Consider the following 57,234-nt stretch of genomic DNA (forward strand, 5'->3'; position numbering starts at 1 on the left):
TTTCAAGCGATTGCCCTGGCTCTCTCAACTGGTCTATCATCTGGTACGATTCCAATCGTCCGACATCAAGAGAGCGGTAGCCTTTTTTAATATCTCCTTCTCTTGTTCGAGTTGCTTTACTTGCTTTTCAAGTGCTTGGATTTTTTGCTGTTCCGGAGTCATTGCATGGGTGATTGGTGTCACGCCACCTCGCTCACTTTGAAGCTGTTTCATCCATCGTCTAAGTGCAGATTCACCGACATCCAGAGAACGGCAGGCTTGTGCGACTGAATAACCTTGGTCTAATACCAACGCTGCTGCATCATATTTAAATTCTGTCGTAAAAGTTCGACGCTGTTTTTTCATTTAACACCTCACTGAAGGTGGATTTTACCACCTATGTTGGTGTCCGGTTTTATTAAACCACTACAGACCAAGACTGGTACACACTTAAGTTACCTAAGGAAAACTGGAAGGCCGGGCAGTATTTTGACAAGGTCATACTGTGGCAAGAACTGGCTTTGGTATTGCTGAAAAAGTACTGCGAGCGTTTTTATCTTCTGACCAAACAAGAGCATGAAGCGCCGTTTTTGAGTTACCAAACCGTCCAGTTGAATAGCCCAAAAGACCCTAATTATTTGGCTAAGTACACAGTTGAATTTCCATCAGGTTCTAGCGAGTTTAGAACAGTATTGGAGACTGCTGGGACTTCGCTGAAAGTCGCTAAGAAAACCAATGTAGAACCAGAGTTGCAAGGCTTTGGTGAGCTTGAATTTTTAAGCTGTGCGCATCATTTGTACTTCCCTTTACTGCACATCAGTGCTGATAGTGACCGGGTGAAGGTGAAGCCCGTTGATCTAAATACCGGGGAAAGCAATTTCTTAAAAGATTTACAGGCATGGACTGATAGCAACAATCAGCTCAATGGTTCGGAGTTATTCGTACTTCGGAATCAAGCGAAAACCGGTATTGGGTTCTTTGATGCTGGCAACTTCTATCCTGACTTTATCATTTGGGTTAGGCGTGATAGTAAACAGTGGATTAGCTTTGTTGATCCAAAAGGTTTACTACACAACACGCAAGGGCTTGAGCACCCCAAGATACAGTTCCACAAGAAGATTAAGGAGTACCAAGATGCCTATAAAGAGACTGCAGCGGATAAAGAGATTGTTCTGAATTCTTTCATTTTATCGACAACGCAGCAACGTCATCTTAAGACACTGGCAAGTGACTATACGTTTGCTGAGCATCATGTTTTGTTTCAGGAAGAGCCAGGTTACGTGGATAAAATGATGAGTACAGTTTTGCTGTGAAGCGCTTACAACAGCAATATCGTATGTTATGTATTTTTGGTGTTTACGTAACTTTCTAAGACCTCATGAATCTCCTCAACACTGTCGAATTGCTTTAATAGGTCTAGACTGACTTTAATATAGCAATCATTGTCAGTCGTTTTATTAGCGTAGAACCCTCGAGGTTTATCAGTGCGCTTTAGGTCTAAGCGTTCGGTATCCAATGGGTCGATATCATTTTCAGTATGCATAGGTTTGTAACTCTTGTTTAGTTGCACGTCTCGCGCTGATAATTCTAATGGAGCTAATGACTTTCATATTATCACGAATGGTATATGCCACCATCAACACACGGCCTTGATTAGAATTACCGAGAAGGATGAAACGGTCTTCATCTGTAGAATGAGCTTCATCATAGAACTCGATGCTTTGGTTATCGCTGAAACAACTGATAGCTTCTTCAAAACTGACACCATGCTTCTTGAGATTCGATCTGGACTTATTTTCATCAAATTCAAATTTGAACATCTTCACTCCGTGAAAAAATAGCCAAACTTCCTGTTTAGCCCTAAATCTTATTATAGCATATGATAACGTCCTTTATCATATGCTATAGTGAGACGCAGGGTACTTTCCTGAAAAAGTCAGTCTAGGCGTAAAAAATGAACAAAATCATTCAAAGTAACAAAAAACCACTTCCAACACTGATTAGCGGCAATGCAGGTTTACCGATTGTGATTTCAAATGCCGGCGATCGAGCAACTTATCGCTACATTGAATTTTTTACCGCACAGATCCGGAATCCGAACACACGACGAGCTTATCTTGCATCAACAACCAAATTTTTCGATTGGTGCCAGGAGCATGAATTGAGTCTAGACAATATTCACTCAATTCATATCGCAACCTATATAGAAGTGCTCCAGCAATCTGAGCTATCAGCACCGAGTGTCAAACAACATCTCGCAGGAATTCGAATGCTTTTTGATTGGTTGGTCACCGGGCATATTGTGGAGGTGAATCCAGCAACTTCTGTGCGAGGTCCAAAGCATGTGGCCAAACGAGGAAAAACGCCCATCCTCACTCCAGAAGAAACCCGGCAGTTATTTGATAGCATTTCGACAGATACTCTGATTGGTTTAAGAGATCGCGCCTTGATTGCGGTAATGGTTTATACCTTCGGCAGAGTGACAGCAGTGACCTCGATGAAGGTGAAAGATTATTACCCTGTTGGGAAACGTTGGTGGGTAAGGTTGCATGAAAAAGGCGGCAAACGTCATGAAATGCCTGCTCATCATACGTTAGAACAATACCTGGATGAGTATCTGGACGCGGCAGGCATTCGTGATCAAGCTAAAACCCCCCTATTCCGAACTTTCAGCGGTGGACGAAAGCATGTTTTAACAGAGAACCCGATGATGCAAACCTATGGATGGCAGATGATCCAGCGTCGTGCAGCTGCTGCAGGCATTGCGACAAAGATTTGTAATCATACGTTTCGAGGCACAGGAATTACTACTTATTTAAGTAACAATGGTACGCTTGAGAAAGCCCAACAAATGGCTGCTCATGAATCTCCGCGTACCACTAAGCTTTACGATCGAACTAATGATGCCCTATCACTAGATGAAATTGAGAAAATTATTATTTAAATTCTTATCAGAGAGTACTAAAACGACAAGGTTCAAAGGGCAGTTATCAATATGGGGATATAATCCACTTCTGGTTAGCTAATAATTTTGACTTTTAGGATAGAGATATCAGTCATTGAGTAGTGATATAAACTTAGTCCGTGATTCTAAAGTCCAATATATAAGTCGCCGCTACCCCAGCATGCTTATTTTTAAGTCTAATATTCAAGTCCTTACTTAACTGTGGCACAGGACTTACAATTTCATCAAACAATACACTACCTTTGATGTCCCCTTGAGCCTGTGGCTCCCAATACCAAAAACCCCGCTGAGTGAACAGCAGGGCTTTTAACACGATTACTTCATGTCACTTAATTGACAAAACAATCAATGCAGCTTTACATACTCATAATCTAACGGCTGGCCATCAACCCCGACACGTGGCTCTGCGATCCAACCCGCATACTTACCCACCTCTTTGCAAGGCACCATCAGTGACTTGATGAACGCATCATCAGACTCAGTACATAGCCATTCGTCTTTCTGTGCATTCCACGCTTCTTCTGTGACCACCTGGCCATCAGGGGTGATGAAGTCTTCGGCGAAAACACCGACTTTACGTGAGAAGCCTTTAAACGGCAGCTTAAATTCAAAGTCAAAACCGGCTTTCTGAATAGACTTATTCCAACGCTTCAAACCGCCGATAGCATCTTTATGGTAATCATCCAGCAAGCGTGAATTAATCGCATTGTGTGCAGACTCTGCAACTTCAACGATAGCACCGTCGATCACACGCAGCACAGGATAAGTATCATTATTCAACTGATGATCATCATCGATCTTAGTTTCGTTATAACGCCCTTTTATACCAGCAATAAAGGCCGCTGCACCATTCGTGGATACTTCCGCACCAAACAAATCAGAGGTAACAGACACATGGAAATTCATCTTCTTCTGCAAGGTGGGCAGATCAATCACACCCAAAGCACGAACCGCTTCAACATCATTTGGATCAGTAATCCCTGCTTCAGTCATCGCCTCACAGGTACGTTGAATCACACGACCAATGCCAGTCTCACCAACAAACATATGGTGGGCTTCTTCAGTCAGCATGAAACGGCAACTACGAGCTAAAGGATCAAAGCCTGATTGCGCCAGCGACTCCAGCTGCATTTTACCGTCACGATCCGTAAAGTAAGTAAACATAAAGAAGGTCAGCCAATCACCGGTTTCTTCGTTGAAAGCTCCCAAAATCCTTGGCTTATCTTCATCCGCAGAACGACGCTCTAACAACATTTCTGCCTCTTCACGCCCATCACGACCAAAGTACTTAACCAACAGATAAACCATCGCCCATAAATGACGGCCTTCTTCAACGTTGATCTGGAACAAGTTACGCATGTCGTACAACGACGGCGCAGTTGCACTCAAAGCGCGTTGCTGCTCAACCGAGGCAGGCTCTGTATCACCTTGAATCACGATCAGACGACGTAATAATGCACGGTACTCACCCGGTACTTCCTGCCAGACAGGTTCGCCTTTGTGTTTACCGAATGGGATAGTTCTTCCTTCTTCTTTAGGTGCCAACAGGATGCCCCAACGGTAATCCGGCATTTTAACGTGACCGAATTTCGCCCAGCCTTTTGGATCAACACCGACCGCAGTACGCAGATAAACTTCTAAATCTTTGGCATCTTCCGGCCCGGCTTCGTTCCACCACTCAACGTATTTAGGCTGCCAACGCTCAAGTGCCTTCTTTAACTGAGCATCGTTGGAGAGATCCACATTGTTAGGGATCAGGTCGTCGTAATTTACTTCTACCGCTACTTCATTTATTACTGCACTCATCTTAATATCCTCTATTACACACGATTAAGGTCGTACTCGGCACGAACACCCGTGCCATATAATTTTAATGCCCCTTCTTCCCCGACAGCATTCGGGCGCTGGAATATCCAGTTCTGCCAGGCTGTGAGACGCCCAAAAATCTTGGTTTCCATGGTTTCAGGGCCAGCGAAGCGTAAGTTGGCTTCCATACCGGTCAGGCAGTCCGGTGAAAAACTCGCACGTTCTTCCAATACCACGCGTAACTCATCCTGCCAGTCAAGTGAGTCAATAACATAGGTCACCAGACCCAGCTCATCACAAGCATTGGCATCCAGATCTTGGCCGACTTTTTCCTCACAAAGCGCCACTTGTTCCGGCGTACCTAAGAAACGGGTCTCCAGACGGGTGATGCCATTGGACATGTGGAATGAACCAAAATTAGACTGGGTCAAACGAATGCTTGGCGCAGGACGATCATCACCTTCCATCGGATCTTCCAGCATGTAGCTGCGGTCAACCGAAAACAGTAACTCAGCCAACATCCCCGCAAAACAACTGCCTTGTTCGATGAAGGCAAAGGTAGTCCGTGAAGTCAGATCAATCCGCTTCAAAGTGCGTCGCCAGTATAAGGAAACCTCACGGATGAACCAATTGCTGCCATTTTTATTGATGAAATCATCGTAGAATTCGACCGTGTCCAGATCGCCTTCAGTTTTGAAGATAATCGTACCGATCTCAGTTTCATTAGTCCGCAGGTGGAGAATGGCATCATCAAGCTGGCGACAGACTGCCAACGGCCAGAATTCTGCACCCTGAGAAAATACTTCATCCATCGTTAAACCAGACTCGGTGGTTTCTACCGGTGCTTTTAAAACAACTGTTGCGGCCCGACGGGTGCGATCAATGGACACATTGACAAAGTCATAAGTGACCGTTTCACCCTCAATCGTGCGGTTCAGTTCCGTCAACATAACACCTGAAGCATTACCTGGACGATCAGAGGTTTCAGTTAGATCTACTGCTCTGTCTTTAACTGCCTGATCAAACTTAGAACCCGGCACAACTTCATCCACCAAGCGCCAGTCTACTGCTCTTTTGCCACGCACTCCTTCTTCAATCGAGCAAAACACATCAGCATGATCACGACGTACTTTGCGCTTATCAGACACCCGCGTCAGGCCACCCGTACCGGGTAATACCGCCAACAAAGGTACCTCTGGCAGTGATACTGCTGAGTTGCCATCATCCGCCAACATAATGTAATCAGTGGCTAACGCTAACTCATAGCCGCCACCAGCGGCAATGCCCCTCACCGCGCACAAGTAGCGCTGCTTAGAATATTCGCTGGCATCTTCGATCGAGTTGCGGGTTTCGTTAGTGAATTTACAGAAGTTTACCTTGTGGGCATGAGATGACACGCCGAGCATATTAATATTAGCGCCTGCGCAGAAAATTTTATCTTGACCTGAGGCGAAAATAACCGTCTTAACTTCCGGATGTTCAAAGCGCAAACGCTGAACGGCATCATAGAGCTCGATGTCCACACCCAAGTCATAGGAGTTCAATTTCAACTCATAGCCTTCAGCCAAGGTCTCGTTTGGATTGACATCCATTTCCAACCTCGCGACTGAACCATCGAATGACAGTTTCCAATGTTTGTAATTGGCTGGATTTGTTTGAAAGTTAATCATTAATTGGCTCTCCTCAAGAATTGTGTAAGCAGCTTTACAGCCCTGTAAATGCAATATAGTGCAACTATCTTATCAGCGCAAGATATTTAATGCATTATTATGCTATTTCAGTCTAACATCGGGCTTAACTTACTTTTCAGCTGACACAAAAAAGCCTCCGGCGATGTCGGAGGCTTTCTACTGATGCAAAAACTGAAGTAATTAAACTCGCTCAATCACCACCGCAATCCCCTGTCCAACTCCAATACACATCGTACACAGTGCATAACGTCCACTGGTGCGATGTAGCTGATTCATGGCCGTCGTCACTAAGCGAGCACCACTGGCTCCCAAAGGATGCCCCAGTGCAATCGCCCCGCCATTTGGGTTAACGCGCGGATCATCATCTTCCAAACCAAGTTCACGCAATACCGCTAAGCCTTGCGCAGCAAACGCTTCATTCAACTCAATCACATCCATCTGATCCAAAGTCAGACCTGTTAATGCCAGTACTTTACGCGTAGCTGGTGCTGGCCCGATGCCCATAATACGTGGTTCAACGCCCGCAGTTGCCATACCCAGCACGCGTGCTTTCGGCGTTAATCCATTCTCAGCGGCGGCCGTTTCCGTTGCCAACAACAATGCACAAGCACCATCGTTCACTCCCGAAGCATTACCCGCTGTGACCGTTCCATCGGGACGCACAATCGGGCGCAAACCAGCCAGGGTCTCCAGCGAACTGACACGAGGATGCTCATCCTGATTAAAAATCAAAGGTTCCTGCTTACGCCGTTCAATGGTAACTGGGGTGATTTCCGCATCAAAGACACCGGCTGCTTGCGCTTGAGCCGTCTTTTGTTGTGAACGAAAGGCCATTAAATCCTGCGCTTCCCGCTCAATATTAAAGTCTTCCGCAACGTTTTCAGCGGTTTCCGGCATCGAGTCCACACCGTATTCCGCTTTCATCAGCTTATTAACAAAGCGCCAGCCAATCGTCGTGTCGTATACCGCGTTACCGCGACTGAATGCCGTCTCTGCCTTCGGCATAACAAACGGCGCACGACTCATGCTTTCCACACCACCGGCAATCATCATTTGTGCTTCGCCGCTTTTAATCGCCCGTGCCGCTGCACCCACCGCTTCCATCCCTGAACCACACAAACGGTTGATCGTGCCACCCGGCAACTCAATCGGCAAACCCGCCAGCAATCCGGACATTCTGGCGACATTACGATTATCTTCCCCCGCCTGATTAGCGCAGCCGTACAGCAAATCGCTGACTTGTGCCCAATCCACGCCGGGGTTTCTTTGCATTAACGCCTTCAGCGGAATCGCACCCAAATCATCGGCACGCACGGTGGCCAAAGCCCCGCCATAGCGGCCAAAAGGGGTACGAATCGCATCACAAATATAAGCATGAGTCATAGAATAATTTCCTTAAGATCGCTCGAAAAAGCTGGTCGCTTCGAGGTCTAACACCTCGACACCTTTGTCATTAAATAATTGCCATTGCCACTGTACGATCCCCAAATTCGGGCGACTGCGGGACTGTTTGGTGTCCAGCACAGTAACAACCACAGACAACACATCACCCGCCCGCACCGGATTCGGCCACTTCAGATACGCCAACCCCGGCGAACCAATGCTGCCGGAGTCATGCAGCAGCTCATCCGTCACCAGACGCATCGCAATACCACAGGTATTCCAGCCGCTGGCAATTAAGCTACCATAAGGACTGGCCTTGGCCTTATCGACATCGGTATGAAACCATTGCGGATCGTAGCGCGTAGCAAACTCAAGAATTTCTGCTTCCTCAATTTTGTAGCTGCCAAATTTAAGTACCTGGCCTTTGCTGTATTCTGAAAACTTCATCGACCACCAAACTTCGCCAGACGGCGTTCCTTTGCAGCGGCCATGCCTTCACGGGCGTCAGCTTGTTCAAAGCCAAGAATTTCCAATGCCAGAGAATGCTCAAACGCAGGCCATGCGGCACGTAGCCAATGATTCAAACTGCGCTTTGTGAAAGTCATCGCGGTCGGGCTGGATTGCGCCAAAGTGTCCGCTACTTCGCGGGCTTTCTCCAACAACTCAGCATCTGGCACGACCAGACTCACCAAACCAATCCGTTCGGCTTCAGTGCCATTAATCGCATTGCACAGTAGCAAATGGTATTTAGCCTTAGCCATTCCGCACAATAACGGCCAGATAACAGCAGCATGATCACCCGCAGCGACACCAATCTTAGTGTGACCGTCAATGATTTTTGCCCGCTCACCGGCAATCGAAATATCTGCCAATAATGCAACCGCTGCACCTGCCCCGACAGCCGCCCCATTAATCGCTGACACAATCGGCAAGTCGCATTCAATCATGCCCTGTACCAAAGCGCGGCCTTCCTGCATCACCCGTAATCTGGCGACACCGCTATTCAACATGTCATCCACTAACTCTGGCGTACCACCGGCATGAAAACCTTTTCCCAAGCTCCGTACCAAAATACAGCGAACGTCTTTTTCAGCCGCCAATGTTGCCCAGACTGTACCCAAGGCTTCGTGCCCGTTGGCATCCGACATTGGCATGCCGTTTTCAGGGCCGAAAATCAACTCAGCAACACCGTTGTCCTGAATCTCAGCGACCATGTTTTCTGCAAATTCAATACGTCGGTTCATGCTGCCATCCAGTGTTGTTGTTTGAGCCAAGGGCTGACACGGTAACGCTCACCAGCATAATAATTATCCAGATTGTTTAATAGCTCAACCACAGCACTCGCTGACCAACCTGCCAGCCATTCAAACGGCCCCGCTGGATAGTTAACACCCATTTTCATCGCATCATCCGCCGCTTTTTCAGTACACACACCTTGCTGCACGGCGTCAGCCGCTTCATTAATCAACATGGCAAGGGTGCGGGCGACGACTAAACCAGGTGCATCGGCAATCGCTTGTGGCTCAAAGCCAAACACCTGTAACCAATGCGGTACGGCTTGCGCCCATGTCTCAGATGCACGACCTGAGATCGCCCATGCCAATACCTGGCCGTCTTCAAAACGCACCGGTAAATCAAACACTGCAACCTCAGCACCTTGCTCAGTCGCAGTGCGGCCATCGGTTAAGCGCAATATCGCACCATCAACCGCCAAGCCCTGCCAGTCACTATCAGCAAGCTGCTCACAGGCATAATCGTACTTTTTCAGCGCTGTCAAAATGTGTTCAGCCACTGCACCCGATCCATGCACCTGCAAGGTTTTCGCAGTGGGCAATTTATCCATCGGATCCATTTCGGTTAATACTTCGTTCACAGCGCCGTCACGGTAATCGTAAAAACCCTGCTTAGACTTGCGACCCAGCAAACCACCGTCCACTAACTCACGTTGCACCAATGACGGCATAAAGCGTTTGTCATAAAAATTGGCCTCGTAAACCGAGCTGGTCACCGCAAAATTAGTATCATGACCAATCAAGTCAGTTAGCTGACACGGCCCCATGCGAAAGCCGACAGCGCGTAGACAGGCATCCAATACCGTGGGACTGCTCGCTTGTTCTTGCAAAAGCGCCAGCGTCTCGGCATAAAACGGTCGGGCAATACGATTAACAATAAAACCGGGCGTTGAACGTGCATAGACCGGGACTTTCCCCCAACGTCCTGATAATTCAAAAATCCCCTCAGCTACTGCCGGAGACGTTTGCAAACCCGACACCACTTCCACCAGTTTCATCAACGGGACGGGATTAAAAAAGTGCATACCGACCAGACGTTCAGGGTGCTGCATACCATTGGCAATCGCGGTCACGGAAATAGACGAGGTATTCGTTGCCAGCACACAATCCTCTGAAACCACGGCTTCCAGATCCCGGAACAGTTTTTGCTTGATGCCAAGGTTTTCGACAATGGCTTCCACCACTAAACCGACAGAAGCACAATCCGCTAAACTATTAGCGACACTGATTTTGCTAAGACTCTCTGCGGCTGATTCTGCTGTGATTTTGCCTTTAGCAACTAACTTATCGAAAGTGGCCGACAGCTTTGCAATCGCCCCGGCAGCAGCACCTTCACCGACATCGTATAACAACACCTGATGGCCTGCCTGTGCAGCAATTTGCGTAATACCCGCGCCCATAATACCCGCACCGACGACTAAGACATCCGCTTCATTTAATGCTTGGCTCATTGCATTACTCCTCTGGAATCCAGTTAGCAGGTCGCTTGGCTAAAAAGGCATTAAACCCTTCTTTCGCTTCATCCGTACCACGCACACGGCTAATAGTTTTAGCCGTTAACTCCAATACTTCGTCGGTAACAGGCCCGACTTCCAGCTGGCCAAACAACAGCTTGATTTCACGTTGTGCATTCGGGCTACCGGCCAGTAATTCTTTTACTGTGGCATCGACCGCTTCATCCAGTGCCTCAAGACTGGAGACCTCCTGCAGAAAACCGATGCGTAAAGCCTCTTCAGCGCGAATCTGCGTCGTGGTTAATGCCAGCCGTTTTGCCTGCCGTTTGCCCACAGCATTAGTAACATGCGGGCCAATCACTGACGGCAAAATCCCGAACTTAGCCTCACTCACTGCAAAGCGCGCATTGTCCGCAGCAATGGCAATATCACAGGCACAAACCAAACCAACACCACCGCCTAAGGCTGCACCCTGGACACGCGCAATGGTGGGTTTTGCACAACGTTCTATACCCGCCAATACGCCCGCAAATACACGCGCATCAGCCAGATTCCATTCCTCTGACGCTTCGCTGGCGCGTTGCATCCACTGCAAATCAGCACCGGCGCTAAAATGTTTGCCATCACCGGCCAACACAATGACCCGCACGGTGTCATCCTGCTCTAAATGACTGAAGACTTCGCCTAACTCTCTGATCATCGTTTCATCAAAAGCATTAAACACATCGGGGCGCGACATGGTCACCTGCGCTACGCCAGCGGCTCTGGTCGAAAGGGTTAGTGTTGTCCAGCTACTCATCAGTAGGTCTCCAAATGTAAGCGACCTTCTTGTTTCATCGCTGTACCAAGCTCGGCCCAGTTCAACCCCGCCTGCTCAGCAATCTCACTTAACGCCAACAACACACCCTCTTCCATATCCTTTAAACCACAGACATAAAAGTAGGTATCAGGGTCTTTCAATAGCTCACTCAAATCAGGCGCACGTTCACGCATCCGATCCTGAACATAGGTTTTAGGTTGGTCTTTCTCACGCGAGAAGGCGAAATTAATATCAATAAAATCTTTGGGTAATTTTTGTAACGGACCAAAATAAGGCAGCTCGGCACGGCTTCTCGCACCGAAAAACAGCATCAACTTGCCCCCTTCGAATTTACCGGATGCCCGTAAGCGTCTGCGCCACTCAGTCATCGCCCTCATCGGCGCACTGCCGGTGCCGGTACAAATCATCACAATATTAGAACGTGGGTGGTTAGGCATCAGGAAGCTCGCACCAAACGGGCCAATCACCTGCACCTCATCACCAGCGTTAAGATCACACATATAATTAGAAGCAACACCAACCACCGGGTTGCCGTCATGATCTTCCAGTACCCGCTTAACCGTCAGCGAAATATTGTTATAGCCGGGGCGCTCACCGTTGCGGGCGCTGGCAATCGAGTATTGCCTGGCGTGATGCGGCTTACCTTTGCTGTCTGTTCCGGGTGGCACAATACCAATCGACTGACCTTCCAGCACAGGGAATGGCTTACCGCCAAAGTCCAGCACAATATGATGGGTGTCGTATTCTTTACCCACCTCAGTGACACGCAGGTTACCGGTAACCGTAGCGTTAATAGAAGGCTGGGCCGACTTTGGCGAATATAAATTGGTGTAGGCATGTGCCGCTGACCAGGGCGGAGTTGTAGCATTATACTGAGCATGATTAACGTGGCCTGCAGCACCGGAGGAGGATGCAGACGTCGCTACTGAGGCAGACTCAGACGTATCAACTGCACTCTCAGCAATGATTTCACCACCGGCTGCTTCAGCTAGTTCCTCAGCACTTAATTCATCGGGCAATTCATCCCAGTCAAACTGTTCTTCAAGGCTATAAGCAGAACTGCGAATCACCTCGCGCCAGTTATCTATAGAGCCGGTCGGACAAGGGCTGATGCAATCCATGCAAAAATTACACTTTTCTGCATCCACTACATAATTCATGTCGTCGTGGGTAATAGCATCAACCGGACAGGTTGCCTCACAGGTATTACAGCGGATACATATTTCAGGATCAATCAAATGCTGTTTCAGAATAGTAGCGGTTGCTGCGTCCATAATAACTCCTCCAAATAAACTATTATGCACTATAGTTCATTTTTTAGAGAAGGGTCAAGGGGCATCAGTGTCAGGATGCAACCGCATTTTCGGTTCGTTAGCTTATTTTTTGCAGTATCTCCTGCTTCAGGAGTGCAAACGTTTTTGCTAACGGTTGTGCGCTGGTATCAATGATCAATTGCGCCTTGGAGTAAAAATCTTCGCGTGAAGTCAGAATGTACTTAAGATCTTCCATGGCCTGCTTTTGATTACCCGCCATCGGGCGCATATCCCCCTGATCCAATACCCGCTGCATATGATCTTTCGGGCTGGCTTGCAGCCAAACTGTGGTGCAGTGGGCGAGTAAAAGATTGAAGGTGTCAGAGTCTGAAACCAGACCACCGGGCGTACCAATGACCACCTCATGATAAGTCTTAATCACCTCCTCCAGCGCCCGGCGTTCATAGCGCCGGTAGGCATTAATACCGTATAAATCCTGTATTTCAGCCACACTGCAACCGGCTATTTTTTCAATCTCACTACTCAAATCAATAAATGGAAAGCCCAGCGCATCTGCTAGCATTTGCCCCAGCGTCGTCTTACCTGCACCCCGTAAACCAATCAGCGCAATACACGGATTAAGTTTTTTATTGAGATTATTGGCGCGCAACATTTCGCTGATATTCACCCTGATGTCTTTTAACGTGTCTTCATCCTGATTCTTTAGTAATGAGCGAATCAGCAACCACTCCGGTGAGCTGGTGGTTACGTCTCCTGCCAACTCGGCCAGAGACGAGTTCAAGGCATTAGCAACCTGTAACAACACTAGAATGGAGGCGTTACCCTCTCCTGTTTCAAGGTTCGCCAAATGACGCTCGGACACCCCGGTCATAGCTGACAAGGTTTTACGGGTCACACCTCGTCGTGACCTTAACATGCGTACCTGCTGTCCTAATGCCACTAAAAAAGGATTTTTTTCCTGTTTTTTTTCCGATTTAATAATCTTCACCCCTACTGTTTGCTTCAGCATTTTCACTTTAGTCATAAGAATCTGATACCGCAAAAAATCACAACATGCAATATATTGCTTGACAGTTGAAGGGTATCACCAGTACTGTTTGCTCATGCAAGATAATTCATGTTATTGCGATTATCAAGCTCACCAACTACAGAGGAGGACCCAAAACGTGCAAAACAGTGATCTTCATCAACACATCGCCAGTTTAACGACTCAACTAAAAGGTCGCGCAATAAATGCAGACCTTGAAGCGTGGCTCAACCAGGAGCACGGCTTCAACAGTGATACTTACAAACAACTTAAAGCGGACTGTGAACGCGGTGTTGCTGAAGGTTCGCTCTGTCAATATGAAGGAGGCGGTGTGCGTTACGGACGCGCATTTAAACCCAGTGATGATTTAGCCGGGTTTTCAGTTGATGTGGTCGATATGGACAATGTAGTCGGCCCGCATCACACACATACTAATGGCGAAATTGATTTAATCATGCCCATAGAAGGTGATGCTCTATTTGATGGACATGCTGCCGGATGGATGGTTTACCCACCGGGAAGTAGCCACAAACCCACCGTATCCAATGGCCGGGCGTTAGTGCTGTACTTACTTCCTAACGGGGAAATTTCGTTCACAAAATAAGCCCCTGGCTTGCTTCATTAACCCACTAAAAACGACCTGACCATGACAAAACTTCTTGAAAACTATGTTGCCGGACGCTGGCAAGCCGGTAGCGGTAAAGGCACAACCTTACATAACCCTGTTACCGGTGAAGCACTGGTGCGTATCGATAATCAGGCTATTGATCTGGCCGAAGGCTTTGCTTTCGCCCGTGAACAAGGCGGCAAAGCCCTACGTGAGATGACTTATCAGCAGCGTGGGCAGATGTTAGCTGATGTGGTAGCGGTACTTCGGGGCAACCGAGATGCTTATTATGATATCTCCACGGCCAACAGCGGCACCGTAAAAAATGACAGTGCTGTTGACATTGAAGGTGGCATTTTTACGCTCAGCTATTATGCCAAGTTAGGTGCAAAACTGGGCGACAAACCTTACCTGATGGATGGTGAAGCTAGTTTACTGGGTCAGGACTCCAGCTTTCAGTCGCAACATATTCTGACACCAAGGCGTGGCGTAGCCTTGTTTATCAATGCTTTTAATTTTCCGGCCTGGGGACTCTGGGAAAAAGCAGCACCTGCTCTGCTTTCCGGTATTCCTGTGATTGTGAAGCCCGCCTCACCCACCGCTTGGCTGACTCAACAAATGGTGAATGATGTCGTGTCAGCGGGAGTAATTCCGGAAGGGGCTTTGTCTGTTATCTGTGGCAGCTCTGCAGGATTGCTTGATCAGCTACAGACCGCTGACGTGCTTTCTTTTACTGGCTCAGCAGATACGGCGGAAAAAATACGCTCTCACCCTGCAGTAACACGTCATTCCGTACGGGTAAACATTGAGGCAGACAGTATCAACTCAGCCTTGCTGCTGCCGGATGAAGAGGCTGACAGCGAGGCTTTTACTTTGCTGGTCAAAGAAGCTGTGCGCGAAATGACCGTCAAATCAGGTCAGAAATGTACCGCTATCCGCAGAATATTCGTCCACAAAGAACACTATGCAGCCCTAGCGAAAGCTATTAGTAAAAAATTAGCCAACATTCGGGTAGGTAACCCACAGGATGAAACTGTGCGCATGGGTTCATTAGTCAGTTGCCAACAGTATGACGCTATTTGTACCGGCCTTGAGCAACTTAAAACCTGTACTGAAGTACTTTATGACGGCAATCAACACCCATTTCAGGATGTTGATAACACAGTTGCCAGTTGCCTTGCCCCGACGTTGCTGGGTACTGAACAACCAGAACACGCGGACTTAGTTCACAACATGGAAGTGTTTGGCCCGGTAGCCACGTTGATCGCTTATCAGGATATGCCTCACGCAGTCAGCATGATACGCCAAGGCCAGGGGTCGCTGGTCACGTCGCTGTATGGCAGCGATCCGGTGAATCTGGCACAGACAGCCAGTGAACTGGCTGACAGTAACGGCCGCGTGCATGTTATCTCACCCGAAGTAGGCTCACTACATACAGGGCATGGCAATGTGATGCCACAGTCATTACATGGTGGCCCTGGTCGGGCGGGTGGTGGAGAGGAACTCGGTGGGCTACGGGCACTGAATTTCTATCACCAACGCAGTGCCATTCAGGCCAGCAGCGCCGTATTGGAAAACCTGTAGCGGAACCCGTCAGTAACATTAGGAGGATAAGAATGAATATTGAAGAGATTGAAGCGCCAGGTGATTCATTTAATTTTGCCCAACACCTGATTGAACGCAATGCTAACCGTACAGAGAACATAGCCTGTATTGATGATTATGGCAGCCTGAGTTATGGCGGATTGTCAGAACGTATCCGCGAAGTGGCCGCCGGACTTAGGCAACTGGGTATACGCAGAGAAGAGCGTGTGTTGTTGCTGATGCAGGATTGTGCGGACTGGCCGGTGAGTTTTTTAGGTGCGATGTATGCTGGTATCGTTCCGGTCGCCATTAATACCCTGCTGACCGCAGATGACTATGCTTATATGCTGGAGCATTCCCGCGCTCAGGCTGTATTGGTATCAGGGGCACTGCTGCCGACACTGACAGCCGCCATGACACGCTCTGACCATGAGCTACAAAAAGTTATTGTGTCTCACCCTGAAGCCCCTCTACATCCTTCTGAAATCGAATTTGAAGCATTCCTGGAAAGCTGCCCTCCGGCACGCAAGGCTGCCCCAACCTGTGGTGATGATCCTGGCTTTTGGCTGTACTCATCTGGCTCCACCGGGCGACCAAAAGGGACGATACATACCCATGCTAACCCTTACTGGACGGCAGAGCTGTACGGAACGCGTTCGCTGGGCATACAGGAAAATGACATCTGTTTTTCTGCTGCCAAGCTATTTTTTGCTTATGGGCTGGGGAACGGTCTGAGCTTCCCTTTCAGCGTGGGAGCAACAGCATTACTCATGGCCGAACGCCCAACACCGGATGCTGTTTTCAAACGCTTGACCGACCACCAGCCAACCGTCTTCTTTGGCGCACCCACCGGTTATGCCGGCATGTTGGCATCTCCTAACCTACCCGCGCCGGATCAAATAGCACTGCGCCTGGCGTCATCGGCGGGTGAAGCGCTACCGGCCGATCTGGGACAGCGTTTTACACAGCAATACGGTGTCGAAATTATCGATGGTATTGGCTCCACAGAAATGCTGCATATCTTCCTGTCTAACATTCCCGGTGATGTTCGCTATGGCACAACCGGCTGGCCGGTTCCCGGCTACGAGGTTGAATTGCGGGATGAAGATGGTTACACAACGATTCCTGATGGTGAACCGGGTGATTTGTATATTAAAGGCCCCAGTGCGGCCACTATGTATTGGAATAACCGCGACAAAACCCGCGACACCTTTCAGGGAGGCTGGGTAAAAAGCGGTGATAAATACATTCATAATACTGACGGGACGTACACCTATTCCGGGCGCAGTGATGACATGCTTAAAGTCAGTGGTATTTATGTATCACCTTTTGAGATCGAAGCCACACTGATTCAGCACCCTGCCGTACTGGAAGCCGCCGTTATTGGCAAAGAGGATGCGGAAGGCCTGACCAAGACTAAAGCATTCATTGTCCTTAAGGATGCTAGCAATGTTAATGAAGATACCCTGCGTGCGGAACTCAAGACATTCGTCAAAGATCATCTGGCCCCTTATAAATACCCACGCTTTATGGAGTTTGTGGAAGAGCTGCCAAAAACAGCCACCGGCAAAATCCAACGCTTCAAACTGCGTCAGCAGGAACAGTCGGCGTGAGTCAGGCACCACAGCCCACTGCATTCATTGATATCGACTGGGTGGGTCGCCCGATCAGCATTGAGTATCAGTGGATAGACTCAGAAGATCAGCAAGCTCCGCTAATGATCTTCCTCCATGAAGGCCTCGGTTCGGTCAGTATGTGGCACGATTTTCCACAGCTGTTGTGCACTGAATTGGGTTATCGCGGTTTAGTCTATTCACGCCCTGGCTATGGCCAGTCGACACCCCGTGCGCACCAAGAACAATGGGGAATGGATTTTATGCATCGACAGGCTTTGGAGGTACTTCCGGCATTACTGGATGCGCTCTATATAGATGCGAACCATCAACCAATCTGGCTTTTCGGGCACAGTGACGGCGGTTCTATCGCTTTATTGCATGCCGCATGTTTTACCGAACAAATGGCCGGACTGATTGTGCTGGCTCCGCACATTATGGTGGAAACACTCACTATCGATAGTATTAAGCAAGCGAAGGTGGCTTATGAACAAACCAACCTAAGGGACAAATTAGGCAGGCATCATAACAATCCGGATTCAGCGTTTTGGGGCTGGAATAAGCGCTGGCTTCACCCTGAGTTTGAGGCTTGGTCTATTGAAGAGGAAATCAAGGCAATTCAATGCCCTGTGCTCGCGGTTCAAGGGGTGAATGATGAATACGGCACACTAGAACAAATTCGTGGTATTGCCCGCCGGGTTCCACAAACACAACTGCTGGAGTTAGCCGATTGCAGGCATTCACCGCATCGCGACCAGCCAGCGGCACTTATACAGCATGTTAAAACTTTTACAGCCCGCCAGTCAGGCTAATGACTGGAATACATAAACTCTGGAGGAGATAACGATGAAACGACTAACACTGAGCCTGGTGACGGCTACCGCCTTATTCGGCACAACACAACTGATGGCAGAGGATGCATTGAAAGTAGGTCTGATGCTACCGGCCTCTGGCACTTATGCTCAACTGGGAAACGCTATTGAAAACGGCTTCAAACTCTATATTGAGAAAGAAGGCGGTAAGCTCGGCGGTCGGGATGTTGAGTATGTCAAACTGGATGATGAGTCAGACCCATCTAAAGCCACCGACAATATCAATAAACTGATCAAGAGTGACAAGGTTGATGTTGTCGTCGGCACGGTACATTCCGGCGTAGCAGCAGCGATGGCCAAAGTCGCCAAAAAAACCGGCACACTGATGGTGGTTCCCAATGCAGGTTCCAAGCTGATTACCGGTCCGATGTGTGCCCCCAATATCTTCCGCAGCTCGTTTTCCAACTGGCAACCCGGTTATGCGATGGGCAAAGTGGCGGCAGATAAAGGCTACAAAAAAGTAGTGACGATCACTTGGAAATACGGTGCAGGTGAGGAATCAGTGGGTGGCTTTAAAGAGTCGTTTGAAGAAAATGGCGGCGAAGTCGTCAAGGAAATGTTTGTACCCTTTCCAAATGTCGAGTTTCAGGCACTGCTTACCGAAATTGCTGCCACTAAACCGGATGCGGTATACACCTTTTTTGCCGGTGGTGGCGCGGTTAAATTCGTCAAGGATTATAAAGCCGCCGGTCTGATGAACTCTATCCCACTGCTGGGTGCGGGTTTCCTTACGGATGGCACGCTGAAAGCTCAGGGCGGTGATGGTGAAGGCCTGCTAACCACCCTCCATTATGCCGATAGCCTGGATAACGAAACAGACAAGACGTTCCGTACTGCCTACAACGAAAGCTTTGAAATGAAGCCTGATGTCTATGCCGTACAAGGCTATGATGCTGCTCAGATTCTAAGCATAGGTTTGGCTGCTGTAGATGGTGATGCGACTAAAACCAAAGAGATTGCTGCAGCGGTGGAATCGGCTGAAATCGATAGTCCACGCGGTAAATTCACCTTATCTAAAGCCCACAACCCGATTCAGGACATTTATCTGCGCGAAGCAAAAGGTGAAGGTAATCCGGTGATTAGTGTCGCTGCTGCAAAGCTTGATGATCCTGCTAAAGGCTGCCGGATGTAATTGATGCAGTAGCGTGTTAACACAGCACTAACACAAAGCTCATAACCTATTAACACCTCCCTGCTGCTTCTATTCAGAAAACGCAGGGTAGGTTTGGACTTCCAAAAGGTATACCACATGGATTTATCCGTTTTCCTGATACAACTCCTGAACTCACTCCAGTACGGCCTGCTGTTGTACTTGGTGGCGATGGGATTGACGCTGATTTTCGGCATTATGGGAGTGATCAATCTGGCACATGGCAGCTTCTATATGATTGGTGCTTACATGGCCTATGCGCTGGCCCCGCTGGTCGGTGGAAACTTCTTTCTCACCCTGCTGGTGGGGTTGGTGCTGGCGGTCATTCTAGGTTATCTGCTGGAATGGGCATTCTTCAGTTTTCTTTATGACCGGGAGCATTTGCAACAGGTATTAATGACCTATGGCCTGATTCTGGTGTTTGAAGAAGTCCGTAGTTTACTGGTGGGCGATGATGTCTATGGTGTTTCAGTGCCAGATATTTTATCAGGTTCAATAGCGCTGGGTGATGTCATGACCTATCCGGTCTACCGCCTATTTGTATCTGCGGTTTGTCTGCTATTAGCGTTGGGTATGTATCTCGTTTTTACCCGTACACGGCTGGGCATGATGATTCGTGCCGGTAGTGTCAACCGGGAAATGGTGCAGTCACTGGGTATCGACATTAAATTTCTGTATCGCGTGGTGTTTGCTGCCGGTGTCGCCATTGCCGCATTCGCGGGCATGATTTCAGCACCCGTATCCTCCATTTATCCCGGCATGGGTAATCAGGTGCTGATCATCTGTTTTGTCGTGGTGGTCATAGGTGGTATCGGTTCGATTCGGGGTGCATTTTTCGCAGCGTTATTGATTGGTCTGGTCGACACCTTTGGCAAGGTGTTGTTACCGGAAGCCTCCGGCGTATTAGTTTACGTGCTAATGGCTTTAATTCTATTGTGGAAACCTAATGGTCTGTTTAAGGCGGGATAAACGATGATTTATAAAGAAAAAGGTAAAACGCTGTTTGTCGGTCTGTTCTTTTTGGCGCTGGCACTCTACCCACTTGTAGGCGGCGAATACAGTATCACACTGGTGAACAAAATCATGATTTACGCGATTCTGGCCCTTAGTCTTGAACTGTTGGTGGGCAGTACCGGATTGGTCTGTTTTGGTCAGGCGGCTTTTTTTGGCATTGGTGCTTATGCTGCTATTTTACTGTCACCGGAGGATGGTCCCGCTTCAGTCTGGTTTCTGTTGCCTGCCTGTGTAGTACTAGCTGCAACTTATGCCTTGTTCGTCGGCGCACTGTCGCTGCGTACCAAAGGTGTCTATTTTATTATGGTCACGCTGGCCTTTGCACAAATGGCCTATTACGTGGTGCACGATACCTCGCTGGGTGGGGGTTCGGATGGCATCTATATGTATTTCACACCAGGTGAAGAAACCTGGCTGGATCTCAGTAACCCCGTCATTCTTTACTTTTTCACCCTATTATTTCTGGTCTGGACTTTTGTGTTTCTCGCCATCCTGCTGCGCTCACATTTAGGCCGCGCATTGGCAGGTATCCGTATTAACGAACAGCGCATGCTGGCTTCAGGTTTTTCGACCTATCCCTATAAACTGGCCGCTTTTGTTACTTCCGGAGGCATTGCAGGTATGGCCGGATTCCTGTTTGCTGTTCAGGATGGCTTTGTCAATCCGGAAATGCTGAGCTGGCACTTATCCGGTGCTTTGCTGGTGATGATTATCCTTGGCGGTCTGGGGCATTTACACGGCGCGATGATTGGTGCATTTGTCTTTGTGTTTTTACAGGAATTTTTCAAATCTGCGGAAATCTTCGGGGACTTTGCCGAACACTGGCATCTGGGGTTGGGCCTGACCATCATTATTAGCGTAGCCCTGTTACCGAAAGGCTTAGTCGGCCTGCCCGAGTTAGTTCAGAAACGTTTGTTTGGCACGCAAGCCGGTTAGGAGAATAAAATGAATCAGCATGAAACCTTATTAAGCGGACAACATATTACGCAACGCTGGGGAGGCCTCACTGCGCTGGATGATGTCTCACTTGAAATCGAGCGCGGCACAGTCCACGCCGTCATTGGTACCAATGGTGCAGGCAAATCGACACTCATCAATATACTCTCCGGTGAACTGAAACCAACTGAAGGTCAGGTGACCTTACTGGGCAATGATGTCACCCGCTGGTCACAACCGCGCCGGGCGCGTGGCGGGCTGGGACGCAGTTATCAGCGCAACACCATTTACCCTGATTTCACAGTATCCGAGAATTGTCGCCTGGCCGCTCAGGCGCAGATACAACGCCCTTGGGTATGGTGGAACAACGCACAACAATGCCAAATAAGTACAACCAATGCCAGTAACGCTATCCTTCAGGCCGGACTGGACGATGTAAGTAATAGCATCGCCGGGCCGCTATCGCACGGGCAGAAACGCCAGCTGGAAGTCGCGATGTGTCTGTCGACACATCCTCAAGTATTGCTGTTAGATGAGCCACTGGCTGGCATGGGGGCTGAAGAAACGGAACGGATGTTAGCGTTATTGGAACAACTGAAACAGGATCATGCCATTTTGTTGGTGGAGCATGATATGGATGCCGTATTCCGCATTGCGGATCGTATTACGGTGATGGTGAATGGCAAAGTCATTGCCACGGACACACCCGCGAATATCCGCAGCAATCCGGATGTACAAACAGCCTATCTGGGAGAACATTAAATGTCGTCATCTGAACACATTATTGATGCCCGCGAAATCCATGCCTGGTATGGTTCCAGCCACATCCTGCATGGTATTGATCTACAAATCAACCGGGGTGAAACCGTTGGTTTGCTGGGCCGTAACGGCATGGGCAAAAGTACACTAATCCGCACCCTGCTAGGCCATGTGAAACAGCGCACTGGCCATATCAGCTTTTTTGGCAAGGATATGTCTAAAGCTAGACCGCATGAAGTAGCCCGCTCAGGCGTGGCCTATGTGCCGGAAGGTCGGGGCGTATTCCCTAATTTGAGTGTGCGGGAAAATCTGGTAATGGCCGCCCGCCCCAATAAACGCGGTGAACAGGAGTGGAGCTATGAGCGCATTATGCAGACCTTTCCGCGCCTGAAGGAACGGGAAACCAATCTGGGTGGGCAGCTTTCCGGTGGTGAACAACAGATGCTGTCTATTGGTCGGGCGCTAATGACCCATCCGGAACTGGTTATTCTGGATGAAGCGACTGAGGGTTTGGCACCGATGATTGTGAATGAGATCTGGCGGGTGGTCGGTGAAATCCGTTCCAGCGGGATGGCTACGCTGATTGTGGATCGCAATTATCATAAAGTGCTGGCCAATAGCGACCGGGCAGTGGTGATGCAAAAAGGACAGCTAGTGTTACAGGGTGAGGCAGACAAGATTACCAATGACCCTGAGCTGACTGGTTATTTGGGTGTTTGATTCATCCTGTTAAGCAATAAACAACTTATCATCCAGAGAAGACCGTAAAGCACTGATGACCGTTAATAAAACAAACTGGTCGCTCGTTCTGATTATCGTTTTTGCGGGCATCACAGCAGCGACGAATATTGGTAAGGTGGCTCCGGTTATACCGCTGATTCAGCAGGAATTAGGACTAAGCCTAGTCAATGTCGGCTGGGTCGTTTCGGGTTTTAGTCTGGCCGCGATGTTCCTGTGTTTATTAATGTCGGTACTGGCGACTCAGGTCGGTAATTACCGCTTAGCAGTACTGGCTTTATTAATGATGGGAGCCGGCGGCCTGATCAGTGCGAATGCCGGGTCCTTTCCGGCTTTACTCTCAGGGCGGGTGACTGAAAGTTTAGGCTTTGTCATGATCGCAGTCACCGGCCCTGCCCTGTTAGCTAAAGTCGCCTTACCTGAAGACATGGCCATTGCCATTACACTCTGGACAATCTGGTTGCCGGTAGGGGTAATATTGATGTTATTACTGTCACCCTTACTGGTTAGCTTGTCCGGTTGGCGCTTGGTTTGGTCGGTAACCTCATGGCTGTCATTAGCCTGGGCACTGGTATTAGGCATCGCCGTATTCAAGATAGGGACTGCAGGTGACCGTGCCCCGCGTATCAGCCGGGCTGAATTCCGGGGTCTATTCCATCGTAATTCATGGCTACTGACCTTAAGCATGACCTGTTTTTCCATGGCTTATCTGGCAGCCACTTCATTTGCACCCACATTCTGGTATGAAACCCACGACATTAGTTTACGTCAGGGAGCCTATTTCTTAACATTCGCTATGTTCGGCACGATGATCGGTAATCTTAGCAGTGGTCTATTGGTTAAGCGGGGTTATGCGACACGCAAATTGCTGTTAATGGCTTTCGTCATCCCCACCCTGATTGGCGGATGTTCATTTCTCACCAGCCTGCCTTTTTGGGTGCAATACATTGGCTTTGTCATTTTCACCACCTTGGCAGGGGCAGTGCCCACTGTGCTCATGGCCGTTGCACCGACTTACACCTCCAGCCCGGTACAAATCGGTCCCAGCGTTGCCATGGTCTTTCAGGGCGCAACCACCGGCCAGGTATTAGGCCCGATACTCCTCAGTCAACTCATCGAATATCACCAGCATAACTGGAGTTGGGCCTTACTATTTTTTAGTGTGCTGGCGGTTATGGGTAGTTTACTAATGTCGCAGGTTCGGCCACCGGAATAACCTCCAGCTTGTTATTGCTTCCATTCAAACCCTACACCAGATAACCCTCAGCCAGCGCCACCCAATAAGCAGCACCCATCGGCAAGATTTCTTTATTGAATATATACTTCGGGTGGTGAACAAACTGGCCATCACCATTACCGAGGAAGCAATACGTGCCCCGCACCTTTTGCAGCATAAAGGCGAAGTCCTCAGAACCAAGATAAGAAGGGCCACCCTCAAACACATGATCATCACCGAAGGCTTCGCGGGCAATTTGAGCAGCTCTGCGTGTTTCAGTTGGGTCATTGGTCAATACAGCACCCGGCACACCTTCGCGAATTTCGGAGGTGCAACCGAAAGACTCGCACTGTTGCCGGATCAAACGACGAATATTGTGATTGACCATTTCACGGTCTTCAGGTGTCGTGGTGCGTATTGAAAGACGTAGGATTGCAGTATGGGCAATCACGTTCGCCGCCTGACCAGATTGAAATGCTCCGACCGTAACGACTGCTTTATGTTCCGGGGCAATATTTCGTGACACGATCGTCTGTAATGCCATGACTAGTGATGAACCGGCAACGATTGGATCAATAGTATGTTCGGGGGTCGAACCGTGACCACCCTTACCGGTGATTTCAACTTCCCAGTTGTCCACGGCGGCCATCGTATCGCCTTCGGTGAAGTAGAGTTTGCCTGCCTCTAACCCCGGCATATTGTGCATACCGAAGATAGCATCGACCGGGAACCGCTCAAACAGGCCGTCCTCGATCATCGCCGGAGCACCTTGCATCGTTTCTTCTGCCGGTTGGAAAATCAGCCGTACCGTACCATTAAAACTTTTCTTCTCAGCGAGGTATTTAGCCGCCGCCAACAGCATGGTGGAGTGTGCATCGTGGCCGCACAGATGCGCGACCTTTGGAGTTTCCGATGCATAATCGAGATCATTATCTTCCTGGATCGGCAGCGCATCAAAATCAGCACGTAATCCGATCACTTTATCGCTGTCGCCTACTTTCAGTGACGCAACAATGCCGTATTCACCAATATCAGTTTCGACCTCATACTCACCAAAGCTACGTAATATTTCAGCGATGTATTGTGCGGATTTTGCTTCCTGCATTGATAGTTCAGGATGACGGTGTAAATGTTCGAACCAGCTTTTCATCAGGTCGAAGTCACCCTGTAGTTGGGTAACGATGTTGTTCATGGTTTAACTATTCCTTTATTATTGATTGTACTGGTCTATGTAAACAACGTTATGCCTACCCCGACGATAGTTTCACTAACCACAGCGTAATAGCCGGAAAGGTCGTCAGAAGCGCCAACCGCAGCAGATCCATGCCAATAAAAGGCACAAGCCCTTTAAAGATTGTCGTCAGCTGAACTTCCGGCAGGGTCGCCCGCAGGACAAATACATTCATCCCCAGAGGCGGTGTAATCAACGCAATTTCGGTGGCCACCACCACGACAATCCCGAACCAGACCAAGTCATAGCCTTGTGCGTCAATCAGGGGAGCAAACAACGGTACGAAGATCAGGATAATGGCCAGTGAATCCATCACGCAGCCCAACAGCAGGAACACCATAATAATCATCAGCATCAACATCAGACCGGAAATACCCTGTGCAGACACCATTTCCAGAATGCCGTCAGCCAGCCCGGAGTAAGAAATCAGCTTTGAAAATAGCAAAGCACCGAAAAGCACTGTGTACAAGATAATCGAGGTACGTGCGGTATCCAGCAGAACGTCCTTCAGCACCGGGATACTCATTTTTCCGGACAGGGTCGCGATAGTTAAGGCAATACCCGCACCAATACCAGCGGCCTCAGTCGGTGAAAACCACTTCATGTACAGGCCGCCAATAATCAGCGCGAAGATAAAAAGAAAAGACCATACGCCTTTCAGTGATGCCAGACGACCTTTCCAGTCGGTACGTTCACCCGCCGGAGCACTGTCCGGCCGCGACAGACTCACCAGATAAATAGCCAGCATGTACATCACTAAGCCGAGAATGCCGGGAACAACGCCTGCGATAAATAAATCACCAATATTGGTCTGGGTAAGAATGCCGTAAATCACCAGAATAATAGAAGGTGGAATCAGAATGCCGAGAGTTCCACCGGCTGCAATGGTTGCAGTCGATAGCTCTTCTGAATAACCGTGCTCGCGCATACTGGGGTAAGCGACTTTCGACATCGTGGCGGCAGTCGCATAGCTGGAACCACACACCGCGCTAAAACCCGCACAGGCCACCATTGTCGATAGCGCAAGACCGCCCCGCACATGACCGAAAAAGGCGTTTGCTGAGCGAAACAAATCGTGGGAAATACCAGTGCGTGAAATTACATTACCCATCAGAATGAACATCGGCACCACCGCCAACTCATAGGACAGCACCGCTTCGGAAATGGTCATCGGTAGCAGTGTCAGCGCCACATCGAAGCCCATCAACATGGTCAGACCGGCCAGTGATACTGTTAATAATGCAAAACCTAAAGGGATACGCAGGAATGCCAGAATCAGCACCGCAATAATTGCCATTACGCCGATAGTCATAGTGCGCCCTCTTCGTCAGGTTTCTCAATCAATGGCTCAGCTGCCATGTAATGTTGGTAAAAAAGTCCCAGCGCACTCAGTAAGGCTGAGATAGCGATAAACAGGTACAATGGCCCTCGCGGTAAGCGCAGTTCATTACTGACATCACTAATATCAGCCGCTTCCAGAGCCGATTGCAGGAACGTCCACGCCACCAGTAATAAGATGACCACCATCAGCAGGATGACAATATGCCGCCACCATTGCATGGAGGGCTTATCCAGAAAGGCATCTAATATATCAATGGTGAGGTGCATACCCGCGATAGTCACCAATGGCAGGCCACAAAATACGACCAGCGCCATTAAATGTTCGGTCAGATCATGGATGCCATAAATGGGGTGATTAAACAGGTGTCTGCCCATGACATCGGCGAAGTTGATTGCCACCATAACCAGCAGGAAAAACATCAGCAAATATTCAAGAAAAGGTACAATAATGTTCAAAAAACGTTTGGCCATGAGTGGCACCCTCCAAAAGAAAAATCCTCCCCCCCAACCTCTCCTGTAACAAGAAGGGAAAGGAGTTTAACTGGCAAGGTTAATAACCTTGCCGACAAAGTGTCCCCTTTTATACTCTGCCTCTTTGGAAAGCAGCAAAAGGAAACGAGGGAGGGATTTAGTTTGTTTACTTGCCTTTCAGCGCTTCATAATCAGCTTCAAAGTCAGCTAATAAGGCTTTTGGATCAGCAATGCCGTTTTCTTTAGCAACCACTTCCCAGTCAGCAATCATTTTCTCGCGGATTGCTGCTACTTTTGCAACCAAGGCTTCTGAAGGTTCGCTAAAAGTATGGCCTTCATCACGCAGCTTCTTTTCAGCATCAATGTGCTGCTGATTGAACACTTCACCCCAACGTGCCGCAAATGCTGCACCGGAAATTTCTTCGATGGCTTTCTGATCTGTCTCGCTGAGCTTATTCCATTTCTTTTGGTTCATAATCAAGAAGAAACTGGCATCATAGAGGCCTTTTTCGAAAATGGTGTGATGCTTGAGTACGCCGTCCAGACGGAAATTAACCACCGACTCAATGGGGTGCAGAGAGCCATCAATGACCTTACTCTCTAACATCTCATAAGCCTTGGTCGCTGGTGCCGAAACAGGTATACCGCCCAGATCTTCAATCAGCACTTGCTGGATAGGCCCACCCATGCGGAATTTCTGACCTTCCATGTCAGCCGGCTCAACAATATCTTTGCTGCCATGATGCATGTGTCCACCACCAAACAAAGAAACACCCAGCATTTTGACACCGCCATATGCTTTATCAGCCTTTAAATGTTTTTCATAGCTGTTCCACAAAGCGATGGATTGCGCTTTAACATCACGCCCGGAAGATGGAAACTCAGAAAACCAAATTGATTTAAAACGATCCGGTTCATAGGTAAAATTACCCCAAGTAATATCCGCAACCCCTTTACGCGCTAATTCCCAATGCTTAGGCGGCGAACCAACGGCTTTTGGTAAGATTCTAACCTCAACACGGCCATCCGTTACCTTTGCAATATCATCTGCCCAGGGCTTCAGAATGTCTTTATAAACGAAGTGTGTCGGTGGCACCCAAATTGACATATTCAGTGTTTCAGCGGCCTGTAACGTGGTAGTCAGCAAGCTGCCTGCCAGTAGTGCCGTAGATAATACGGTTTGTTTAAACGTGACGCGCATGTTCATAATTCCTCCTAAGGAAATAAGACTAAACGGTGTACTAAACGGCAATACGTTGACGAATAAGCTTTGCAATCACCGACGCATTTCCTTTCCCATAAAGTTTCTATTAAATACATTCTCATAATGAGACTATATTTAATAGCACATTTTTTTGTGATTTGATACAATTGATGTAATTAAACTTATTGGTAGAAGTCACAATCAGTATGAGTATGGATCTCAACACCATTTTTCAAAACAGTGCTATGACTCATCGTCTGGATGTACTGGTCGGCGAGTCCATCCGTCTCAATGACCCCCTGTTTGTAGAGAGCATCGGCTGCACCATTCGTGAGTATCGGGTGCTGCGCATGATCGATGAGCACGGTGGTATTGCCTTCAATGAGATTAACCGTATTACCGGGCTGGATCGCAGCTTGGTATCACGCCAAATTCGTACTTTAATCAAACGGGAACTCATCTACCGGGTGAACAGTGCAACTGATGCCCGTCGATTTGGCTTGTTTACAACAGAAACAGGTAAGGCTGCTTGCGAACACGGTCGAAAGCTATCGGCTGAAGCTGAAAAAGCCCTGTTTGAACCGTTGCAGGATAGCGAGCTGGAGCTGCTAAATGGCTTACTGGACAAACTAGTATTTTGGATACGTGATCCGAGCTATAGTGCCCGGGTACAAACTCTACAACATGCGCAAGAAGAACAACTTACACACGGTTAAGTACTGGAAGCCTCAAAGCCCTCAAAATTAAGGAAAGCCTCATCGATAGAATAGGCTTCGATACGTGGCGCAAAGGTAGAGAGCACATCCATGACGCGCTGGGATAAGTCACCATATAACGGGTCGTTAGACGAAAACACCGTGACATCGTGCTGCTTTAATTGTTTTTTGGCTTTGGAATAGGTCTGCCAAGCGCTTTGGTTTCGTTGCTAAGGGCGATAACACAGCCGTCGTTATTCGAAAACACCACAACTGGTACCCCGCGGCTCCGGACGAAACATGCGCTCACAGCTGGTATAGGGAAGTTCAGCACAAAGGTACTTAATGCGACATAGAGCAGAGATCGAAAATACCTGATAAGTGAAAGAACCAAGTAAGGATTGGTTAATACTAAAAAACGAGGAAAAACGCCCATTCTGACTCCAGAAGAAACCCGGCAGTTATTTGATAGCATTCCGACAGATACTCTGATTGGTTTAAGAGATCGTGCCTTGATTGCTGTGATGGTTTATACCTTCGGCAGAGTGACAGCAGTGACCTCGATGAAGGTGAAAGATTATCACCCTGTTGGGAAACGTTGGTGGGTAAGGTTGCATGAAAAAGGCGGCAAACGTCATGAAATGCCTGCTCATCATACATTAGAACAATACTTGGATGAGTATCTGGACGCGGCAGGCATTCGTGATCAAGCTAAAACCCCCCTATTCCGAACCTTTCAAGGTGGGCGTAAAAGAATAATGACAGCGAACCCAATGCTACAAACCTATGGCTGGCAGATGGTTCAACGTAGAGCAACAGCAGCAGGTATCAGAACTAAAATATGTAACCACACGTTTAGAGGTACGGGGATAACTACTTACTTGAGTAACAACGGTACACTTGAGAAAGCACAACAAATGGCAGCCCATGAGTCACCGAGAACAACCAAACTTTATGACCGCACGAATGATGCTATGTCACTGGATGAAGTCGAGAAAATTATTATTTAGCTGGTGAGGCGTCAACACCACCTTAGCCTATATAAAAGGCCAAATGGGTACTGAGAACCACAGAATCGCCGCTAAGGTTGTTTTAAGAGAGGGGTTGGTGCTTTGGATTCCTTCCGCACAATGGCAAAGCGTTACTCGAAGCCAAGATTGCTAGCTTCCGGGTGTTGTAGTTCCCCTGAAAAGGAATTGTGTTCTGATGCCTGATTTGGGTCTATCCCAACAAAGGTAAGAAATAAAGGTTTGTTCTCTCAGCAAATCGGCTTTTGCTACTATTTTTTATTATTTGACGACATGTGGCTCTCACGGTATAAAGCAATTTCCTTTAATAATTTTTCATTATATCGGAGCGAGTCTTCGGTCAAGTGCATATTAATCAGATGCTTGTTGACAATAAAAATAAAAATATACACTATTCTTCTTATGAAATATTACTGTCTCATTTTCCTATTACTTATTTCCTTCAATGTAAACGCCATTGCAGGATCAGTAGTAATGTTAGACATGTCCGTAATGGCGTCTAGCATGATGGAAGAAACGACAATGCAGAAAGAACACATGTCTGTTAGCAGTGGCCATGCAGAAATACTAAGTATATCGTCAGAGCACGGCCAATCACAAAACTCGCCAAATGATATTTGTGATGAACATCACAACTGTAGTGTTAACTGTAGTTCAGCAGCACTAATGACGGATATTTCCACTTTCAATGCCCCTCACCGACTCACCTTTGAATCGGATTATCATTTATGGCGTGCACCTAGTACCTATTCACGCCTTTTAAGACCCCCCACCTTTGCCTGAATCTTCTAAGCACATTACGTCTATTTAAAAAACACGTTTTGGCTGCTTAAACTCGGTTACTCCTTAATTTATGGCGCTTAAAAAAGCGTTAACACTAGGCACTATTTCGCCCTAAGTGTTTAATGAATTCACTGCCAATCTCAATAAAATATTTGAGTTCACTATGAGAAACAAATCAACAGATAAATGTGTTGAAAATCCAAAACACCTTCAGTTTATACAAGACTTCGCTTCGGTTTTTAGATGGAGCCAAGTTCTTCTGCTGCTAGTGTTGTTGACCGTGGGTGTTTCTCATGCCCAATCATCGCCGGACAATCCATCACTCAACACTCTTCAATCTGTGTTAGGAGAAACACAACCTAATATTTCTAGCTCTTCACTGATAGCTAATGACACCGCTGGTTCTATGGGGCTTTTACAATCTGCCGGTTTTTTAGGATTTGGAGGAGGTTCGGATGATCAGGGAATACTTCCACCCGATAAAGCCTATAGCGGAAGCGTTTCTTTGATCGGTGGGGAGCTGATAGAGGTCTTTTTTGCCATCAGGGATTGTTGTTATCTCTACAAGGATAAATTTACATTTGCGACTGATTCGGTTGGCCTGACGCTCGGGCAACCCAACTTTCCAGAAGGTAGCGACTATTCTGATGCTTTCTATGGCGACATGAAAATCTATCGGAAACAGGTGAGGATTACGATTCCAGTCTTTATCGAAAAAGGTCAAACGTCTCCGTTAATGCTTCGTGTTGGGTATCAAGGTTGTGCGGATGTAGGTGTGTGTTATCCCCCCCAAAATAAAGTGTTCTCTGTTGATATTTCACCAAGTGGAATTAGCGATGAATCGGCGGCAAACAATCAAGCTGATGGTAAAAACTCTCCGTTAGGTTACGTGAGCGAACAAGATCGCCTGGCCAACTTTCTGGCGGCAAACGGCGTCTGGTCGTTACCACTTTTTTTCGTCTTAGGTGTGCTATTGGCTTTTACTCCGTGTGTTCTCCCCATGATCCCTATTCTATCCGGAATTATCACCGCCGATAAAGCCATTACCCAGGGAAAGGCATTTTCATTATCCCTTGCTTATGTGTTGGCGATGGCGCTGACGTATTCGTTAATCGGTGTGTTAGCGGTTGCATCAGGTGCAAACCTGCAGGCAGTGTTCCAGCACCCTGCAGTACTGATAACGTTTAGTGCGTTGTTTGTGTTCTTATCACTTCCCATGTTCGGTGTTTTCGAGCTCCAGCTTCCTGTAGCTTGGCAGAACTGGCTGACAAACATAAGTCAGCGCCAGCGGGGAGGTCAATTTATTGGCGTTTCTGTAATGGGCGGTTTGTCGGCACTGATTGTCGGGCCCTGTGTAGCTGCCCCCCTGATTGGCATATTGACCTACATCACACTGACAGGTGATATGGTTTTTGGAGGATTAACGTTATTTGTACTGGGATTGGGCATGGGCTTGCCATTGCTGGTTATCGGCACAACAGCGGGTCGATGGGTTCCCCGCGCTGGCCCTTGGATGCAGGTTGTAAAAGCTGGGTTCGGTGTTGGTCTTTTGGCGGTTGCTATTTGGTTACTAAGCCGAATTTTGCCGACCACTGTAAATATGTTGCTTTGGGCACTGTTGTTGTTAGGTGTAGCTTTCGCGCTAATGTATTTTGGACGAGCCACTAACCGAAGCGTGATGCTTATCAGTAGCGCTACGAGCCTAATATCAATGTCTTTAGGAATAGCGCTAATTTGGAGTACGGCTTCAGGTGTGAATGATATCAATCAACTCCTGTCATCCCTACCATTTAGAGCTGCGCCTCAAAACTCTCCAGGCTTCGTTGAAAAGCCTGCGTTTACACGGATTAAGTCCTCAGAAGAGCTTGATGCAAAGTTAAAAGCAGCAGGGCGGCTGAAAAAGCCTGTAATTTTGGACTTCTACGCAGATTGGTGTGTCAGTTGTATAGAAATGGAGCAAAGTACATTTCACGATCCAGGCGTTGCCAAGTTGATGTCTCGTTTCACCCTGCTCCAAGCAGATGTGACCAAGAATGATGTAACAGACCAGGCACTGTTGAAACGTTTTGGCATATTTGGGCCACCAGCGATTCTCTTCTTTCCACCACAAGAAAATGAGATGCGACAATATCGCGCTGTTGGCTTCATGAACGCTAACGATTTCTCAGCACTGCTTACTACCGTTTTAAACACCAAAAGCATTTCAAATTTGTAGATATCTTTCAGGAAACTACTATGTTCTGCCAAGCCATTGTCAATCTAAATTAAAACTGATTAATGAGATTGAGGTGTTTTAACTAAGGAATAATTTTATGATTAACACTTTATACAAACGATACCTATTAGCATTTTCAATACTGTCAATCCTATTACTTTCAGGCTGTTCAGTCAGGTATGACAATGTGAAACTAGATCCAGATACTAAGCGGACTATATTTACTAAAATGGACACTAAGTCCGCTAAAGAAATAGCGGACGTTACCAAAGCTCTAATGAAACTGGGATCAAATATCGATCCTGCTGAAGCCAAACTATTGGCACATGAATCTGTAGGCTATCCTAAGGTTCTGGCCAATAAATACAAGTTGGTTAAACCGCCTTACTTACATAATGTACTGGTTAACTATGGTTATCGAGAAGATGGATTATGCTGGCAATGGACACGAGATATGGCCAAACATATCCAGGCCCGAAATTGGAAAAGTTTTGATTTCTTTCATGGAACGGCTAATCGCAGACGCTTCAACGAGCACAATTCACTGGTTGTTACTGCCAAAGGAAAAGGCGTCCGAGAGGGTATGTTGCTAGATCCATGGAGAAATTCTGGCGAGCTTTATTGGAAAATGACTAAAGATGATCCTAAGTACTATTGGACACGTTTCACGAACTAGTCTTCTATTGCCTCTAATCAACAGAACATCAAAGGGTATTTTATGTTTTCTATTGGTTCACTCTCCAAAAAAACCGGTGTAAAAGTACCAACTATTCGATACTACGAACAAATCGGGTTGATTGATCCGGTGGTTCGCACCGAAGGAAATCAAAGACGCTACAGCAATACTGAGCTGGATCGACTATGTTTCATCCGACATGCACGAGATTTGGGGTTCTCAATTGAAGCGATTAGGAAATTAATTGAGCTTAGTCAGCTACCAGACAAAGTTTGTGCTGATGCAAATAAGATTGCTCACAAACAACTAATTCGAACCCAAGCTAGAATTGCCAGTTTACAGGGATTAGAAGCTGAATTGATAAGAATTACTAACCACTGTAATGGTGATGGTCACATAAGCGAATGTTATGTTTTAAGTTCGTTAGCTGATCATGGGAAGTGCATTTCTGAGCATCGGGAAATGATAATTGAGTAAGCCTCATCATCAGGTTTAATGTTGCAACAATTTGCATTGTGCGGTTATTGATTTGCCTGTTTTTTACTTTTTAAATAATTCTTTAGAGGTCACATGAATAGTCACTTAAGAGAAAGGATAATTATCACTAAAGAGACACATCAGCATGCTTAAGTGGATATGGGTTTCCATCGTAGTGCTTATACTGGACCAGCTCAGTAAGTGGATGGCTGTCGCTCATCTTGATGAGAGAGTACCTGAGGCTATTTTACCTCATCTAAATTTTACACTAGCCTACAATTATGGTGCAGCATTTAGCTTTCTAGGGGACCAAAGTGGCTGGCAACGTTGGTTTTTAGTTGTCATATCTTTTGTAGTCAGTGGTTACATCATTTACTGGCTAAGAAAACTGGATAAAAACGAGTTTTGGACTGCTATTTCTCTGGCTTTAGTCTTGGGTGGCGCTCTTGGTAATGGGCTTGACAGATTAGTTAGTGGCAGAGTGACTGATTTTATTGATCTTTACACCAATTTAGACGTGTTTTTCCTGAGCGATGGTCACTTTGCAATATTTAATGGTGCAGATATTGCGATTACCTTAGGCGCTATACTGCTAGTGGTTAACAGCTTTGCAACACCTGACGGCGCAGAACTGAGCAAGTAACAAAGCGGTAAGCTTAACCACAAAAAAGGTATTCAAACATCGAAACGTTTCTAGATTTTATACGTGATTATGGCGTACTCAGCTATAGCCTTCTTTTTGCTTATTGTGCTTTGAAAAGTGGTGCACTTCCTTTGTTTGCGGGTTATGCAGCTCAAGCTGGCGCATTAGATGTGAGCTGGGTTGCAGCCTCAGTCTTTGCCGGTGGATATTTGGGGGATGAAGCACGCTTTTTCGCTATACGCCATTACGGAGCTGTTGCCATTGAATCACGACCTCGTTTTTCAAACGCTTTTAAAAAAGCGAAGAAGCTGTTTGATCGTTATGGTGTGGCCTATATTTTTTTGTATCGATACCCTAAAGGCTTACGCACTGTCGGTGCTTTGCCGATTGGCTTGACGAACATTTCCTGGCGTCGCTTCACGGCACTAAACGCAGCTTCTGCAGCACTTTGGACTTCTATATTGGTTGGTTCAGGGTATTTATTTGGTGAAAGCATAGGTTATGTTGTTAATGACAATTGGGGAGTGTTTAGCGTTGCCCTTCTGGGTATATTTCTACTTCTATCTTTCATCGTTTGGCGACGTTTAGCAAAAATAGAATAATCTCCTTCCTCTGATGATTAACATGCCTAATATTTTACGAGTATCCTCATGAATAAATTACCCCATATCATCTCGATCATCGCCTTTATTGGCGGATTGGTTTTTGCTCAGCAATACTTCAGCAAGCACAAGCTGCCAGCTGGAAAACAAACCCCCATTGCTGGCAAAGAGTTTGGCGGCGAATTCACACTTCAACGCGAAGGTGGTAAACCCGTATCATTAAGTGATTTTAAAGATAATGTCGTGGTGCTGTATTTTGGTTTTGCATCTTGCCCCGATGTCTGCCCGACCTCACTTGCAATTATTGGTTCGGCGATGAAAAGTTTATCCGCAGAAGAAGTTGCTGATGTGAAAGGGCTTTTTATCAGTCTGGACCCAGAGCGTGATACTGATGAGAATCTCAAGCAGTACGCTGAATATTTTCATGAAAACTTCAGTGGAATAACAGGAACGCTTGAACAAGTCGAAAGAGTAGCCAGACGCTATGGAACTTACTTTATTAAGGTTGCAGGTAGCTCCGAATCAAGTTACACAATTGATCACACTTCGGCAACGTTCATTATAGGTAGAGACGGTAAATTTGTGGTTTCAAAAGCGCATGGTACACCAGCCGAAGAAATCACAGAAGCTATCCGAAGTGCCTTGTAATCGATGAAAGCAATAAGCCTCCAAGACCTAAGGAGCTGATTAATTCAGCGCACGATAAGTCAGATCTGATTATAGTTGACACATAATCGGTGATGCTTGTGATAACCATAAATCTAACCACTCATTTCACTCTGAATAACCGAACACAATAATCTAGGTGTGGGCATGAGGAACCAAGGGTAGCGAAAAGGGGAACCTGAAAAATCGCTAAGGAAATAAATGAAAATATTAATAAGTTTTAATAACGTTACAATCTCTGTCGTTGCCATTCTTGTTCTAGCTGTTTATTCAGCAAAATCAGCGCATGCTTCCCCTGTAAGCAGCTTGACTAGCTTTGCGAATCAAACCGCTTATTTTTCACCAACACAACCAACGATTGGCAATGTAAGCTACCAACAACCTAGTGCTGAAAGAGCCTCACTTGAGAGACTGATTCAAAATCTTGACCTTGATAATTCCTTTGGATATGCCCTCTCAAGCGCAGCGATTGAACGCACCACGCAAGGCGTTCGATACGATGGGAAATATATTAAAATTGCTTATCCTTGGGGGGATGTACCCGCATCTATTGGTGTGTGTACCGATGTTGTAATTCGTTCGTATCGTAGCTTAGGAATTGATCTGCAATCTGAAGTCTATAATGATATTAGTAAGGACTTTTATGCCTACCCTAGCTTCGCTGAGTGGGGGCTGAAACAGCCCGATCCAAACATCGATCATCGCCGTGTTTATAATTTGCAGGCGTTTTTTACACGTCATAAGGCTGAGTTGCCGCGCTCACTAGACCCACTTGATTATAAACCGGGTGATTTAGTAACTTGGATGGTAGGTCCAAATTTTCCGCATATTGGTGTTGTAGTAAATATACCCTCAGCATCTGATCCAAATCGTTTTATGATTTCCCATAACATCGGTGAGGGTCCTAAAATTGAAGACATTTTATTCCGATTCCCGATAACAGGGCACTATCGTTATACACCTGAGCATCGTAAAGTAAACCCAGCACTATATTTTGCTAAAACACCTCCTCCTGAAAAGAGAAGGTATCGGGAAATGAGCGATGAGGAGCTCGTCCTCGCAAGTCAATACCTTGAAGGATTGTAAGCCTTCCTCTACTGCTTTTACTCTTTGACAGACCAATAATTAAAGTTAAACCGGACTTTTTTATTGGCCAAGGAATGCCTCAATGATCTTTAACCTTTATCGGTAGTTATTCATGCTATGAATTTGAGGTGTTTTTAACGAATTTACATACCACAAACGGTATAACAAAAAACAGTATGATCACAAACAGAGTTGTGGCACCGAGCACCGGCTGTTGAGTAGATATCAAAAAATGTTGAAAACGAGTGTCAATTACATGGCGCTAGCAAGTTGGTAGAATCGCTTCGAAATTTAAACTTAGGAAACAACAATGAAATACTACTTAACGTGTCTATTTTTCGTGCTTCTGAACAATACTGTATTAGCAGAGCCCTATAAGGTTGGAGATTTAATCGTAGACTCGCCATACGCCCGAAGTACCCCCCCTTTAGCATCTGTCGGCGGCGGTTTTATGACAATTATTAATAATGGTTCAGAAGATGATACCCTCATATCGGGAGAGACCACATTTTCAGAAGCATTTGAAATACATGAGGTGTCAATGGCTGATGGGGTGATGAAAATGGCTGAATTGGACGGGGGTCTACTTGTTCCAGCAGGGGAAACAGTAGAGCTTAAGCCAGGTTCCTACCACCTGATGTTTGTTACGTTAACTGAGCAGCTAAAGCCTGAAGAACGTCGTAAAGCAACTTTAGTGTTTAAGAAAGCGGGCGAAGTAGAAGTTGAATTTGTAGTGAGGGATATTTTGAAAATGAATCATTCAGAATAATAAAAAAGAACGGATCTATGTCTGAGACACTCTTGTCCCGCTAACTACTATATAAAATGCCTGACTCGCAACGTCTTTTGATAAAATGGGTTATCTACAAGTTATTTAAAATAAGAATCAAGTTATTTTTAATACAATTTAATCAAAAACTAGAAAGTTATCCCAAGCCATGACTTTGAACAACTACTCTAAGCGAAAGCGCTAATCCCCCCTTATCGTGGAAAAGTAGTACTATGTTTGGGATGCGCTTCTTGCCTGGATGCCTGTCATACTTCATTAGCGATAATAGGCTCCGCAATTAAGAGTTTATCTCCATCAGAAATCAAGGATGTTCAAGGTATTTTTGTGCGACCCTGAACGAGGTAATGGCGAGAAATGCGCTTAGCTATTTAATGGATCATACCTCTACCACATTTACCATAGGTAAGGATGCAGAATTTGTTGGGTCTCAGCCTCATGGCTCAACTGCTACAGAAGTTACCAAAGCAATTCGTAAAGCCTTATAAGCAAGCGTGTATACGGTTCTAGTCAATGGTCTTTTTCGCATAATTCATGATCTGCCAAAGCTGCTAACACATAGCAGCTTTGGCTCGTTCCCTCCCCGCTACACCCCTTAACAATCCTCGCTAACTCTTTCTCCAATGAACGCAACTGTTTAATTCTTCTTCGTACATCTAATAGCTGTTCATTAGCGATATCAGTTGCTTCTTTGCAAGACTTCTCCGGAGACTCTTGTAGCTGAATCAATGACTCAATCGCTTGAATCGTAAACCCCAGATCACGTGCATGCTTAACAAACCGGAGCCTTTCAAGCGCAGCAACATCGTATCGTCGTTGATGACCTTGAGTTCGCTCAGGTTCAGTTAGCACTCCGATCTCTTCGTAATAGCGAATGGTTGTTACTTTCACTCCCGTGTTTTTTGATAATTGCCCTATCGAGTACATTTCTTCTTGAACCTCTAGTTACTGAAGATATTACACTACGACAATTGATCGTTTTTTCAAGGAGTCTTTATGAGCGGTTGTTGTGGAAGTGAGGCAAAGTTCGATGGGATATCGGACGATTACAAAAAGCGCCTCTGGATTGTCATAGCCCTGAATGCTCTCATGTTCTTTGTGGAAGTTTCAGCTGGTTACCTATCAAAATCACAAGCACTTCAGGCTGACGCTTTAGATTTTTTGGGTGATGCAATGACATACGGTTTATCGTTGGCAGTCATCGGGCATTCGATTCGTATGCGCACTAATGTTGCTTTAATCAAAGGCGTTAGTTTATTAATAATGGGCTTATGGGTGCTTGGGTCGACAGTTTATCGCGTTTTTGCCATGGATGTACCCCAAGCTGAGGTCATGGGAATTATCGGCTTTATGGCCTTACTCGTAAACCTGACAAGTGTATTGATTTTAGTTCGATATAAAGACGGTGATGCCAACGTGAGATCGGTTTGGCTTTGCTCACGTAATGACGCCATCGGCAATGTTGCCGTCATGCTGGCAGCAGTGGGCGTATGGGGCACAGCTAGTGGCTGGCCAGACTTAATCGTTGCAGCCATAATGGCTGGATTGTTTTTGTCATCATCAGTACAAATTATTAAGCAAGCGTTGCAGGAGCGCGCTCATCTTACAGGAGACAAGCAACATGGATAAACAAGTCATGACTTGGCAATACCGTTTACTGACTTTAGCGTGGGTGATTTCTCTATGCGCCACATTAGGAGCACTCTTTATTGGCGAAGTCATGGGACAAACGCCATGCACATTGTGTTGGTATCAACGTATTGCGATGTTTCCCCTCGCGCTTATATTAGGAATTGCCTGCATTAACGCAGATTTTCAAATTTGGAAATACGCACTACCACTAGCACTAATTGGCGCCCTGATCGCCTTATGGCACAGCATGTTATATGCAGGGATCATCCCTGAACCGATTGTTCCTTGCAGCCGCTCAGGCCCATCATGCACTGACGAAAACATGTTGTTATTAGGCATTATACCGCTGCCTTATATTTCTCTATTAAGCTTTGCCAGCTTATCGGCTTTATTTATCACTATTGCACGAGGAAAAAATTCATGAAACCAAGCTATGTTGTTGCAGGTATCTCTGTTGTTGCCATTCTAATATTCGCTGGAGGGTACCTTGTTTACAAGCCTCAACAAGCGGCTGATAGTAATCTGAAAAATGTCAATGCCACATCAGAACCACAAACAAGTAGTCCGAGTGAAAGTGAAAGTAATAACGGCACTGCATTGATTCGACCGTATTCTCCAATTATTGGACCAGAGGATGCGCCAGTTACGATTGTGGAGTTTTTTGATCCCGGATGTGAAGCGTGTCGCGCGTTTTACCCCATTGTTAAAGAGGTTTTGGCAAACAATCCCGATAAGGTGCGGTTAGTGCTTCGCTATGCTGCTTTTCATGATGGTTCAGACACCGTCGTTAAAATGTTGGAAAGCGCAAGAAGACAAGACAAGTTTATTCCTGTGTTAGAGGCTTTATTAGAAGCCCAACCGCAGTGGGCAAGCCATCACCGAGCACAGCTTGAATTTGCATGGCAGGCCGCTGAGAGTGCTGGTTTGGATCGGTCACTTGCTGAGCAACAAATGAAAGACCCTGCGATGGCGGCAATACTCAAACAAGAGGCTGACGACGTTGAAGCGGTTAAGGTTAATCAAACCCCAACCTTTTTTGTCAATGGCATGCCTTTAATGGACTTTAGTGCCCGAGGCTTGGAAGAGATGGTTAGCGCACGTGTTGGAGATAGTCAATAAACAGGAGAAGTTAGAGTGGTGTTGTTAAGCATTACTTTGTTGATAGCAGGATTGGCAATATCAGGGATAACCCTAATTGCCATCGTGCTCTCAATAGCAAATCCAGAAAAACGGCTTTGGCCACCTCATCACTACACACGTATCACACCAATGATAGTTTGGATTCCAACATTCACTCTTGCCTTGATATTAATCTGTTTAGGCATTTTAGGATGGGGGACACTTCCCTTGCCGACATGGTTGCGCTATGGCATTGGTATCCCAGTTATTGTGCTCAGTAATGCCGCGGTTTGGTACGAGGCTCTTCAATTTGGTATGGCTCAAACAGGTGGGGCAAAAGGAACCCTCCGAACAACAGGCTTCTACCGTTATTCCAGAAATCCACAGTATGTGGCCGACAGTATGATGGTTGCTGGGTGGTCTATCCTATCTGCGGCCCCTTTAACGATGGTCCTGGGAGCCTTAGCTATTATCGTACTGATCGCTGCTCCATTTGCAGAAGAGCCTTGGCTTCGCCAACAGTATGGCACTGACTATGAGAGGTATTTTCTTAAAGTAAGACGTTTTTTTTGATAATAGATGCTTGATTATGAAGGAAATAAAGATGATGCGATTTTCTAAAAATATTGTTTACGGTGAGGGTAGTTCTTATGCTTAAGTGGGTTTGGGTTTCCATCGTTACGGTCATGCTTGATCAACTAAGTAAGTGGGTAGCGGTAGCAAACCTTGAACAAGGCATCCCGCAGGCGGTGATGCCACACTTAAACTGGACGCTTGCATACAACTACGGTGCTGCATTTAGCTTTCTTGGTGATCAGGAAGGCTGGCAGCGATGGTTCTTTGTTGTTATTTCCTTTGTAGTAAGCGCCTACATTTTGTACTGGCTGAGAAAACTAGATCGGAGTGAGCACTGGGCTGCAATTTCGCTTGCTTTAGTGCTTGGTGGTGCTTTAGGTAATGGTATTGACCGATTAATTAGTGGAAGGGTAACCGATTTCATTGATCTTTACGTCAATTTTGATCTTTTCTTCCTATACAACGGCCACTTTGCAACATTCAATTTTGCCGATATAGCGATTACCACCGGTGCTGTACTTCTTGTAATCCTCAGTTTTTTTCCGGACACAGAAGAGGCGCCGCAAACCAGTTAAACAATCAAATACATCACACTTAATACAACAGAAACATGTTTAATGCAGGTGCACACTTATGCAGCATAATTCTAGTAGGGTTAGGAACTTGATGATGTAATATTTTTATTACCAATAGTTACTTATATGGTGTTTTTATGAATGTTTTTATTAAATACATTTGCTTAGCATTACCACTTTTTTTGGTTATCAATAACTCTGTATTTGCTCATACTGGAGAAGGTGTTACAGGTGGGCTGGTAAGTGGTTTTTTACACCCACTTCTTGGCTTAGATCACGTATCAGCTATGGTTGCTGTCGGAATCCTAGGCGCATTTTTAGGTCGTCCGGCTCTTTGGGTATTACCTGTTGTTTTCCCTTTGGTAATGGCGTTTGGAGGGGTACTGGGAATTATGGGCGTACCAATTCCATTTATTGAAACAGGTATTGCAGCTTCCTCTATTGTATTAGGACTCTTAATAGTCTTTGCACTTAAAATGCCATTATGGATAGCCGCTGTATTGGTGGCCGCTTTCGCTATTTTCCATGGTCACGCACACGGTACAGAATTACCTAGCTCTGTCGTCCCATTGGCTTACAGTATTGGCTTTATTGTTTCTACAGGTTTATTGCACCTAGGGGGTATTGCTATTGGGGAACTGATTCGTTGGCCTATTGGTAAAATTATTGCTCGTGCGATGGGTGGCGTTATTGCATTAGCAGGTGTTGGCTTTTTGACAGGTTTACTATGAGGCTGGCTACGCTATTTAGCATTGCCCTAGTTTGCTTATTTTACCCCTTTATTGCATATGCAGCAGGGGTGAATTTTTTCGCAAAAGGTCTGATGCATCCAATAGTAGTACCAACGCAACTGATCTCTGTTTTTGCCTTGGGTTTATTATTAGGTCAACAAGGTTGGAAACATATTCGTATTGTACTGCCAGTATTTTTAGTTGGTATTGGTGCTGCTTTAATTATGACTCGTTACCAGTCGGTAAGCTGGAACCCTGAAATGATTTTACTCCCAGTTGCTGCGGTAACTGGGCTACTATTAACATTGAAGTCTCAATGGCATATGGCACTCACTCTTTTGACTGCACTAGTTGTAGCTTTGGTGATAGGAATGGACTCAAGTGTACCTATGATCCCCGGCTTACAGACGCGTAAAATTTATGCTCATTTGGCAGGAACAGGCATCAGTATTTTTAGTTTACTAGTATTTATTACCTTAATTTCTCACGCACTTCGTAACCTAGTATCTGGCATTATTCTACGTGTTTTGGGTGCTTGGTCAGCTGCTGGAGCAGTTTTGGTTTTAACCTTACTCTTAGCAAATGCTGCTAGAACTTAAAAATGGAGAATATCGTCTTATGCTAAAAAAACAATTCAACAAGCTACTAAGTACTCTAGTGCTCGGTCTATTATTTATTACAAGCATTCAAGCTAATGCCGGAGGCTTTCATTATCAACTTGAGTTAACTGCTCGTTTGGATGCTACGCCAAATGGCCAGCTTGATTCCATTGAAATGAGTTGGATATTTGACCCTCAGCTTTCAATCACACTCATGGATGGTGAAGATCTGTCAGAGGCCAATCGCGCCGAGACACTGCAGCGACGGGCATCGAATGTCCTTAGCAGTTTTGCAGAAATGGGGTATTTTACAAAGGTACTTTTGAATCGAAGTACATTGATGACGCTTGAGGTTGAAGATTATAACTTAGATTATACGGATACTTCTCAGTTGCAGCTGAGCCTGAAACTCCCTTTAGCAAAGCCTGTAAATCTAAATCTGAAAGGGCAGCGGCTACAAATCGTTATCTCAGACCCCACTGCAGCAGGTTTAGCGACTTTCGTAACTACTGATCACCTTTTACTAGGGGAGCTGTTGGCTACTACTTGCAATAAACCCTCATTAGCAAAAGAGCAAGCTGAGTCTGATGATGGCCACATTCTAGTATCTGAAACCATGACGATTGATTGTTAGGCTAAATTAAAGAAAGTTATTTAAGCGAGATGTTGGCCTCACTTAATATAGTAACCTCTGTTCAGTTTGGCAGTACCTAATCTTGGTATTGACAGCCATTTTGATAATAGATAACTGACTATCTGGGAAGCAATGATGACACGATTTTCTAAAACTATTGGTGCTTACGTTGAAAAAGAGTTTGAGGAATCTCTACATTATCGGGAAAAAGGAGACGTTTATAAAGAGTTTGAGTACCTTGAAAACGCACACGTAATCGGCCAGGAATCAACCTTTTACCATGTGTATGTGCATTGGAAAATGCTTCTGTGGGGTATAAGGCAACGAAGTATCAAAGAAGTAATAGGTCAACTATTTCGCATTTTGGGAGCTGCAACCAAAACAGCTATTGGACTGGTTCCTCAAGGCAATACAGGAGGCAGTAATGTCAGCCCATTTCAACGTATGCCTATTCAACCGAGATTGGCTAAGATTATTGATCATGCAAAAAGCCAATCTGGAAACTCATCACTTTAACCGGCCTCTTTACTCATGAATATGCCCCCCACTAGCTATGGTATTTGCTTGACAATTACAATAAATTTGTCATTATGGCTGTCGTTTAATTTCCTGAAGTTTTGAGTAGTAAAACTGGCATGCCATCACGAAATAGTAAAAGCTGGGAGGACGTGCTTTCGCACTATCAGATTGAAAATCAGTCCTCTTTAGCATTAGATTTCACTCAAAACAGTGCTAGCACTGAACCCCACAAAGAAAGTGAGCAGCCTGTATCGCGTTGGTCAACCAAATTGTTACTGTTATTGAGCTGTTCGACTGCTCCCGCGAGCATCACCATACAATCCTACTTTCCCAGCAGTTTAGCTAGTGATTCACAAAACGTCACTTTGATAATGGAAAATAATAGCAATGAAAAATTACCAAAAACATTAACCAGTGGTTCAACGAATCCCACACAAACGATTTATAAACTTAGCCTACCTAATGAAGCTTTAGCTACCTATAGTGGTTATGGCTTAATCAACACAGAAAGTACTTGGGATACTTATAAGGTTGAGCGTTATGACAAGTTGACTGATGTTTTCAGTCAAATAAATTTCCCCGAAGTCCTTCAGAATCTTCAGAAAATTAAACCAATCAACGATGCTTTAGGTGACATCAAGCCGAAGACTATTGTTCGTGTAAAATCTTATAAAGGTAACCTTGAAAGGTTAGTTTTCACGTCTGATTATGAAAAAAGCTTTGAGATAAAACCCACTCAGACAGGTAGCTATGAGGGTGCATGGAGAAGGAATCAGTTTGAGGTTCGTCAGACAAGATCTACTTTCTTTGTAAAGAGTGGGATATTTGCTGATGCTAAGAAAAACGGTATACCGCAGGACATCATGCGTCAACTAATGGCAGTCTTTGACTGGGAAGTTGATTTCTCAAGAGACGTGAAGGCTGGTGATCATGCAACTGTTATATTTGAAAATATTTATCATGAAGGTGATCTAATCTCCAGTTTGGATTTATTGGCTGCTGGTTTTACGAATAGTGGCAATATGTATCGCAGCATTAGACATACCACTGCGCAGGGATTAACCGATTATTTCACCCCCGAAGGCAGGGAAATGAAACGTGCTTTTATTCGTACACCCATTACTCAAGCCCGCGTTTCTTCACATTTTAACCCTAAGCGACGTCACCCAATATTAAAAAAAGTACGTGCTCACACTGGAACTGATTTTGCTGCTCCTCATGGAACCCCTATCATTGCTACTGGCGATGGTAAGGTGGTGCATATAACCAGAAAAGGGGGGTACGGTAAAACAATCATACTCAAGCACCGCGAGGGCTATAGTACTCTGTACTCTCATCTATCTAAGTACAAAAAAGGCTTAAAAAAAGGTCACTTCGTTGCTCAGGGTGACGTAATCGGCTATGTCGGCTCCACGGGGTTAGCAACCGGACCTAACTTACATTATGAATTTCGTAAAAATAATGTCCCCACTAATCCTATTACCGCCAAGCTGCCTAACAGCATGTCGTTAACAAAAAGAGAATTAGAATCATTTAAAAATGACTCAATCAATATGAGATTACAACTGGGTGTATTGCACCGCCTAACGATGGAAAGGTTAGATAGCAACAGTGATATAGGTGGTTAACACCCCAGTATAAAACCATCGCCAAGTAGTATTATCTAAACACTTGTTTCCACAACGTTAACAGACATTATCGGTATTATTATGAACAGCTTTCTCCAGAAGCATGTGTATCTATGTGCTTTGATTGCTGGCACAGGCATAGTGTTTTCCCTCTCCCCTTTTGACTTTTTTCCCATCGCCTATATTTCACTCGCCGTTCTTTTTTATTTACTCTCACACTGTAACCATCGATCCCGTGCAATCAAGCTGGGTTGGACTTTCGGCGTAGGTTTGTTTGGTGCGGGCACTTCTTGGGTATTCCAAAGTGTCTATGAGTTTGCTCAGGCGCCCCTGATACTTGCTATTTGCTTGACCTCAGTATTCGTGCTTTTACTCGCCTTACAGATAGCATTATTTAGTGTAGTGGTGTCTATTTTCCGAAACTGTTCCACTATCATTAAGTTTTTAATCGTATATCCAGCTGCTTGGGTATTGATCGAATGGGTGCGAGGTTGGCTGTTCACCGGGTTTCCTTGGTTGTACGTAGGTTACTCGCAAATAGATACTTGGTTCGCCAATTTTGCTCCGGTCGGCGGGGTCTTGATAGTTAGCTGGGTAACAGCAATTATTTCCGGCTCATTAGTCGTTTTATTTGCTACCAGCAACGCTAACTCTAGCCCCCAACGAAACAGAACAATAGCAGCTACCACTGTTGTTGTACTGATAGCTACGGCATGGTCTTTATCAATGAAAAATTGGGTGGTACCTCAGGGTGAACCTCTAAAAATAAGCTTGATTCAGGCGAATATTGAACAAGATAAGAAGTGGTTACCAGAAAATCGCGTTCCCTCAGTTGAACGTTATATGGCCATGACTAGAGCTCATTGGAATAGTGACTTGATTGTTTGGCCAGAGACAGCCATCCCTGGCACCTTTGCAGAATTCAATGACCTTGTCGTCACCCCAATGCGGCAGGAGGCTCTTGGTAACCAAACAAACCTCTTAATTGGTGGGTTTAGTCAAACAACATCTGGGCAAGTAAAGAATACCGCTATGATTCTGGGGAACGAATCGGGAGAAGTAGATTCCTATTCGAAACGCCATCTTGTTCCACTGGGTGAGTATATTCCTTTATTAGAATACCTTCGGTGGCTGGATAAGTGGGTCAAAATTCCTTTCAATAATTTGGCTAAAGGTGATGGAGACGGGCTACTAACTATTGGAGAGCATCAAGCCCAGGTAAGCATTTGTTATGAAGATGCATTTGGTGAGGAGATAATTGAAGATTTACCTGAAGCGGATTACCTAGTAAATCTCACCAATGATGGTTGGTTTAGCCATTCTTTACAGCCTTATCAACATATGCAAATTGCTCGTTTTCGTGCACTAGAATCTGGTCGGTATTTACTGAGGGCAACCAATACAGGAGTATCGGGAATTATCAACCAGTACGGCAAAGTGGTGTACACCATACCCGCTTATGAGCAAGGGGTAGTGAAAGGTACGATCTCCGCTCTATCTGGAACTACGCCATATGTAAAATACGGGAACTATCTTGTGGTGATATCGGCTTCTTTATTGCTGATATTTCTATTGATGAGAAAATCATATTTTCAAACAAGGCATAAAGACTTTGAACTCATGTCTTGATCACTATTTTATATCCAGCAACATTAATCGGTTAGCATTCATGACAACGGTTACCGAGGATAAAGCCATTGCTGCACCAGCGATCATTGGATTTAATAAAATGCCAGTGAACGGATATAAAAGCCCAGCAGCTACCGGAATTCCCAGAGAGTTATAGATAAATGCGCCAAATAAATTTTGCCTGATATTCCGTGTGGTTGCTTTAGAGATACCAATAGCCTTCTTCACCCCACTAAACGAGGAGCCAATCAGTGTGATATCTGAAGCAGCAATTGCCACATCCGTTCCGGCACCGATAGCTACTCCAACATCGGCCAATGCCAAGGCTGGTGCATCGTTGATACCATCACCAACCATAGCGACTTTATGGCCAGATTCCTGCAAGCCAGCAATCACTTCTGACTTTCCTGCTGGTAATACTTCGGCATAAACCTTCTTAATTCCAACTTGCTGAGCAATATGCTCCGCGACTTGCTGACGATCACCCGTTAGCATAATGACTTCCAGGCCTTGCTGCTGTAAGGCCCGAATACAGGTCTTTGCATCTTCTTTTATAGCATCAGCAACACCAAATAAGGCGTGAATAGAATGCTCATCCGCTAAAAATACAGGAGTTTGTCCATGCTGATCTAGCTCGCTCAATGCAGACTCCCAGCTCTCAAGTGATAAGCCTATCTGTGCCATCATTCGGGTATTACCTAAATACCAAGTACTGCCTTCCAGTTCAGCTTGCACACCGTGACCAGCGATAGCCTCAAATCCACTACAGGCCAACTCTTTCAACCCTCTTTCTGATGATGCTTCACGAATAGCCAACCCTAAGGGGTGCTCTGAGCCTTGCTCCAAACTAGCGGCGATTTGCAAGCAACGGTTTTCAGTAGTCGTGTCCGCGGCATGGGTCACATTTAAAGTGGATTTGCCTTGGGTAATGGTGCCTGTTTTGTCCAACACGATGATATCCACATCAGCAATGCTCTGTAACGATTCACCATTACGTACCAAAATACCGGACTGTGCAGCTTTTCCGACACCTGTAATAATTGAGATGGGAGTCGCCAACCCTAAGGCACAAGGACAAGCAATCACTAATACAGTCATTGCCGTCACAACGGCATAACTCAAGCTTGGCTCTGGCCCAAGCCAATACCATAGGACAAAGGTAAAAAGTGCGATCACGACTACGACAGGCACAAAGACCGAAGCCACTTTGTCTACGAGTCGGGCGATAGGAGGTTTAGAGCTTTGTGCCTGACGAATCATCTCAATAATTTGCGCCAATACGGTGTCGGCACCAATATGACCCACTTGCATCAAAAAGCTACCTGAACCATTCAATGTGCCTCCTGTAACCGAATCGCCTTCACTTTTTTCAATCGAGACAGACTCCCCTGTCAGCATGGACTCATCTACTCGCGATTGCCCTTCCAGGATTATTCCATCCAATGGTATCGTCTCACCACTGCGTACTCTCAAGGTTTCTTCCAACCCCACTTCTTCCAGAGAAATTTCTAGCTCTTGTCCATTGCGAATAACGTGTGCAGTTGGAGGTTGCCTGTTCATTAAGCTTTTAATGGCTTCAGACGTTCGGCTTCGGGCTCGCATCTCCAAGGCATGGCCAAAGCTAACCAATGCAATAATTATAAGCGCTGCTTCAAAGTATGCATGACGGGCAAGCGATGGCAGAGTGTCAGGAATCAAGACAACTAACATAGAGTAGAACCATGCCGTTCCAGTCCCTAAAGAAATTAGAGTGTCCATGTTGCTACTGCCGCGCTTTAATTGTTGCCAAGCTCCGCGATAAAAATGCCCGCCGGAATAAATAAGTACTATAAACGTGATGACTCCAACGAATAGCCAAAACCATCGCCCGGAGCCATCCACGTCAGGCAAGATATCCAGAACCATGCCGCAAAGAAACAGTAAAGCACCTGGAATACCTGCAACCCAAACCCGTTTCCACAACTGCTTAGCCTGTGCTTGCTCATGCGCTTCTTTCTCATCTTCCGCTGCCCTACCCTGCATGACAGCAGCATTAAATCCTACCTTCTGCACAGCTTGTTTTAGTAAACCTGCATTAACTTCACCCTGAACCATTGCCGTGCGTTCAGCCAAGTTCACACTAGCCTGCGTAACCCCTGGAACAGACGCCAAAGCTGTTTCAACCGCACTAACACAGCCTGCGCATGTCATTCCAGTGATAGATAAACGAGTTGACGGAGTATCTATAATTTTCTCTGCCTTAAAATCCATTACTACCTCCGGTTTCACTCATTGATTCAATCAAGTGACAAATACTGTGGCCATCAGGCGTACCATCAGGCATTGCTTCCCATTTAACGACCGCCCTCTCCATCCTTTGCTGTAATTGCTGCAATTCCTCGATACGACGACGATTCTCCAAAATATGTTGCTGAATAATTTCTCGAACGTCCGTGCACGGTGACTCCCCCATTTGAGCGTTTTCCAGAATTTGGCGGATTTCATTTAGGGTGAATCCCAGCATCTTGGCGGTTCTTATGAACCGTAATCGGGATACTTCTGTTGAAGAAAATAAGCTATAACTATTTTCGGGCTGCTTATTGGGGACTAACAAGCCTTCACGAACGTAATAACGCACGGTATGTGCGCTAACTCCAGTCTTCTTAGCTATCTCGCCGACGGTCAGCATAAGTCGCCTCTATCGTTAAATTCAGTATCAACAGTCTACAACCTTAGAGTTACTCACAGGTCAAACTACTTTTTTGAAATGATGGATACGAGAGCTTTCTTGGTGATTGATGATGATTATTTATCCATCGCTAGTCTGAATAATTATTAACTCCGTCTGCTCTGATAATTGTTGACAGAGCATATTTTTTTACTCAGTATGTGCCGCATGATACGTCAATTACTTATTTTTCTATTGCTGATCTCCTTCAATGCGAACGCCATTGCAGGGTCAGTCATGATGCTCAACATGTCTTCAATGACATCGGGCATGATGGATAATAAGTCTGAAATGACAAGTCACCCTATGTCTGAAAGTAAATCTCAAACGTTCATGTCAGACATGCCGATGAATCACTGCGAACCCCAAAAATCAGCAGACTCCAATTGTGGAGACGATAACGACTGCGGATTTTGTATGGTGCATTGTAGTGCTGCGCTCATCAGCGATATCGAAGTACTTGGTGATACTTCTCAGTTTAGCTTTAAACCGAGATACCAGGTGGAAGATATAATCAGCAAACAGTCCCGCCTGCTAAGACCGCCCAAACTCACCTGAATCCCCTCTGGCACATCACGTTTATCTAATCGTGTACTGCTGCCCTATTGATTACCTCTATATGAACGATGCTGCTTGCAGTATTAGGCACCACTCTATTTAACGTTTGGTCTGCCACTCTATGGGTAATCTCGATAAAAATTTTATTTGGATTCAGTATGAAAAATCACTCAAGTAATGACCGTGTTGCTAACCCAACACGCCGTCAATTTGTGCAAGGACTAACAGCCTCTGCTTTTCTGGCAGGTCTTGCACCTTCTAACTTATTTGCAGCGGCTGGCAATCAACAAGTGCTCAGTGGAAATACTTTCGAGTTAACACTGGGAGAGACCGTCGTCAATTTCACAGGAAGGCGTCGCATGGCGACGACTATCAACGGCTCACTACCCGGGCCAACTTTGCGAATGAAAGAAGGTGAAGAAATCACCATACGGGTGACTAACACAATGTCAGTCACCTCATCTATTCATTGGCATGGATTGATTTTACCCGCCAACATGGACGGTGTTCCTGGCCTTAGTTTTGCAGGCATTAAGCCTGGTGAAACTTTCACCTACCAGTTCAAAGCCGTACAAAGTGGCACCTATTGGTACCACAGTCACTCTGGTTATCAAGAACAAACCGGTCTCTATGGGTCGATTGTCATTGAACCGCGTGAAACAGATGTAGTGAGCTATGACCGTGATTACGTTGTGTTGTTATCTGATTGGTCTGATGAGAAGCCTGAACAAATTTACGCCAAGCTCAAAAAGCTCAGTCATTACTACAACACCAAAGAGCGTACTCTAGGCGATCTCGCAAAAGAGGCATCCGCAAAGGGATTTACTAAAGCCATTGATGACCGGGAAATGTGGAATCGAATGCGCATGAGTGACCGCGATATCTCCGATGTCACGGGTTGGACATACACATTCCTTGCCAACGGAAAAACACCTGCCGAAGGGTGGACAGGTGTATTCAAACCGGGGGAAAAAGTGCGCCTACGCTTTGTCAATGCTGCTGCGATGACCTTCTTTGATGTACGTATTCCCGGGTTAAAAATGCAAGTAGTCGCAACAGATGGCCAAGATATTCAACCTGTTAACGATATTGACGAATTCCGGATTGGTGTCGCAGAAACATATGATGTGATCGTTGAACCACGTGCGGGGGCTTACACTATTTTCTCTCAGGCCATTGATCGGTCAGGCTACGCCAGAGGTACATTAACAAGCAACACTGCTTTACCGACAGATATTCCGAAGATGGATCCAGTGCCTGTTTTGACCCACACCGATATGGGCATGGGGAGCATGGATGGGATGGATCACTCCTCCATGGGAGGAATGGCTCATGACATGGCTGGTATGGATCATGGATCAATGGAAAGTACTGGAGGAGTACAGGTGAAACGTGGGCCTCAGGTAGATATGGTCGCCATGAACCCTCAGGTGAGACTCGATGACCCTGGTGTTGGTCTGAGAAATAATGGTCGCAGGGTACTTACTTATGCAGATATAAAAAACCGTTACCCAACCAAAGATACTCGTCCACCTAGTCGGGAAATCGAGCTTCATTTAACCGGCAATATGAGCCGCTACATGTGGTCATTCAATGGTGTTAAATATGCTGATTCTAAACCAATCGGATTACGTTTCGGCGAACGTGTTCGCTTTACGCTGATCAACGATACGATGATGAACCATCCAGTGCACCTACATGGCATGTGGAGTGAATTAGAGTCAGGCGATAATAATTATCTCCCCAGAAAGCACACGATAGTCGTTCAGCCTGGCGCCAAAATTAGTTACTTAGTCACCGCTGACGCTATGGGGCAATGGGCTTACCACTGCCATTTGATATATCACATGGACGGCATGTTCCGTCGAGTTATTGTGGCTTAAAGGGAGACTTAGCGATGAAAAAAACAATATCTGTCATGGTACTGGGTTTATGCATTTCACCTGCAGCCTTTGCCAAACACAAACCGATGACCATGGACTGTTCGCAGCCGATGCACGCAAAAATGACCTTTTGCAAGGACTTGGCTGCAAAAGAAGCTAAGAAAAAACCGATGGCAATGGATCACTCATCGATGCCCACACCCGTCAAAAAAGAGACTGTTGGCAAAATGGATCACTCAAAGATGGATCATTCAAGGATGAACCATGCCACTGCAGCAACTAAGAAAAAAGCAGCAGCTAAAGTTGATCATTCCAAAATGAACCATGCCGCTATGCCTGAGATGAAAATTCCGGTCAGTGATGGCTCATTGTCTGAGGATGTACCAATGCCATTTCCCGGTGCAATGCACATGGAGGATGACCCGACTCTCTTCAAGTTAATGGTTGATTCACTAGAGTATCAATACACCGATAGCAGTAACGACTCACTAGCGCTAGATGCGGAGGCGTGGGTAGGCAAGGATCTTCATAAACTTTGGTTTAAAACAGACGTAGAGTCATCAGATGGCAAGCTTGAAGAGGCCGAACTCCAAGCGCTGTATAGCCGGGGAATAGATCCTTATTGGGACTTTCAGGTTGGTATTCGTAAAGATTTTGAGCCGGTAGGAAGAGAGTGGGCCGTCGTCGGTCTTAAAGGAACAGCACCGTATATGTTTGATGTAGACGCGGCCTTATTTTTTGGAAAAGGAGGACAGGTAGGCGCCCGTTTAAAAGCAGAGTACGAAATGATGCTCACCCAAAAAACGGTCCTAGCACCATCATTAGGCGTCAACTTATATACCAAAGATGACCTTGAAGCAGGTATCGGTTCGGGAATGTCTGATCTCGGCTTATCACTGCGATTAAAGCATGAATTCAAACGAGAGTTTGCACCCTACATTGGAGTTAGCTGGTCCAAGTCTTTTGGAGGTACCGCCGACATTTTAGAAGAAGAAGGAGAAGAAACATCTGATACAAAACTACTACTAGGCTTTGAGGCTTGGTTTTAATCACACTTAATACAAAATAGAAAGGATATACACAATGAAACTCTTAAAGACAATCATGATTGCTGGTTTGCTAACAGTGAGTACTGCTGCACTTGCTCATACCGGAATAAAATCGACCTACCCTGCTAATGAGCAAATGCTGGAAGCAGCTCCACAGCAGTTAACTCTTAACTTTGGCGCACCTGTACGATTGATGAAAGTGATCTTGATGGATGGTGATCACAAAGACCTGAAGATTGGTTTCAAACCTGGTGCAGAGGCAGGCACATCTTTCAAAATTGCCGTACCAGAAATCGAAGTTGGCGAATACATGGTGAGTTGGGTATCTATGGGTAAAGATGGTCACAAAATGTCTGGCGACTTCAGTTTCATGGTCCACGGTGAAGGCATGAGCCATGATGACGGGCACGATGATGATCACGCCACCTAACACAAAGGTGAGCACAAAGACGATGGTCACTAACAATTAATGCTGCGCGCGGAGCTGTTTCGACACTCCGCGCTTTATAAGGATGAAATAATGACCGACCTATCACCTTGGTTAATCGCAACTTTTAGTAGCAAGCTACTGCTTTATATCGCTTATGCCATGTCTATTGGTGGTATCGCGGCGACCTTTATGATTCAGCGGTACAAGCCCCAGCATTTACCTTTTCTTAGTTACACCCAATGGGGAGTCTTACTTGGTTTGTGCTTTTCAAGCTTAGATTTTTTTGTGCAGGTGGGCTCGTTTTCAGAGTCGGGCTTAGCTGGTATGTGGGATCCGATGTACATTGACATTCTCTGGCAGTCCAGTGCTGGCTTAAGCTACAAACTTCGACTTGCCGGCTGGTTTGGGCTACTGTTTCTAGTACTGGCCATGCGGTTAAATGCCACTCATGCAAAACCACTCTCCCTAATGGCGCTGCTCGTATCCCTTCTAATCGCAGCGTCATTTAGTATGGTCGGGCATACCGCAGAACAAGCGATCTGGGTCAGGCTAGCGCTTGTCTTACACATATTTATCGCAATGTGGTGGATTGGCTTACTACTCCCACTAACTCATTGGTGTAAAGAATTTCCGGCTAATACCTTGCAACAACTCATGCATGAATTTGGAAAACAGGCGTCAATATTAGTGTCATTGCTGCTGATGGCAGGTGTTGGTATTTCTTATGCGCTGGAAGGCGACTTCAAGACACTATTTAACAGTGTGCATGGCAATACTTTATTACTAAAACTCGGTGTGGTTGCCTTAATCTTATCACTGGCAGCACTCCACAAATTTAGACTAGTTCCTAACATAAAAAATCAGCAGTCCGCTTTAGCATTACGTGCTTCCATTCAGATAGAAATGAGAATCGCATTGTTAATTTTAATCATTACCGCGGTGCTCAGTACATTAGTTGGGCCATCACATCTTTAAAGGAAAATATTATGGAAAATAAAACATACATAACAACTATTTCAGTGCTACTAATCAGTATCGCTGTTAGTGCTTTTATTTTAGCTAAGTTAGTTAATGCCGATACCGGAAAACTTGCAGATATGGCAGCTATTCAAACTGACGATGCTGTTAAAACTGAAAAAACACCCGCAGCAGAAATACCCAAAACCCTACCATTAGTCACTGTTTATAAAAGCGCTACTTGTGGCTGTTGCTCAGCATGGATTGATCACATGAAAGATAACGGATTCCCTGTTGAAGCACATAATTCTGAAAACCTTAAAGAGTACAAAGTCAAAGCAAAACTAGGTGCTGGCTTAGGGTCATGTCATACCGCATTTGTCGGTGACTACGCGATCGAGGGACATGTCCCTGCCGATGATGTAAAGCGACTACTCACCGAGAAACCTGATATTTCAGGTTTGACGGCTCCCGGTATGCCGATGAATTCACCTGGAATGGCCGTTAAAGGCAGTAAACCCTCGGCCTATGATGTGATTAGCTTTAAAGATGGGAACACGGTTGGTGTATTTAGCCAATATTAATCTCAAGTACTTATAATTAGCGCCCTTATTATGAACAAAACATTACCTAACTTCTTATTGATAAGCTCGTTGGCTTTGATCTTTTTAGCAGGTTGTTCTCAAGACAAATCAAATGAACCCGTTTCAGGTCGTTGGTATACGCCAAACCAACTAGCCTTAGGAAAAACTATCTTTGCCGACAACTGTGCAGCCTGTCATGGCACCAACGCACAAAGCATACCGAATTGGCAGCAGTCTCTTGCTGATGGTAGCTACCCGCCACCGCCACTAAATGGTTCTGCCCATGCATGGCATCACCCACTGAACCTATTAGTGAGGACTATCGAAGAAGGCGGCGCTGCGGTGGGAGGAAAGATGCCAGCCTTCAAAAATGTGCTTAATAAACAAGAACAGCTTGCCGCTATTGCATTCTTCCAAAGCTATTGGGACGACCGTATATATCAAATCTGGAAAGAAAATGGCGGTTTGACTAAGTAATGTGTACTTATATTTAGTTCACTTCATTGATGGATAAGCTTACCCTTAATCAGCGTTAAGGATAAATCAGGCAACCCGTGGGAAAGAAATTATGAAAAACAAAACAAACTTCGCAAAGAGCAAAGTAAGTAGTCGTCGTCGATTTATTAAATCCCTGACTGCAATCAACTTGCTTCCTTTCATTATGTCAACGACAGTTAATGCTGATAGTACCAAGCCTGTTAGGAGTACAAATACTTTTGCAGTACCACCTCTGGCCTCAGGTAAGCGTAGTGGCAAGACTGTTAATTTTAATTTGAAACTTGGCGTGTCTCAGACTCAGTTCTTCAAGGGTGTTAATACCGCAACACTTGGGATCAACCAAAGCTATCTCGGTCCAGTGCTTAGAGCCAAACGAGGTGACAAGGTTCGTATCACTGTTGAGAATCAAATTGGTGTCGGCTCAACCTTGCATTGGCACGGCATGATGCTCCCCGCCAGCATGGATGGAGGACCTCATCAGGAAATCAAGAATGGTGAAAGCTGGGTATCAGAATATGAAATCAAGCAAGAAGCCAGTACATTGTGGTATCACTCTCACCAAATGCATCAAACTGGTGCACAGGTCTACTATGGATTAGCCGGACTTTTTATTCTTGATGACGACGACAGTCATCAACTGGGATTACCACACGAATACGGTGTCGATGATATTCCTTGTACCATTCAGGATCGTCGCTTTAAACGGGATGGTAACCTAAGTTACATAGACTCAATGCACGATCGAATGATGGGTATGGAGGGGAACACTATTTTAGTCAATGGCGTTGTAACTCCAGTACTAAAAGCCCAGCGTTCGTTGCTACGGTTAAGATTACACAAT

Annotated in this window: 59 protein-coding genes and 2 pseudogenes (1 of these 61 only partly in view); 41 read left to right on the top strand and 20 right to left on the bottom strand. The window is 45.9% G+C overall.

Annotation, left to right across the window (positions count from 1 at the left end):
• A pseudogene (locus DKW60_RS16490) lies at positions 1-345 on the bottom strand (transposase); the annotation flags it as partial.
• Between the two features lie 155 nt (positions 346-500).
• On the opposite strand from DKW60_RS16490, the gene DKW60_RS16495 reads away from it, so the two are divergent.
• Positions 501-1,292, top strand: a complete 792-nt coding sequence (locus DKW60_RS16495) for a hypothetical protein (RefSeq protein ID WP_109838766.1) — start codon at positions 501-503, stop codon at positions 1,290-1,292.
• A gap of 26 nt (positions 1,293-1,318) precedes the next feature.
• Here DKW60_RS16495 and DKW60_RS16500 read toward each other — a convergent pair whose 3' ends face one another.
• Together DKW60_RS16500 and DKW60_RS16505 are read right to left on the bottom strand one after the other, a co-directional pair.
• Positions 1,319-1,522 (bottom strand): hypothetical protein, encoded by a 204-nt coding sequence (locus DKW60_RS16500; protein ID WP_109838767.1) that lies wholly within the window; start codon positions 1,520-1,522, stop codon positions 1,319-1,321.
• Positions 1,512-1,799 (bottom strand): BrnT family toxin, encoded by a 288-nt coding sequence (locus DKW60_RS16505; protein ID WP_109838768.1) that lies wholly within the window; start codon positions 1,797-1,799, stop codon positions 1,512-1,514. The genes DKW60_RS16500 and DKW60_RS16505 overlap by 11 nt, the downstream gene beginning before the upstream one ends.
• A gap of 134 nt (positions 1,800-1,933) precedes the next feature.
• Here DKW60_RS16505 and DKW60_RS16510 point away from each other — a divergent pair, with 134 nt between their 5' ends.
• Entirely contained in the window at positions 1,934-2,923 is a 990-nt protein-coding gene (locus DKW60_RS16510; protein WP_109838769.1) for a tyrosine-type recombinase/integrase, read from the top strand.
• A 366-nt stretch (positions 2,924-3,289) separates the two neighbouring features.
• Here DKW60_RS16510 and boxB read toward each other — a convergent pair whose 3' ends face one another.
• From boxB to DKW60_RS16560, 9 genes are all read right to left on the bottom strand, one after another.
• Positions 3,290-4,750 (bottom strand): benzoyl-CoA 2,3-epoxidase subunit BoxB, encoded by a 1,461-nt coding sequence (gene boxB, locus DKW60_RS16520; RefSeq protein WP_109838771.1) that lies wholly within the window; start codon positions 4,748-4,750, stop codon positions 3,290-3,292.
• A 14-nt stretch (positions 4,751-4,764) separates the two neighbouring features.
• The gene (boxC, locus tag DKW60_RS16525; protein WP_109838772.1) at positions 4,765-6,420 is read right to left on the bottom strand and encodes a 2,3-epoxybenzoyl-CoA dihydrolase; all 1,656 of its coding nucleotides are present in this window, start codon (positions 6,418-6,420) and stop codon (positions 4,765-4,767) included.
• A gap of 201 nt (positions 6,421-6,621) precedes the next feature.
• A complete protein-coding gene (pcaF, locus tag DKW60_RS16530) occupies positions 6,622-7,824 on the bottom strand; it encodes a 3-oxoadipyl-CoA thiolase (protein ID WP_109838773.1) in 1,203 nt (400 codons plus the stop codon).
• Positions 7,825-7,836: 12 nt separating this feature from the next.
• The gene (locus tag DKW60_RS16535) at positions 7,837-8,271 is read right to left on the bottom strand and encodes a MaoC family dehydratase (RefSeq protein WP_109838774.1); all 435 of its coding nucleotides are present in this window, start codon (positions 8,269-8,271) and stop codon (positions 7,837-7,839) included.
• Positions 8,268-9,068, bottom strand: coding sequence for an enoyl-CoA hydratase/isomerase family protein (locus DKW60_RS16540; RefSeq protein ID WP_109838775.1), 801 nt, complete (start codon positions 9,066-9,068; stop codon positions 8,268-8,270). The genes DKW60_RS16535 and DKW60_RS16540 overlap by 4 nt, the downstream gene beginning before the upstream one ends.
• Complete coding sequence (locus DKW60_RS16545; RefSeq protein ID WP_109838776.1) at positions 9,065-10,567, bottom strand: 3-hydroxyacyl-CoA dehydrogenase; 1,503 nt, start codon at positions 10,565-10,567, stop codon at positions 9,065-9,067. Before DKW60_RS16545 ends, DKW60_RS16540 begins: the two co-directional genes overlap by 4 nt.
• A 4-nt stretch (positions 10,568-10,571) precedes the next feature.
• Positions 10,572-11,369, bottom strand: coding sequence for an enoyl-CoA hydratase-related protein (locus tag DKW60_RS16550; RefSeq protein WP_109838777.1), 798 nt, complete (start codon positions 11,367-11,369; stop codon positions 10,572-10,574).
• Complete coding sequence (boxA, locus tag DKW60_RS16555) at positions 11,369-12,664, bottom strand: benzoyl-CoA 2,3-epoxidase subunit BoxA (RefSeq protein WP_109838778.1); 1,296 nt, start codon at positions 12,662-12,664, stop codon at positions 11,369-11,371. The genes DKW60_RS16550 and boxA overlap by 1 nt, the downstream gene beginning before the upstream one ends.
• A 97-nt stretch (positions 12,665-12,761) precedes the next feature.
• The gene (locus DKW60_RS16560; RefSeq protein WP_109838779.1) at positions 12,762-13,688 is read right to left on the bottom strand and encodes a helix-turn-helix transcriptional regulator; all 927 of its coding nucleotides are present in this window, start codon (positions 13,686-13,688) and stop codon (positions 12,762-12,764) included.
• Between the two features lie 142 nt (positions 13,689-13,830).
• On the opposite strand from DKW60_RS16560, the gene DKW60_RS16565 reads away from it, so the two are divergent.
• From DKW60_RS16565 to DKW60_RS16610, 10 genes are all read left to right on the top strand, one after another.
• The gene (locus DKW60_RS16565) at positions 13,831-14,295 is read left to right on the top strand and encodes a 4-hydroxylaminobenzoate lyase (protein ID WP_219988795.1); all 465 of its coding nucleotides are present in this window, start codon (positions 13,831-13,833) and stop codon (positions 14,293-14,295) included.
• A 42-nt stretch (positions 14,296-14,337) separates the two neighbouring features.
• Positions 14,338-15,882: a 3,4-dehydroadipyl-CoA semialdehyde dehydrogenase gene (locus DKW60_RS16570; protein ID WP_109838781.1), complete on the top strand. Its 1,545-nt coding sequence runs from the start codon at positions 14,338-14,340 to the stop codon at positions 15,880-15,882.
• A 32-nt stretch (positions 15,883-15,914) separates the two neighbouring features.
• The gene (locus DKW60_RS16575; protein WP_109838782.1) at positions 15,915-17,495 is read left to right on the top strand and encodes a benzoate-CoA ligase family protein; all 1,581 of its coding nucleotides are present in this window, start codon (positions 15,915-15,917) and stop codon (positions 17,493-17,495) included.
• A complete protein-coding gene (locus tag DKW60_RS16580; RefSeq protein ID WP_245929723.1) occupies positions 17,492-18,307 on the top strand; it encodes an alpha/beta fold hydrolase in 816 nt (271 codons plus the stop codon). The genes DKW60_RS16575 and DKW60_RS16580 overlap by 4 nt, the downstream gene beginning before the upstream one ends.
• A gap of 34 nt (positions 18,308-18,341) precedes the next feature.
• Positions 18,342-19,499, top strand: a complete 1,158-nt coding sequence (locus DKW60_RS16585) for an ABC transporter substrate-binding protein (protein ID WP_109838783.1) — start codon at positions 18,342-18,344, stop codon at positions 19,497-19,499.
• 117 nt (positions 19,500-19,616) lie between these two features.
• Positions 19,617-20,486 (top strand): branched-chain amino acid ABC transporter permease, encoded by an 870-nt coding sequence (locus DKW60_RS16590; protein ID WP_109838784.1) that lies wholly within the window; start codon positions 19,617-19,619, stop codon positions 20,484-20,486.
• 3 nt (positions 20,487-20,489) lie between these two features.
• On the top strand, positions 20,490-21,467 hold the full coding sequence (locus tag DKW60_RS16595; protein ID WP_109838785.1) for a branched-chain amino acid ABC transporter permease: 978 nt from the start codon (positions 20,490-20,492) through the stop codon (positions 21,465-21,467).
• Positions 21,468-21,476: 9 nt separating this feature from the next.
• The gene (locus DKW60_RS16600; RefSeq protein ID WP_109838786.1) at positions 21,477-22,229 is read left to right on the top strand and encodes an ABC transporter ATP-binding protein; all 753 of its coding nucleotides are present in this window, start codon (positions 21,477-21,479) and stop codon (positions 22,227-22,229) included.
• A complete protein-coding gene (locus DKW60_RS16605; protein WP_109838787.1) occupies positions 22,230-22,946 on the top strand; it encodes an ABC transporter ATP-binding protein in 717 nt (238 codons plus the stop codon). It begins immediately after the preceding gene.
• Positions 22,947-23,001: 55 nt separating this feature from the next.
• Positions 23,002-24,180 carry an MFS transporter gene (locus DKW60_RS16610; RefSeq protein ID WP_109838788.1) on the top strand — a complete coding sequence of 393 codons (1,179 nt, stop codon included), beginning with the start codon at positions 23,002-23,004 and terminating at the stop codon, positions 24,178-24,180.
• Between the two features lie 31 nt (positions 24,181-24,211).
• On the opposite strand, the gene DKW60_RS16615 is transcribed toward DKW60_RS16610, so the two are convergent.
• From DKW60_RS16615 to DKW60_RS16630, 4 genes are all read right to left on the bottom strand, one after another.
• Positions 24,212-25,372: a M20 aminoacylase family protein gene (locus DKW60_RS16615; RefSeq protein WP_109838789.1), complete on the bottom strand. Its 1,161-nt coding sequence runs from the start codon at positions 25,370-25,372 to the stop codon at positions 24,212-24,214.
• A gap of 55 nt (positions 25,373-25,427) precedes the next feature.
• Complete coding sequence (locus DKW60_RS16620) at positions 25,428-26,723, bottom strand: TRAP transporter large permease (RefSeq protein WP_109838790.1); 1,296 nt, start codon at positions 26,721-26,723, stop codon at positions 25,428-25,430.
• Entirely contained in the window at positions 26,720-27,223 is a 504-nt protein-coding gene (locus tag DKW60_RS16625) for a TRAP transporter small permease (RefSeq protein WP_109838791.1), read from the bottom strand. The genes DKW60_RS16620 and DKW60_RS16625 overlap by 4 nt, the downstream gene beginning before the upstream one ends.
• A 166-nt stretch (positions 27,224-27,389) precedes the next feature.
• On the bottom strand, positions 27,390-28,430 hold the full coding sequence (locus DKW60_RS16630) for a TRAP transporter substrate-binding protein (protein ID WP_219988796.1): 1,041 nt from the start codon (positions 28,428-28,430) through the stop codon (positions 27,390-27,392).
• Between the two features lie 203 nt (positions 28,431-28,633).
• On the opposite strand from DKW60_RS16630, the gene DKW60_RS16635 reads away from it, so the two are divergent.
• On the top strand, positions 28,634-29,143 hold the full coding sequence (locus tag DKW60_RS16635) for a MarR family winged helix-turn-helix transcriptional regulator (RefSeq protein ID WP_109838792.1): 510 nt from the start codon (positions 28,634-28,636) through the stop codon (positions 29,141-29,143).
• Here the strand turns inward: DKW60_RS16635 and DKW60_RS24095 are convergent.
• Positions 29,140-29,319: pseudogene (locus DKW60_RS24095) on the bottom strand (Y-family DNA polymerase); the annotation flags it as partial. The gene DKW60_RS16635 and the pseudogene DKW60_RS24095 sit on opposite strands and share 4 nt — an antisense overlap.
• A 204-nt stretch (positions 29,320-29,523) precedes the next feature.
• On the opposite strand from DKW60_RS24095, the gene DKW60_RS16645 reads away from it, so the two are divergent.
• The 9 genes from DKW60_RS16645 (at position 29,524) to DKW60_RS16685 (ending at position 38,067) form a co-directional block, all read left to right on the top strand.
• The gene (locus DKW60_RS16645; RefSeq protein WP_109838793.1) at positions 29,524-30,132 is read left to right on the top strand and encodes a tyrosine-type recombinase/integrase; all 609 of its coding nucleotides are present in this window, start codon (positions 29,524-29,526) and stop codon (positions 30,130-30,132) included.
• 964 nt (positions 30,133-31,096) lie between these two features.
• The gene (gene dsbD / locus DKW60_RS16650; protein ID WP_109838794.1) at positions 31,097-33,148 is read left to right on the top strand and encodes a protein-disulfide reductase DsbD; all 2,052 of its coding nucleotides are present in this window, start codon (positions 31,097-31,099) and stop codon (positions 33,146-33,148) included.
• 229 nt (positions 33,149-33,377) lie between these two features.
• Positions 33,378-33,824 (top strand): hypothetical protein, encoded by a 447-nt coding sequence (locus tag DKW60_RS16655; protein WP_146203504.1) that lies wholly within the window; start codon positions 33,378-33,380, stop codon positions 33,822-33,824.
• A gap of 42 nt (positions 33,825-33,866) precedes the next feature.
• Complete coding sequence (locus DKW60_RS16660) at positions 33,867-34,301, top strand: MerR family transcriptional regulator (protein WP_109838796.1); 435 nt, start codon at positions 33,867-33,869, stop codon at positions 34,299-34,301.
• A 145-nt stretch (positions 34,302-34,446) separates the two neighbouring features.
• On the top strand, positions 34,447-34,944 hold the full coding sequence (lspA, locus tag DKW60_RS16665; protein ID WP_109838797.1) for a signal peptidase II: 498 nt from the start codon (positions 34,447-34,449) through the stop codon (positions 34,942-34,944).
• Between the two features lie 131 nt (positions 34,945-35,075).
• Entirely contained in the window at positions 35,076-35,546 is a 471-nt protein-coding gene (locus DKW60_RS16670) for a DedA family protein (protein ID WP_219988797.1), read from the top strand.
• 48 nt (positions 35,547-35,594) lie between these two features.
• Positions 35,595-36,194 carry an SCO family protein gene (locus tag DKW60_RS16675; RefSeq protein WP_109838799.1) on the top strand — a complete coding sequence of 200 codons (600 nt, stop codon included), beginning with the start codon at positions 35,595-35,597 and terminating at the stop codon, positions 36,192-36,194.
• A gap of 219 nt (positions 36,195-36,413) precedes the next feature.
• Entirely contained in the window at positions 36,414-37,298 is an 885-nt protein-coding gene (locus DKW60_RS16680; protein ID WP_109838800.1) for a DUF1287 domain-containing protein, read from the top strand.
• Between the two features lie 310 nt (positions 37,299-37,608).
• Positions 37,609-38,067 carry a copper chaperone PCu(A)C gene (locus DKW60_RS16685; protein WP_109838801.1) on the top strand — a complete coding sequence of 153 codons (459 nt, stop codon included), beginning with the start codon at positions 37,609-37,611 and terminating at the stop codon, positions 38,065-38,067.
• 528 nt (positions 38,068-38,595) lie between these two features.
• Here the strand turns inward: DKW60_RS16685 and DKW60_RS16690 are convergent.
• Entirely contained in the window at positions 38,596-39,012 is a 417-nt protein-coding gene (locus tag DKW60_RS16690; protein WP_109838802.1) for a MerR family transcriptional regulator, read from the bottom strand.
• A gap of 69 nt (positions 39,013-39,081) precedes the next feature.
• On the opposite strand from DKW60_RS16690, the gene DKW60_RS16695 reads away from it, so the two are divergent.
• The 11 genes from DKW60_RS16695 (at position 39,082) to lnt (ending at position 47,727) form a co-directional block, all read left to right on the top strand.
• The gene (locus DKW60_RS16695) at positions 39,082-39,714 is read left to right on the top strand and encodes a cation efflux transmembrane domain-containing protein (protein WP_109838803.1); all 633 of its coding nucleotides are present in this window, start codon (positions 39,082-39,084) and stop codon (positions 39,712-39,714) included.
• Positions 39,707-40,141, top strand: coding sequence for a disulfide bond formation protein B (locus DKW60_RS16700; RefSeq protein ID WP_219988798.1), 435 nt, complete (start codon positions 39,707-39,709; stop codon positions 40,139-40,141). The genes DKW60_RS16695 and DKW60_RS16700 overlap by 8 nt, the downstream gene beginning before the upstream one ends.
• Positions 40,138-40,836: a DsbA family protein gene (locus DKW60_RS16705; RefSeq protein ID WP_109838804.1), complete on the top strand. Its 699-nt coding sequence runs from the start codon at positions 40,138-40,140 to the stop codon at positions 40,834-40,836. The genes DKW60_RS16700 and DKW60_RS16705 overlap by 4 nt, the downstream gene beginning before the upstream one ends.
• Before the next feature lie 15 nt (positions 40,837-40,851).
• Complete coding sequence (locus DKW60_RS16710; protein ID WP_109838805.1) at positions 40,852-41,409, top strand: methyltransferase family protein; 558 nt, start codon at positions 40,852-40,854, stop codon at positions 41,407-41,409.
• 77 nt (positions 41,410-41,486) lie between these two features.
• Positions 41,487-41,987, top strand: coding sequence for a signal peptidase II (lspA, locus tag DKW60_RS16715; RefSeq protein WP_109838806.1), 501 nt, complete (start codon positions 41,487-41,489; stop codon positions 41,985-41,987).
• Between the two features lie 137 nt (positions 41,988-42,124).
• Entirely contained in the window at positions 42,125-42,718 is a 594-nt protein-coding gene (locus DKW60_RS16720; RefSeq protein WP_109838807.1) for a HupE/UreJ family protein, read from the top strand.
• Positions 42,715-43,317 carry a hypothetical protein gene (locus DKW60_RS16725; RefSeq protein WP_109838808.1) on the top strand — a complete coding sequence of 201 codons (603 nt, stop codon included), beginning with the start codon at positions 42,715-42,717 and terminating at the stop codon, positions 43,315-43,317. The genes DKW60_RS16720 and DKW60_RS16725 overlap by 4 nt, the downstream gene beginning before the upstream one ends.
• Before the next feature lie 19 nt (positions 43,318-43,336).
• Complete coding sequence (locus DKW60_RS16730) at positions 43,337-43,951, top strand: DUF1007 family protein (protein WP_181389754.1); 615 nt, start codon at positions 43,337-43,339, stop codon at positions 43,949-43,951.
• A gap of 132 nt (positions 43,952-44,083) precedes the next feature.
• Positions 44,084-44,467, top strand: coding sequence for a DUF3703 domain-containing protein (locus DKW60_RS16735; RefSeq protein WP_109838810.1), 384 nt, complete (start codon positions 44,084-44,086; stop codon positions 44,465-44,467).
• Between the two features lie 119 nt (positions 44,468-44,586).
• Complete coding sequence (locus DKW60_RS16740; protein WP_109838811.1) at positions 44,587-46,098, top strand: M23 family metallopeptidase; 1,512 nt, start codon at positions 44,587-44,589, stop codon at positions 46,096-46,098.
• An 81-nt stretch (positions 46,099-46,179) separates the two neighbouring features.
• A complete protein-coding gene (gene lnt / locus DKW60_RS16745; protein WP_109838812.1) occupies positions 46,180-47,727 on the top strand; it encodes an apolipoprotein N-acyltransferase in 1,548 nt (515 codons plus the stop codon).
• 3 nt (positions 47,728-47,730) lie between these two features.
• Here the strand turns inward: lnt and DKW60_RS16750 are convergent, their stop codons facing one another.
• Positions 47,731-49,977: a heavy metal translocating P-type ATPase gene (locus DKW60_RS16750; RefSeq protein WP_109838813.1), complete on the bottom strand. Its 2,247-nt coding sequence runs from the start codon at positions 49,975-49,977 to the stop codon at positions 47,731-47,733.
• On the bottom strand, positions 49,967-50,395 hold the full coding sequence (locus DKW60_RS16755; RefSeq protein ID WP_181389755.1) for a MerR family transcriptional regulator: 429 nt from the start codon (positions 50,393-50,395) through the stop codon (positions 49,967-49,969). Before DKW60_RS16755 ends, DKW60_RS16750 begins: the two co-directional genes overlap by 11 nt.
• A 207-nt stretch (positions 50,396-50,602) precedes the next feature.
• Here DKW60_RS16755 and DKW60_RS16760 point away from each other — a divergent pair, with 207 nt between their 5' ends.
• The 8 genes from DKW60_RS16760 to DKW60_RS16795 form a co-directional block, all read left to right on the top strand.
• Entirely contained in the window at positions 50,603-50,992 is a 390-nt protein-coding gene (locus tag DKW60_RS16760; RefSeq protein WP_109838814.1) for a hypothetical protein, read from the top strand.
• A gap of 158 nt (positions 50,993-51,150) precedes the next feature.
• Positions 51,151-52,875 carry a copper resistance system multicopper oxidase gene (locus tag DKW60_RS16765; RefSeq protein ID WP_109838815.1) on the top strand — a complete coding sequence of 575 codons (1,725 nt, stop codon included), beginning with the start codon at positions 51,151-51,153 and terminating at the stop codon, positions 52,873-52,875.
• Positions 52,876-52,889: 14 nt separating this feature from the next.
• Positions 52,890-53,924 (top strand): copper resistance protein B, encoded by a 1,035-nt coding sequence (locus DKW60_RS16770; protein WP_181389756.1) that lies wholly within the window; start codon positions 52,890-52,892, stop codon positions 53,922-53,924.
• 34 nt (positions 53,925-53,958) lie between these two features.
• A complete protein-coding gene (locus DKW60_RS16775) occupies positions 53,959-54,354 on the top strand; it encodes a copper resistance CopC family protein (RefSeq protein WP_109838817.1) in 396 nt (131 codons plus the stop codon).
• Between the two features lie 90 nt (positions 54,355-54,444).
• The gene (locus DKW60_RS16780) at positions 54,445-55,329 is read left to right on the top strand and encodes a copper resistance D family protein (protein ID WP_181389757.1); all 885 of its coding nucleotides are present in this window, start codon (positions 54,445-54,447) and stop codon (positions 55,327-55,329) included.
• A gap of 11 nt (positions 55,330-55,340) precedes the next feature.
• Positions 55,341-55,895: a DUF411 domain-containing protein gene (locus tag DKW60_RS16785; protein ID WP_219988799.1), complete on the top strand. Its 555-nt coding sequence runs from the start codon at positions 55,341-55,343 to the stop codon at positions 55,893-55,895.
• A gap of 30 nt (positions 55,896-55,925) precedes the next feature.
• Positions 55,926-56,372 (top strand): c-type cytochrome, encoded by a 447-nt coding sequence (locus DKW60_RS16790; RefSeq protein ID WP_109838819.1) that lies wholly within the window; start codon positions 55,926-55,928, stop codon positions 56,370-56,372.
• 91 nt (positions 56,373-56,463) lie between these two features.
• Positions 56,464-57,234: the 5' portion of a multicopper oxidase family protein gene (locus DKW60_RS16795; RefSeq protein ID WP_146203506.1), read on the top strand. 723 nt of this gene lie beyond the right edge of the window; the window shows 771 of its 1,494 coding nt (coding positions 1-771); the start codon lies at positions 56,464-56,466; its stop codon lies off the right edge, out of view.

The sequence above is a fragment of the Leucothrix pacifica genome, assembly GCF_003172875.1.
Lineage (GTDB): Bacteria > Pseudomonadota > Gammaproteobacteria > Thiotrichales > Thiotrichaceae > Leucothrix > Leucothrix pacifica.

What these genes read in the sequence shown, in the direction of transcription:
- DKW60_RS16500 (WP_109838767.1), bottom strand. Translation starts at nt 1,522, where the DNA reads ATGCATACTGAAAATGATATCGACCCATTGGATACCGAACGCTTAGAC.
- DKW60_RS16505 (WP_109838768.1), bottom strand. Translation starts at nt 1,799, where the DNA reads ATGTTCAAATTTGAATTTGATGAAAATAAGTCCAGATCGAATCTCAAG.
- DKW60_RS16510 (WP_109838769.1), top strand. Translation starts at nt 1,934, where the DNA reads ATGAACAAAATCATTCAAAGTAACAAAAAACCACTTCCAACACTGATT.
- boxB (WP_109838771.1), bottom strand. Translation starts at nt 4,750, where the DNA reads ATGAGTGCAGTAATAAATGAAGTAGCGGTAGAAGTAAATTACGACGAC.
- boxC (WP_109838772.1), bottom strand. Translation starts at nt 6,420, where the DNA reads ATGATTAACTTTCAAACAAATCCAGCCAATTACAAACATTGGAAACTG.
- pcaF (WP_109838773.1), bottom strand. Translation starts at nt 7,824, where the DNA reads ATGACTCATGCTTATATTTGTGATGCGATTCGTACCCCTTTTGGCCGC.
- DKW60_RS16535 (WP_109838774.1), bottom strand. Translation starts at nt 8,271, where the DNA reads ATGAAGTTTTCAGAATACAGCAAAGGCCAGGTACTTAAATTTGGCAGC.
- DKW60_RS16540 (WP_109838775.1), bottom strand. Translation starts at nt 9,068, where the DNA reads ATGAACCGACGTATTGAATTTGCAGAAAACATGGTCGCTGAGATTCAG.
- DKW60_RS16545 (WP_109838776.1), bottom strand. Translation starts at nt 10,567, where the DNA reads ATGAGCCAAGCATTAAATGAAGCGGATGTCTTAGTCGTCGGTGCGGGT.
- DKW60_RS16550 (WP_109838777.1), bottom strand. Translation starts at nt 11,369, where the DNA reads ATGAGTAGCTGGACAACACTAACCCTTTCGACCAGAGCCGCTGGCGTA.
- boxA (WP_109838778.1), bottom strand. Translation starts at nt 12,664, where the DNA reads ATGGACGCAGCAACCGCTACTATTCTGAAACAGCATTTGATTGATCCT.
- DKW60_RS16560 (WP_109838779.1), bottom strand. Translation starts at nt 13,688, where the DNA reads ATGACTAAAGTGAAAATGCTGAAGCAAACAGTAGGGGTGAAGATTATT.
- DKW60_RS16570 (WP_109838781.1), top strand. Translation starts at nt 14,338, where the DNA reads ATGACAAAACTTCTTGAAAACTATGTTGCCGGACGCTGGCAAGCCGGT.
- DKW60_RS16575 (WP_109838782.1), top strand. Translation starts at nt 15,915, where the DNA reads ATGAATATTGAAGAGATTGAAGCGCCAGGTGATTCATTTAATTTTGCC.
- DKW60_RS16585 (WP_109838783.1), top strand. Translation starts at nt 18,342, where the DNA reads ATGAAACGACTAACACTGAGCCTGGTGACGGCTACCGCCTTATTCGGC.
- DKW60_RS16590 (WP_109838784.1), top strand. Translation starts at nt 19,617, where the DNA reads ATGGATTTATCCGTTTTCCTGATACAACTCCTGAACTCACTCCAGTAC.
- DKW60_RS16595 (WP_109838785.1), top strand. Translation starts at nt 20,490, where the DNA reads ATGATTTATAAAGAAAAAGGTAAAACGCTGTTTGTCGGTCTGTTCTTT.
- DKW60_RS16600 (WP_109838786.1), top strand. Translation starts at nt 21,477, where the DNA reads ATGAATCAGCATGAAACCTTATTAAGCGGACAACATATTACGCAACGC.
- DKW60_RS16605 (WP_109838787.1), top strand. Translation starts at nt 22,230, where the DNA reads ATGTCGTCATCTGAACACATTATTGATGCCCGCGAAATCCATGCCTGG.
- DKW60_RS16610 (WP_109838788.1), top strand. Translation starts at nt 23,002, where the DNA reads ATGACCGTTAATAAAACAAACTGGTCGCTCGTTCTGATTATCGTTTTT.
- DKW60_RS16615 (WP_109838789.1), bottom strand. Translation starts at nt 25,372, where the DNA reads ATGAACAACATCGTTACCCAACTACAGGGTGACTTCGACCTGATGAAA.
- DKW60_RS16620 (WP_109838790.1), bottom strand. Translation starts at nt 26,723, where the DNA reads ATGACTATCGGCGTAATGGCAATTATTGCGGTGCTGATTCTGGCATTC.
- DKW60_RS16625 (WP_109838791.1), bottom strand. Translation starts at nt 27,223, where the DNA reads ATGGCCAAACGTTTTTTGAACATTATTGTACCTTTTCTTGAATATTTG.
- DKW60_RS16630 (WP_219988796.1), bottom strand. Translation starts at nt 28,430, where the DNA reads ATGAACATGCGCGTCACGTTTAAACAAACCGTATTATCTACGGCACTA.
- DKW60_RS16635 (WP_109838792.1), top strand. Translation starts at nt 28,634, where the DNA reads ATGAGTATGGATCTCAACACCATTTTTCAAAACAGTGCTATGACTCAT.
- dsbD (WP_109838794.1), top strand. Translation starts at nt 31,097, where the DNA reads ATGAGAAACAAATCAACAGATAAATGTGTTGAAAATCCAAAACACCTT.
- DKW60_RS16655 (WP_146203504.1), top strand. Translation starts at nt 33,378, where the DNA reads ATGGACACTAAGTCCGCTAAAGAAATAGCGGACGTTACCAAAGCTCTA.
- DKW60_RS16660 (WP_109838796.1), top strand. Translation starts at nt 33,867, where the DNA reads ATGTTTTCTATTGGTTCACTCTCCAAAAAAACCGGTGTAAAAGTACCA.
- lspA (WP_109838797.1), top strand. Translation starts at nt 34,447, where the DNA reads ATGCTTAAGTGGATATGGGTTTCCATCGTAGTGCTTATACTGGACCAG.
- DKW60_RS16675 (WP_109838799.1), top strand. Translation starts at nt 35,595, where the DNA reads ATGAATAAATTACCCCATATCATCTCGATCATCGCCTTTATTGGCGGA.
- DKW60_RS16680 (WP_109838800.1), top strand. Translation starts at nt 36,414, where the DNA reads ATGAAAATATTAATAAGTTTTAATAACGTTACAATCTCTGTCGTTGCC.
- DKW60_RS16685 (WP_109838801.1), top strand. Translation starts at nt 37,609, where the DNA reads ATGAAATACTACTTAACGTGTCTATTTTTCGTGCTTCTGAACAATACT.
- DKW60_RS16690 (WP_109838802.1), bottom strand. Translation starts at nt 39,012, where the DNA reads ATGTACTCGATAGGGCAATTATCAAAAAACACGGGAGTGAAAGTAACA.
- DKW60_RS16695 (WP_109838803.1), top strand. Translation starts at nt 39,082, where the DNA reads ATGAGCGGTTGTTGTGGAAGTGAGGCAAAGTTCGATGGGATATCGGAC.
- DKW60_RS16700 (WP_219988798.1), top strand. Translation starts at nt 39,707, where the DNA reads ATGGATAAACAAGTCATGACTTGGCAATACCGTTTACTGACTTTAGCG.
- DKW60_RS16705 (WP_109838804.1), top strand. Translation starts at nt 40,138, where the DNA reads ATGAAACCAAGCTATGTTGTTGCAGGTATCTCTGTTGTTGCCATTCTA.
- lspA (WP_109838806.1), top strand. Translation starts at nt 41,487, where the DNA reads ATGCTTAAGTGGGTTTGGGTTTCCATCGTTACGGTCATGCTTGATCAA.
- DKW60_RS16720 (WP_109838807.1), top strand. Translation starts at nt 42,125, where the DNA reads ATGAATGTTTTTATTAAATACATTTGCTTAGCATTACCACTTTTTTTG.
- DKW60_RS16725 (WP_109838808.1), top strand. Translation starts at nt 42,715, where the DNA reads ATGAGGCTGGCTACGCTATTTAGCATTGCCCTAGTTTGCTTATTTTAC.
- DKW60_RS16730 (WP_181389754.1), top strand. Translation starts at nt 43,337, where the DNA reads ATGCTAAAAAAACAATTCAACAAGCTACTAAGTACTCTAGTGCTCGGT.
- DKW60_RS16735 (WP_109838810.1), top strand. Translation starts at nt 44,084, where the DNA reads ATGATGACACGATTTTCTAAAACTATTGGTGCTTACGTTGAAAAAGAG.
- DKW60_RS16740 (WP_109838811.1), top strand. Translation starts at nt 44,587, where the DNA reads ATGCCATCACGAAATAGTAAAAGCTGGGAGGACGTGCTTTCGCACTAT.
- lnt (WP_109838812.1), top strand. Translation starts at nt 46,180, where the DNA reads ATGAACAGCTTTCTCCAGAAGCATGTGTATCTATGTGCTTTGATTGCT.
- DKW60_RS16750 (WP_109838813.1), bottom strand. Translation starts at nt 49,977, where the DNA reads ATGGATTTTAAGGCAGAGAAAATTATAGATACTCCGTCAACTCGTTTA.
- DKW60_RS16755 (WP_181389755.1), bottom strand. Translation starts at nt 50,395, where the DNA reads ATGCTGACCGTCGGCGAGATAGCTAAGAAGACTGGAGTTAGCGCACAT.
- DKW60_RS16760 (WP_109838814.1), top strand. Translation starts at nt 50,603, where the DNA reads ATGATACGTCAATTACTTATTTTTCTATTGCTGATCTCCTTCAATGCG.
- DKW60_RS16765 (WP_109838815.1), top strand. Translation starts at nt 51,151, where the DNA reads ATGAAAAATCACTCAAGTAATGACCGTGTTGCTAACCCAACACGCCGT.
- DKW60_RS16770 (WP_181389756.1), top strand. Translation starts at nt 52,890, where the DNA reads ATGAAAAAAACAATATCTGTCATGGTACTGGGTTTATGCATTTCACCT.
- DKW60_RS16775 (WP_109838817.1), top strand. Translation starts at nt 53,959, where the DNA reads ATGAAACTCTTAAAGACAATCATGATTGCTGGTTTGCTAACAGTGAGT.
- DKW60_RS16780 (WP_181389757.1), top strand. Translation starts at nt 54,445, where the DNA reads ATGACCGACCTATCACCTTGGTTAATCGCAACTTTTAGTAGCAAGCTA.
- DKW60_RS16785 (WP_219988799.1), top strand. Translation starts at nt 55,341, where the DNA reads ATGGAAAATAAAACATACATAACAACTATTTCAGTGCTACTAATCAGT.
- DKW60_RS16790 (WP_109838819.1), top strand. Translation starts at nt 55,926, where the DNA reads ATGAACAAAACATTACCTAACTTCTTATTGATAAGCTCGTTGGCTTTG.